Source organism: Paraburkholderia sp. (genome assembly GCF_047605525.1).
Classification (GTDB): domain Bacteria; phylum Pseudomonadota; class Gammaproteobacteria; order Burkholderiales; family Burkholderiaceae; genus Paraburkholderia.
Genome location: NZ_JASGFN010000016.1, coordinates 1 through 57,671, shown reverse-complemented (window position 1 = coordinate 57,671; position 57,671 = coordinate 1). Strand labels below are relative to the sequence as shown.

Sequence of the window (57,671 nt, the reverse complement as noted above, 5' to 3'; positions counted from 1 at the left end):
CGGCGTCGACACGCAGGGTTTCGCGGCGGCGAGCGGCGATCGCGCGCGCTTCGATCTGCCGGCCGATGCATTCCTGCTGCTGTTCGTCGGCGATCTGCGCACGCCGCGCAAGAATCTCGGCACCGTGCTCGCCGCGTTGAAGCATCTGCCCGAACACGTGCAGATCGCGGTGGCCGGGTTTCTGCCGGGCAGCCCGTACCCGGACGAGGCTAAAGCGCTCGGCATCGCGCATCGCGTGCATTTTCTCGGGCTCGTGAAGGAGATGCCGGTGCTGATGCATTCGGTCGACGCGTTCGTGTTTCCGTCGCGGTACGAGGCGATGAGCCTGTCGCTGCTCGAGGCGATGGCGGCCGGTTTGCCGGTCGTGACCGCGCGCACCGCGGGCGGCGCCGAAATCATCACGCCCGATTGCGGCATCGTGCTCGACGACCCGGACGATCCGCAAGCGCTGGCTGGCGCGGTCGCGCGGCTCGCCGGCGACGACACCGCGCGCCGCGCGATGGGCGAGGCCGCGAGCCAGCTCGCGACCGGCTTCGGCTGGGCGCGCATGGCCGCGCAGTACATCGCGCTGTACCGGCAACTGGCCGGGCAGCAGGAAAACCGCCGGCGCAGCCAGGCGGAAGCGTCGGTGGTCGCGCAGAACGACGCGCTGACACTGAACCATCTCGCGGGGCAGAAGCGCGTGGAATGACGGGGGCTATCGCGCGTGCGCAGGCCGCGCGACAGCCGTCGATCCGTACTTCGCCATGGCCACTCCCGCCATTCTCCGAAAACAACGCACAGGGGCACCTCATCATGACGACACGCTCAATCAAATCACTGCAGATCGGGATGCACTGGTTTCCCGAACGCGCGGGCGGCCTCGACCGCATGTACTACTCGCTGGTCGGCGCGCTGCCGGGCGCGGGCGTCGCGGTGCGCGGCGTCGTGGCCGGCTCGCCGAAAGTCGCCGCCGATACCGGCGGCGCGATCAACGGCTTCGGGCCGGCCGCGCAATCGCTGCCGCTGCGTCTGATGGCCGCGCGCCGCGCGCTGCGCGAGGAAATCCGCACGTCGCGGCCGGACGTGATCTCGTCGCACTTCGCGCTCTATACGTTTCCGGGACTGGACGTGACGCGCGGCATTCCGCAGGTGTCGCATTTTCAGGGGCCGTGGGCCGACGAGAGCCACGTCGAAGGCGCCGATTCGCTCGGCCAGCGCGCGAAGCGCTATCTCGAACAATCGGTGTATGCGCGCTCTTCGCGGCTGATCGTGTTGTCCGACGCGTTCGGCAAGATTCTGACGTCGCGCTATGGCATCTCGCCGGAGCGCGTGCGCGTGGTGCCGGGCTGCGTCGACGTCGAGCAGTTCAATCTGCCGATTACCCAGGCCGAAGCGCGCCTGCGGCTGCAACTGCCGCAGGACCGGCCGATCGTGCTCGCGGTGCGGCGTCTGGTGCGGCGCATGGGGCTGGAGGATCTGATCGACGCGGTGAAGCTGGTGAAGCGCGGCGCGCCCGACGTGCTGCTGCTGATCGCGGGCAAGGGGCGGCTCGAGAGCGAATTGCAGGCGCGTATCGACGACGCGGGCTTGCAGCACAACGTCAAGCTGCTCGGCTTCGTGCCCGACCAGCATCTCGCGGCGCTGTATCGCGCGGCCAATATCAGCGTCGTGCCGACGGTCGCGTTGGAGGGCTTCGGGCTCATCACGGTCGAATCGCTCGCGTCGGGCACGCCGGTGCTGGTGACGCCGGTCGGCGGCTTGCCCGAAGCGGTGGCGGGGTTGTCGCCGGATCTGGTGCTGCCGGACACGGGCGCGCAGGCGCTTGCGGCGGGTCTGGCCGGCGCGCTGAACGGCACGCTGAAGCTGCCCGACGCGGATGCGTGCCGCCGGTATGCGCGCGAGCATTTCGACAACGCGGTGATCGCGAAGCGGGTCGCCGCGGTGTACGCGGAGGCGATCGCGGGCGGCGCGCTGCATTGAGGCGGCGCGATGAAAAAGCGAGGCCCCGATCGTTGCGATCGGGGCCTCGTGTGTTTCAGCGCCGGCTCTTTGTCAGAACGTCTCGTGATGCTCGTTACGGCCGATATCCGCCTGCACCATCATCTGACATAGCTGCTCGAGCGTGGTCCGCGGCTGCCAGCCGAGCGTCTCGCGCGCCTTGTCCGCGCAGCCGATCAGCAGATCCACCTCGGCCGGACGATAGAACTTCGGATTCACGCGCACGAGCGTCTTGCCGGTGGCGACATCGATGCCGGTCTCGCGCTCGTCCTTGCCCGACCATTCGAGCTGATAGCCGGCCGCCGCGAATGCCATGCGCACGAAATCGCGAACCGTTTCGGTGCGGCCCGTCGCGAGTACGAAGGTATCCGGCGCGTCGGCCTGCAGCATGCGCCACATCCCTTCGACATACTCGAGCGCGAAGCCCCAGTCGCGCTGCGCGCCCAGATTGCCGAGTTCGAGCACGTCCTGCTTGCCGAGCCGGATCTTCGCGACCGAGTCGGTGATCTTGCGCGTGACGAATTCGCGGCCACGCAGCGGCGATTCGTGATTGAACAGAATCCCGCTGCTCGCGAACAGGTTGTACGACTCGCGATAGTTGATCGTCGACCAGTGCGCGAACAGCTTCGCGACACCATACGGGCTGCGCGGATAGAAGGGCGTGTCCTCGCGTTGCGGAACCGCCTGCACGAGGCCGAACATTTCGGAGGTCGACGCCTGGTAGTAGCGCGTCGTCGGGCTCAGGATACGCAGGCCTTCGAGCAGGTTCAGCGCGCCGATGCCGGTCACTTCGGCGGTGGTCACGGGCTGATCGAACGATACGCCGACGAAGCTTTGCGCGGCGAGGTTGTACACCTCGTCGGCCTGCGCGCCGTCGAGCAGGCGCAGCGTCGAACCGAGATCGGTGAGGTCGTGCTCGACCAGACGCAGGTTCGGATGATCGAGCACGCCGAGCTCACGCATGCGCCAGAAATTGACCGAGCTCGTGCGCCGGTACGTGCCGGTCACGTGATAGCCCTTGTCGAGCAGCAGGCGGGTCAGATAGGCACCGTCCTGTCCGGATACGCCGGTGATGATCGCTTTGCGTGGTTGGCTCATAGCTTAGCTTGCCTTCTGGTTCGTTAATGAAAAAAACGGAAAAACCCGGGCGTCGGCTGGGCGCGCCGCGCTTCACCCGGTGGAACACGCGGGAAAAAATCCGCTCAAGGCGTGCTCCCGAGCAGCCGCCGCACCAGGGGTTCGACGACCTGATAGTCCTGTTCGGCTTTCAGCCGGTACAGCTCCGGCTTCGGATGCGCGCCGTCCGACATCAGCGTCTTCCAGTCCGGCAGACTGCTGACGTACGCGAACTGATCGACGAGCGGTACCTGCTGCTCGGCGGCCACGCGGCGCGTCATCGCGACCATCGCGGCGAGGCGCGCGTTGAGCCGGTTGTCGGGCATCGGGTTCGACGTCTGTAGAACCGGCTGCTTGCCGAGCGCGCGCGCCGTCTGCACGAGCGCCGTTTCGGCCGCATGGAACTGCTCGGGTGTCTGGTTCTGCATCACTTCGTTGATGCCGTAATTGATCAGCACGATCCGCGCGGGCGACGCGGCGAGGCGTTCGCGCCACGGCAGGCCGGCGTCCGGGCCGGCGCGGCGATTGCCGGTGCCGTCGCGCAACTGCGTGGCCATCGTGCCGCCGACGCCGTAGTTGTCGACCCGCACGCGTGCGCCGTAGCGCGCCCGCAGGTCGTCCTGCAGATACGTGACCGCGTTGCGCGCTTGCGGACCGCAATGGCCGGCCTCGCAGGTGATGCCGAGCGTCGTCGAATCGCCGTAGGCGTCGATCAGAATCCGCGGCGGCCCCGACGTTGAGGTTTCAGCGCTGGCCGCGCAAATGGCGGGCACGAGCATCGTCAGCGCCGATAGGGCGCCCGACACGAGCGCAACGACATAATTCCGGCGCTTCATGCGCGGCTTTGCGGCGCGGGCCGCGCGACGTTCGCGCGGCCTCCCGCGCCTGCTCCGGTAGCGGCGCTGCCGGAAGCCGGCGCATGAGCACGCGCCGGCTCCTTGCCGCGCGCACCGAAAATCAACCGCTTCTCGAATGCGAACCAGGTGATGCTCGCGTACACGAGCGTGATCGCCAGCGCGAGCGCCGCGCTCAGATAGCGGTTCAGATGCAGCGGCCACACCATGTACAGCACGCTCAGATGAATCAGATAGATCGTGTAGCTGATCGTGCCGATATAAACGAGCACGCGATTGCACAGCAGCCGCTTGACGATGCCCTTGCTTTGCAGCGCGATCACGACGATCGACGTGCACAGCACCAGCGACACGCTATACAGCCCCGCGTTCGACAGCGGCGTATTCGCCGCGCGAAAGCGCGGGAAGTGCAGATGCAGCCACGCCAGTACCGCGAGCGCGGCGCACAAGCCCAGCACCGCGAGCCCCTTGAACGGTTCGAGCGCATCGCGATCGCGCCGCACGGCAACCGCGAGCAGCGCGCCGGCCGCGAGCAGATCCATGCGGAACGGCGTCAGGTAATAGATCGGCCAGAACGAATCGAACCAAGGCGTCGCGATGGCGCGCAGCACCGGCACCAGCACGATCAGCGCCGCCGCCACGTAGCCGAGCAGGCGCTCCGGCACCAGCAGGATCACGAACGGCCAGAAGATATAAAACTGTTCCTCGACCGCGAGCGACCACAGCACATTGAGACTGTCATGACCGCTCTGATTGAGCGCGTCGCCGATATTGGTCGCGAAGAACGCGTACCAGTACCAGTGCCGAGCCCACGCGAGGCCGAACAGGATCGACGACACGACCATCAGCAGCAGGTACGGCGGCAGGATGCGCCGCGCGCGGCGCGCGTAAAAGTAGCTGAAATACGATTGCTGACGCGTCTTGCGATCGAGCAGGATGCCGCTGATCAGAAAGCCGCTCAGAACAAAAAACAGATCGACGCCCATCCACAGCGGCGCTTTCAGCGCGTGCTGCGCGAATACCGCGAGCACGGCGAGCGCGCGCAGGCCGTCGAGCTGCACGATGCGGGAGTGAGAGGGCGCGAGGGGCAATGCGCTGGCAGTCATGAACCGTCCATGGTGTGAAGCGGGTAGGCCGGGCGAAGTACCGCGCGCGCGTCGCCGTCAAACAGCGGCGAACAGGCGCGCGCGCTTCGCGTCGCAACGGAAGTGCAATCGATTCTAGGAAAAATAAAATCGCGAAAAAACGCAAAGGAATTGGATAAATGAATCAGTTTGAAACAGGGTATTTCTTTAGCGATTGAAGGCGACTTTATATGCTTGCGCGACGGCGGCGCTGTGATGCGTAACAAGTGCGTGACGCACGTAATCGCATCGGTAAATAAGGCATATAGAGGGGACTGCGCGGCGCCCCGAAACGGCGCGAAGAGCAGGCTCGTGTTTTTATCGACTTTTAAACTCGTTTCTTTCGCGAAGATTAAGCCGGCGAATATTTTTGAATTATTTTCGAGTTTCGTCGCCGTGTTTTTTCCGCGTAATGTGGCCGTGTGGACGGCGCTCCAGAACCGCCCGCGCGCTGGCCGTCCGGATCGGCCACACGCTCCTCATGTTCTCCCGCGTGGCGTCAGGCGGTTCGCCGCGCCACCTCACTGATGAATTTCGCACCCGCCCGGACATAGTCCGGGCCGATCGTATCGACCGGCATCGACCGGTCATTGCCTGGAGGATCCGCCTTGCCCCGTTTCACGCTCAGAAGCTGGCTTGCCGTGATGGCGTGCGCCGCCGGACTGGCCGCGATATCGGCGGGTTGGCCGGCTCACGCGGAAACCGCGTTGAACGCGAAAACGTCATGGCTCGGCAACAGCTTCGGTTTCGGCGACGGCACGTGGACGCAGATCAACATCACCGCGATTGCGGTGAGCCCCGACGGCAAGGTGTACACGAACGCGCCGTGGGACGAAAGCGGCGCGGAAGCGAGCGTCTATCAGGACGGCAGGATGCTCGGCTTCGCGGGCGGCACGCATGGCTGGGGCAACGGCGGCGGCAACGCGGTCGCGGTGAATCGCAAGTATGCGTTTATCGCGATCGCGGTCGGCAACGAAAAGGGCCATCTGGTCGAGCCGGGCGTGTGGCCGGAGAAGGGCAGGCAATGGTTCGGCATTTCGCGCCGTTCGATTGCCGATCCGAAACGCGTCGCGCCGTTCCAGCCGGCCGCGAACAACGCGGACCCGCATGCGCAGCTCGCGGCCGGCTTTCTGATGATGAACGACGTGCCGACCGGCACGACCGCCGAAATCGGCGGTCTCGCGGCGAACGACACGACGCTCTACGCGGCCAATACCGCGCGCAATCGCATCGAGGTGTACGACGCCGAATCGATGCAGCAGAAAGCCACGTGGGACGTGCCCGAGCCGGGGCGCATCGCGCTCGCGCCCGACGGCACGCTGTGGGTGCTGAGCGGCACGCGCGGCGCGCGCGCGCCGGCTATCGCGCACTACACGGCGACCGGGCAACGCCTCGACGAAAACTTCACGCTGCCGGCCGATACGGTCGCCGTCGATATCGCGGTCGACTCGCAAGGCCGCGTGCTGATCGCCGATAACGGTCCGCGTCAGCAGGTGCTGTTCTTTACGAAGCGCGACGGCCGCTACACGGAGTCGGGAACGCTCGGCGAGCGCGGCGGTATTTTCAGCGGCGTCGCGGGCCAGCCCGGACCCCGGCGTTTCAACGGGCTCACCGGGGTCGGCGTCGATGCGCGCGGCAACGTGTATGTGTCGACCAACGGTATCGGTCCGCGCTACGCACCGATTGGCGCGGGCCTCGGCGCGACGCTCGAAAGCTATGCGCCGGACGGCGAACGCAACTGGCAGGTCGAGGGGCTGCTGTTCGTCGACGGCGCCTGGGTCGACCCCGATCCGGCCAGACCCGACAGCGTCTATACCGGCAACAAGCGCTTCGAACTCGATCTGTCGAAGCCGCCCGGCCAGGACTGGAAATACGTGGGCTTTCTGTCGAACCGCTTCCGCTATCCGGACGACCCGGTGTTCCATACCGACCAGTATCCGGGCCTGCCGATCGCGCGCCGGCTCAAGGGCCGCACGTTCCTGTATCTGACCGACATGTACGCGGACCATCTGAAGATCTACCGCTTCGATCCGCAGCACGACGGCGAGACCGCGATTCCTTCCGGCTTTATCGCGGGCCGCGAGCGCGCGGTCGCGCAGGTGCCGAACGCGCCGCCGGGCGGCGACTGGATCTGGCGCGACACGAACGGCGACGGCCGCTTCGGGCGCGACGAATTCACGCTCAACACGAGCGGCACGAAGCTCGCGGGCGGCTGGGGCTGGTGGGTCGACACCGCCGGCGACATCTGGCGCGCGCGCGACACGAAGGGCATCTACCGCTTCCGCTTCGGCGGACTCGATGCGAAGGGCAATCCGGTCTACTCGTACGCGAACCTCACGCAGTACCCAGTGCCGCAGCCGTTTACCGAACTGCATCGCGCGATCTACGACCCCGCGAGCGACACGCTGTATGCGACCGGCTATACCGCTGACGCGCCGACCGAGCACGGCTTCTGGAAGGAAGTGGGCCGCGTGCTGGTGCGCTACGACAAATGGTCGAGCGGCAAGCCGGTGCAGCGCTACGCGATCACGTTGCCGTGGCAGACGCAGGGCAAGCCGATCGCGACGATCATCGGCCTCACCGTCGAGGGGCAGTACGTATTCGGCGTCGAGCCGGTCGGCGCGGTGCACGTGTGGGACAAGGACAGCGGCAAGGAACTCGGCGTGATCCGCCCGGGCCCGGAAGTGGGCCGCGCGTCGGGCTGGGTCGATGTGCCGAACGGCATCAGCGCCGCAAAACGCCGCGACGGCGAGTACCTCGTGTTCGTCGAGGAAGACGCGCGCGGCAAGGTGCTGATGTACCGCTGGAAACCCTGATTTTCGTTCACGCCGGCCACGCGGGACCGCCGGCAACCCAACCGCAAACCCCAAGGGATTCGATGGACAAAGGCATTCTCCGGAACGTAGCGATCAATTTTTTCGGGCTCGTGCTGCCGACCTTCGTGTCGCTCGTGACCGTGCCGTCGTATATCCGGCTGCTCGGGGTTGAGCGCTACGGCGTGATCAGTCTCGTGTGGACGCTGATCGGCTACTTCGGGATTCTCGATCTCGGCATGAGCATGGCCGCGCAGAACCATATTTCGAAGGCGCGCGCGTCGGGCGACCAGAACGAAAGCGCGCGCGTGTTCTGGAGCGCGACATGGCTCAATCTGACGACCGGCGTGATCGGCGGCCTGATCATCTATTTCGGCGCGTTTCTGTACACCGCGTATTTCACGAAGGTGTCGCCCGAGTTGCAGCACGAGGTTTATATGGCGCTGCCGTGGCTCGCGGTGGCGATTCCGATCGCCAACGTATCGTGGGTGTTCGCGGGCGCGATCAACGGCGCGGAGCGCTTCGGCGTCTACAACACGAACCAGACGATCGGCACGTTCCTGTTCCAGTTGCTGCCGCTCGGCGCCGCGCTGTGGCTCGGCGCGACGTTGCAGAACGTGCTGGCCGCCGCGGTGGTCGCGCGGATTCTGGCCGCGCTGCTGCTTGGCCGCTCGGCGCTGAAGGTGCTGGAAATACGCAGCATCCTGCCGCCGCAGCTCGGCGTCGCGAAGGGACTGTTCAACTTCGGCGGCTGGATGCTGGTTGCGAGCGTGACGACGATGGTCGCCGATTCGCTCGACCGCGTGATGCTCGGCTCGCGGCTCGGCGCGCGTTTCGTCACGTATTACACGGTGCCGCAGAACCTCGTCACGCGTCTGAACATCGTGCCGACCGCGCTGGTGCGCACGCTGTTTCCGCGCCTCTCGGCGGTCGGCCGCGCGGATGCCGACACGATCACGCGGCAGTCGCTCGAATTTCTCAACGGCGTGTTCACGCCGGTCGCGCTCGTCGCGATGCTGGTGCTCGAACCGTTTCTGCATCTGTGGGTCGGCAACGAGATCGCGACGGCGGCCGCGCCCGTGGGTCGCATCATGATCGTCGCCGTGTGGCTCGTCGGACAGGCGAACGTCACGCGCATCCTGATCCAGTCGCAGGTCAATCCGGCCACCGCCGCGCGCGTCGGCCTCGTCGAATTGCCGCTGTTTGCAGGCGTGTTGTGGCTCGGCATCACGTATTTCGGCCTGACCGGCGCGGCGCTCGCGGTGGCGGCCCGCGCGCTGTTCGATTACGCGGTGCTGCTGCATTTCGCTGCGATCCGCGCGCGCCAGATCGTGCTCGACATGCTGGCCCATCTCGCCTTCCTGCTCGCCAGCCTGTGGCTCGCGAGCTTCCTGCCGGGCCTCGCGCTCGCGATTGCCGCCGGTGTGCTGATGGTCGGCGCGAACGTCGCGTGGTCGATCACGATGACGCCCGCCTTGCGCAATCTTGCGCGTTCACTGCTGCGTTCACTGCTGTTGCGACTGAATCCGAGGAAAAGCGCATGAATGACGACGTCCTTGAAAAAACCATGCTGCGGCCCGCGAAGCGCAGCGCGCTCGACGAACTGACGAGCGTGCCGGGCGCGTTGCCCGCGCCGCGCCGCGCCGCATTGCGTGCGAACCGAAGCGTGCGCATCGCGATCGTGCACGACTGGCTCGTCACCTACGCGGGCGCGGAGAAAGTGCTCGAGCAGATCATCGCGTGCTTTCCGGACGCGGACCTGTTCAGCCTCGTCGACTTTCTCGACGATCGAAGTTTCCTGCGCGGCAAACCGGTGACGACCTCGTTTATCCAGAAGCTGCCGCGCGCGCGCGACAAGTACCGTTCGTATCTGCCGCTGATGCCGCTCGCGATCGAACAGCTCGACGTGTCCGCGTACGACGTCGTGATCTCGAGCAGCCACGCGGTCGCGAAGGGCATTCTGACCGGTCCCGACCAGGTGCACATCAGCTATGTGCATTCGCCGATCCGCTACGCGTGGGACTTGCAACATCAGTATCTGCAGCAGTCGAAGCTGACCAGCGGCCCGAAATCGGCGCTCGCGCGGCTGATCCTGCATTACATCCGGAACTGGGATATCCGCACGGCGAACTCGGTCGACGGTTTCGTCGCGAACTCTGGGTTCATCGCGCGGCGTATCAGGAAGGTTTATCAACGCGACGCGCAGGTGATCTTTCCGCCGGTCGACGTCGAAGCGTTTTCGCTGTGCACGCAAAAGGAAGATTTTTATCTGACCGCGTCGCGCATGGTGCCGTACAAGAAGATCGATCTGATCGTCGAGGCATTCGCGCGCATGCCCGAGCGCAAGCTCGTCGTGATCGGCGACGGCCCGGACATGGAGAAGATTCGCGCGAAGGCGGGGCCGAACGTCGAGATCATGGGTTATCAGCCGTTCGAGGTGCTGAAGGACCATATGAGCCGCGCGAAGGCATTCGTGTTCGCGGCCGAGGAGGACTTCGGCATTTCGGTGGTCGAGGCACAGGCCTGCGGCACGCCGGTGATTGCCTACGGCAAGGGCGGCGCGCTCGAAACCGTGCGCGATCTGTCCGAGTCGAAGCCGACCGGGATGTTCTTCGACGAACAGGATGCGGACTCGATCATCGCCGCGGTCAAGCGCTTCGACGAGCAGGCGCACAAGCTGTTGCCCGCGAATTGCCGCGCCAACGCCGAGCAGTTCTCGGCCGCGCATTTCCGCGAGCGCTTCTTTGCGCACGTGCGCGCGTCGGTGCCCGCGTTGCGCGCGGCGACGCTGCCACCGTACGTGCCGTATCAACCGGCATCGCCAACCGCCGCGAACGCGCCGCGCATTCTCGCGGTCGATCAGAGCGGCGTGCTCGGCGGCGCCGAGCTGTCGCTGCTCGAAATCGTGAAGGCGCTGCGCTCGCGCATCGAGGTCGTGCTGTTCGACGACGGGCCGTTTCGCGACGCGCTCGCGCAGACCGGCGTCGAGGTCAACGTGCTCGACGCGGGCGCGCTGAAACACGTTCGCAAGCAGGGCGGCTCGCTGCCGAAGGGACAGGCGTTGAAGGGGCTGATCTCGCTCGTGCGCGCGAGCGCGCAACGCGCGCGCCACGCCGACGTGATCTACGCGAACACGCAGCGCGCGATGGTGATCGGCGCGCTGGCCGGCAAGCTCGCGAGGCGGCCGGTGGTCTGGCATCTGCGCGATATCGTGAGTCCCGAGCATTTCGGCGGCAAGCAACTGGCGATCATCAAATGGTGCGCGCGGCTCGGCCTCACGCATGTGATCGCCAATTCGGCGGCGTCGGCGCATGCGTTTGCGACGCTCACGCAGTTCGACAGCAAGCGGATCGACGTGGTGTTCAACGGCATATCGGCCGAGCCGTTCGACGCGTTGCGCGCGGTGCCGCAAGCGGTGTTGCGCGAGCGCCTGGAGCTGCCGAAGGATGCCTTCCTCGTCGGCTCGTTCAGCCGGCTCGCGCGCTGGAAGGGGCAGCACGTGCTGCTCGAAGCGATGGTGCTCAACCCGCAGATGCATGCGGTGCTGGTCGGCGCGCCGCTGTTCGGCGAGGACCAGTACGAGACCGAATTGCGCGCGTTCGTCGCCGCGCACGGGCTCGGCGACCGGGTGCATTTTCTCGGCTTCCAGCACGACATCCCGGCCTGCATGTGCGCGGTCGACGCGGTCGTGCATACGTCGATCACGCCGGAGCCGTTCGGCCGCGTGATCGTCGAGGGGATGCTCGCGCGGCGGCCGGTCGTCGCGGCCCGCGCGGGCGGCGTGCTGGAGATCGTCGACGACCACGAGAACGGCGTGCTGTGCACGCCGGGCGATGCGCATGCGCTTGCCGATACGCTGGCCGAATTGCGCTCGAACGACGCGCTGCGCGAGAAACTGGTCAGGAACGGCTATCAGACGGCGCTCGCGCGCTTCGGCACGCAGAGCTATGTGGAGGGCGTCGCGCGGATTCTGAAGGGCGTGGTGAGGCGGTAAAGCGGGGGTGGCGAGGCGCCTGGACTTGCATGTTCAGGCGTCAGCCACGCTCTCGAAGGCCGTACACGCCAGGAGCGGCTGGCGGGCGACATTCTACTGTCGCGCGCACAATGCCCGCGGATTTTTTACGCGAGGGTAGACAGGGGCACGGCCAGCCCCTGTTTTTTGCGTAGCGGAGCGAAAGCCCAGCGGCTTTCGCTCCGTTTTTGTTTTTATCGCGCCGCGCGCGCGGCCTTGGGTTTGAAGCTCGCGGACCACTTCATCGAAGGCAGTTCGACGAGCCGGTAGAACACGTACGCGGCCGGCACGGCCACCAGCATGTAGCCGAACGACGGCCAGATCGACATCTGCAGCGACGAACGGAACAGCCACGACGACAGCAGCACGAAGATCGGCAGATGGATCAGATACAGCGAGAAGCTGAAGTCGCCGAAGAAAGACAAGACGCGCGATACGCCGGTCGACAGCGCGCGAAGCAGCGCGCGCATGCCAGCCGTTTTACGCCGCCGCTCATCGCGCGCATCCAGCGCCTTGTACAGATAGAACGCGAAGCCGAGCGCCCACAACTGGAACGCGCCGTACTGGCCGAAATGAAACGCGACACAGCCGGCCGCGATCAACGCCGCCGCGAGCCCGTGAAGCCATGCCGGGGCGCGCGCATCGGGCGCGCCGCGTGCTCGCGCGTCGGCGATCCACGCGCCGAGCGTCCACGAAAACCAGTACGACGTGAAGAACTGCAGGTCATGGCGCTCGAGCACGTACGCGGACACGACGTTGAGCGCGGCCACGAGCGCGAGCACCGCGTTCATACCGATACGCCGCCGCAGCGCGAACAGCAGCGGATAGACCGCATAGAACTGCACTTCGAGCGACAGCGTCCACAGCGCGCCGTTGGATCCATACGTCTTGCCCGCGATGCCCTGCAGCGAAAACAGATTGACCAGAAACGCATGCAGACCGATTTCGCGAATCTTGTGGCTGACGGGCGGCAATTGCAGGCTCAGCGAATCGAGCGCGAACGTCAGCACGAGCGCCGCGAGCAGCACCGGATAGATGCGCGCGAAGCGCCGCAGCCAGAAATTGCCCGCATCGAGCCGGTAAGCGGGATTGCCCGCGAGCCGCTGCGCGCCGCCGCGATGGATGCAGTAGCCGCTGATCACGAAGAAAATCGGCACGCCGGCCGAGCCCCATGCGATCGGCAACGTCAGGTAGGCGGCAAGCGCGCCCGGACTGAACGAACGGCCGACGCTCTGATGAAACGCCTGCATGCCGACCCATACGACCTGGCGGCAATGAAAATACGCGACCAGCAGCGCGGCGAAGCCTCGCATCGCGTCGATCACGTGCTCCCTGCCGGCGCTTGCGACACGCGCGTCGCCGCGTGCCTGCGCCGGGGCGGTGCCTTGCGCGGAACGGGGCGGCGGGGAGAGGGGCAGGGATGAGCCGGCGGCATCCAGTGCTGGGTCGCTCATGCGGGGTCCTTATTCTGAATCTGAAGCGCGGGAAACTGAAAATGGAATATGCCGATAGGCCGGGCGCGTCACACACCCGCGACGCATCCATGCTAGAGCACGCCGGCGCTAAAAAATCGATAAAAAATTGCCTTTCCGGTTAAATGAAATGCTGATTTTGTGACGAATTGTAATCAGGCATAAGGGAATGCGGCGGCGAATTATTTGCCGCTTTTGTCGTGCTAATTTAAAGCACGGATTTTCTGACGCGAGGTGAAGTCATGAACCTGCATTTACTCGCCGGCATTGCCGTGCTGCTGATCCTGGTCGCCGCCTCCGCTTACCGGGACGCGTTGCGCAACGAGCCGATCCGCCGTTACCGGATGAATCCGGGCAAGCAGCCGCCGACCGACGGACAGGAATGACGCGGTGCGCGCGAGCCCGCCGATGCGGCCGATATATGTAAAATTTTCGGATTTATCCGGAAATTCGGATAAGCGGACGATGTAATAGTTTCCGGCTCTTTTCCGCTATATGGCATATCGATAAATGTCCCTCTTATTAATTTAATTGGAGAAAAATCCGTACGTGAACCTTGCAGATTCTTTTGCTAGTCTTGCGCCGGCATCGATTGGCCGCCAGGTCCGCGAACACACCAACCTTTAACCGATGTGGGAATGCCTACCATGCTGAAAGTCACCAAAGCCGTGTTTCCCGTAGCGGGCCTCGGGACACGGTTCCTGCCGGCTACCAAAGCAAGTCCGAAGGAAATGCTGCCGATCGTCGACAAGCCGCTGATCCAGTACGCGGTCGAGGAAGCGATCGCCGCCGGCATCACCGAGATGATCTTCGTGACGGGCCGCAGCAAGCGCGCGATCGAAGATCACTTCGACAAATCCTATGAGATCGAATCCGAGCTCGAAGCGCGCAACAAGCAGAAGCTGCTCGATCTCGTGCGTAGCATCAAGCCGGCCAACGTCGACTGTTTCTACGTGCGTCAGGCCGAAGCGCTCGGCCTCGGCCATGCGGTGCTGTGCGCCGAAAAGCTGGTGGGCGACAGCCCGTTCGCGGTGATTCTCGCCGACGACCTGCTGCATAGCTCGAAGCCGGTGATGAGCCAGCTCGTCGATACGTTCAACCACTATCACAGCTCGGTGATCGGCGTCGAAACGATCGAGCGCGAAGACAGCCGCTCGTACGGTGTCGTCGACGGCCGCGAGTGGGAGGACAACGTGATCAAGCTGTCGGGCATCGTCGAGAAGCCGGCGCCGGACAAGGCGCCGTCGAACCTCGGCGTGGTGGGCCGCTACGTGCTGATGCCGACCATCTTCAAACATATCCGCGCGCTGGAGCCGGGCGCGGGCGGCGAACTGCAACTGACCGACGCGGTCCAGTCGCTGCTGACCGAGGAGCAGGTGCTCGCGTACCGCTACTTCGGCACGCGTTTCGATTGCGGCAGCAAGCTCGGCTATCTGAAGGCGACGGTCGAATTCGCGCTGCGTCATCCCGAGGTGAAGGACGAATTCGAAGCGTATCTGCAGGCTTATATGCAGAAGGGGACACACGGCGCCGTCACGGAGCCATTGACGGCGGAAGCCGCCTGAAGTCCTGGTCTTGCCGTCGTAAAGCGCGCCGAATGAAAAACGGGCGCCGCATGATGCGGCGCCCGCTGTCGTTTCAGCCGGGCCTCAACCCTGTTGCTTGACCTCGAGCCGGAACTTGTGCAGCAGCGGCTCGGTATACCCGCTCGGCTGCTGACGCCCTTCGAACACGAGCGCCTGCGCGGCCTTGAACGCGATCGTGTCGTAGCCCGGCGCCATCGGCCTGTAAAGCGGATCGCCGGCGTTCTGCGCGTCGACCACCTTCGCCATGCGCCTGAACGTCTCTTCGACCAGCTCGCGCTTGACCACGCCGTGGTACAGCCAGTTCGCGATGTGTTGGCTCGAAATGCGCAGCGTCGCGCGGTCTTCCATCAGGCCGACGTCGTGGATGTCCGGCACCTTCGAGCAGCCGACGCCCTGATCGATCCAGCGCACCACGTAGCCGAGAATGCCCTGCGTGTTGTTGTCGACCTCGGCGCGGATTTCGTCGTCGCTCCACTGCGCCTTTTCGACGACCGGAATCGTCAGCAGGCCGTCGAGCAGTTCGTCGCGCACGCTCGCGTAATCGGTGCGCTCGAGTTCCTGCTGGACCGCCTGCACGTCGACCTGGTGATAGTGCAGCGCATGCAGCGTCGCGGCGGTCGGCGAGGGCACCCACGCGGTGTTCGCGCCGGCCTTCGGATGCGCGATCTTCTGTTCGAGCATCGCGTGCATCAGGTCCGGCATCGCCCACATGCCCTTGCCGATCTGCGAGCGGCCGCGCAGGCCCGCGCTCAAACCGACCAGCACGTTGCTGCGCTCGTACGACGTGATCCACTTGCTCGACTTCATGTCGCCCTTGCGCATCATCGGGCCGGCTTCCATCGCCGAGTGCATCTCGTCGCCGGTGCGATCGAGAAAGCCCGTGTTGATGAACGCGACGCGCGCCGACGCCTCGGCGATACACGCAAGCAGGTTCACGCTGGTGCGGCGCTCCTCGTCCATGATGCCCATCTTGATCGTGTTGCGCGGCAGCTTCAGCAGATCCTCGACGCGCGCGAACAGCTCGCTCGCGAACGCGACTTCGGCCGGCCCGTGCATTTTCGGCTTCACGATATAGATCGAACCGGTACGCGAATTCAGCTTGTTCTGACGGTCGCGCAGCGCGCACAGCGTCGTGATCACCGCGTCGAGAATGCCTTCCGGAATCTCGTGGCCGTCTTTCGTCAGCACGGCCGGGTTCGTCATCAGATGGCCGACGTTGCGGATGAACAGCAGCGAGCGGCCGTGCAGCTTGACCTGCGACTTGCCGTCCGCGCCGGTGTATTCGCGATCCGCGTTGAGCCGGCGCGTGAAGGTCTTGCCGTTCTTCGTGACCTCCTCGGTCAGATCGCCGTTCATCAGGCCGAGCCAGTTGCGATAGAGCTGCACCTTGTCGTCGGCGTCGACGGCCGCGACCGAGTCCTCGCAATCGATGATCGTACTGACCGCCGCCTCGACGACGACATCCTTCACATGCGCCGCATCGGTCTTGCCGATCGGATCGTTCGCATCGATCTGGATTTCGATGTGCAGGCCGTTGTGCTTGAGCAGCACCGCGGACGGCGCGCTGGCGTCGCCCTGGTAGCCGATGAACTGCGCGGGTGTTTGCAATGCGCTCGTGCCGTTCTTCAGCGCGACGACGAGCCGGCCGCCTTCGACGCTATAACGCGTCGCGTCCGCATGCGAGCCGTTCGCGAGTGGCGCGGCCTGGTCGAGAAACTTGCGCGCATACGCGATCACCGCGGCGCCGCGCACCGGATTGAAGCCTTTCTGCTTTTCCGCGCCGTCGGTTTCGGGAATCGCGTCGGTGCCGTACAGCGCGTCGTACAGGCTGCCCCAGCGCGCGTTCGCGGCGTTCAGCGCATAGCGCTGGTTCGACAGCGGCACGACGAGCTGCGGGCCGGCCTGTTCGGCGATTTCGCTGTCCACGTGGTCGGTCGTGGCTTTGACGCTGGCGGGCGCGGGCACGATATAGCCGATGCCTTCGAGAAACGCCCGGTACGCGCGCAGATCGCGTACCGGGCCGGGATGGGCGCGGTGCCAGGTGTCGAGCTCGGTTTGCAGGCGGTCGCGCTCCGCGAGCAGCGCACGGTTTTTGGGCGCCAGCTCGTGTACGAGGGCGTCGAAACCCGACCAGAAGGCGGCGCTGTCGATTCCGGTGCCGGGCAGGGCTTCGGTTTCGACGAACTGGTCGAGGTTGGCGGCGACCTGCAGTCCGCCGCGCGGGTTCATCTGAGTCATCGACTGCTCCATCTGTTATGGGACCGGTGAGGGGGCATCGGTCCGTGTTGTGCCACGGGGTTGCTTTGCTGCCGCCGGCACGCTGCCTCGCGGCGGCGTGCCGGTTCGAAACGGGTGAAAGACGCTGACCGGCCCGCGCGTTTCAGCCCGCGAGCGCCTGGATGCCGGCCTTCGCGATCTGCGCGTCCTGATCCGACTTGACGCCCGACACGCCGACCGCGCCGATCACCTGGCCGTCGACGATCACCGGCACGCCGCCTTCGAGCGTGCCGAGCAGCGGCGCGCTCAGGAACGCGGTGCGGCCGTTGTTGATCATGTCTTCATAGACCTTGGTTTCGCGCCGGCCGAGGGCCGCGGTGCGCGCCTTCTCGGTTGCGATATACGAACTCGACGGGGCGCTGCCGTCCAGCCGCAGCAGCGCGAGCGGATGGCCGCCGTCGTCGGCGATCACGATCGAGACGGCCCACTTGTTCTTCTCGGCTTCCGCGCGGGCGGCGTCGAGGATGCGGGTCGTCTCGGTCACGGTCAACACGGGTTTGCTCTGCATAATGAATTTCCTGTCTCGGTGAGGGTAGGGAGGCTTCTACGGGTTCCATCCAGCGACCGGTGGTGATGCGGCGCCTGTCGCGGGCGCGCTAGCGAAAGATTCTACTTCCACGCGCGGCGGGGCGAAACGGCGGCTTCCCTGGGCCGCGGCGCAACGCGGCCTCGGAGCCGTTCTTCCCGATGTGCTCCCGCCGCGCGGGGCGCGGGTGGAAAGCCGGCAACGCCACCACTGGAAGTCCGCGCGCGGAGCGCCTTACAATCGCGTCTTGACCCAAGAACGCGCTTCCCCACGCGCTGTCCGACCATGCCGACCATCAGCGAGCTGTTTGTCTACCCGATCAAATCCTGCGCGGGCATCGCGCTGCGCGAGGCACGCCTGCTGGCGACGGGCCTCGAATACGACCGCAACTGGATGATCACCGATCCCCAGGGCGCGATGTTCACGCAGCGCGCCTATCCGCGCATGGCGCTGATCCGGGTGGAGATCGGCGAGCAGGACCTGATCGTGCGCGCGCCGGGCATGCGCGAGCTGCGCACCCCGCTCGATGCCGCGCGGCTCGCCGCGGCGCGCAAGGTCGATACCATCGTCTGGCGCGACGCGGCCTACGGCCTCGATACCGGCGACGAAGCCGCCGCGTGGTGCACGGAATTTCTCGGCCTGCCGGCGCGGCTGCTGCGCTTCGATCCGGAGCGCGAGCGCACCGTCGATCCCGGCTATACCGCGAGCACCGGCGGCGCCACGACCTTTTTCGCCGATGGCTTTCCGCTGCTCGTCGTCGGCCAGGCGTCGCTCGACGACCTCAATGCGCGGCTGAACGGCAAGGGCGCGCCGTCGATCAGGATCGACCGTTTCCGTCCGAACATCGTGTTGACCGGCCTCGATGCGTACGAGGAGGACTACGTGGAGACGCTGAGCGCCGATGCCGGGGCGAACGGCGACGCGGCGCAGGGCGATGCGCGCGTCGAGTTGCGGCTCGTCAAGCTGTGCGCGCGCTGCCCGATGCCGACCATCGATCAGGCGCGCGGCGCGCCCGATCCCGAGTGGCCGAACGAGCCGACCGATACGATGCTCGGCTATCGCGTCAATGCGCGCTTCGGCGGCGCCGTAACGTTCGGCAACAATGCGCTCGTCGCGAGCGGCGCGGGGGCGTGGTTGCGGATCGGGCAGGAAGTCGACGCGGAGTTGGGGTTTGGCGATTGAGTGTCGCGGCGGGCTCGCCCAGCCTGGCTGATTTCGGGTCGCGCGTCAGGCCGCATGCGCGACCGCTTCCACGGGCCGGGCATCCGGGGCTGCGTCCCATCCCGGCTCACGTTGCCAGTAACGCGCTTCCACGCTCTCGCCAACCGCGCTGCCCACCAGAATCACCGCCGGACTGCCGAAGCCCGCGCTCACGGCATCGTCGGCGAGCCGATCGAGTCGCGTCAACAGCCGCCGTTCATCGGCGCCCCCCGCCCATTGCACGATCGCCGCCGGCGTATCGGCCGGCAGATGCGCGAGCAGCGCAGCGGCGATCTTGCCGACGCGCCGCATCCCCATATAGATCGCCAGCGTCGTGCGGGTCGCGGCGAGCGCGGCCCAGTCCGGCTCGCCGTGGTCCTCGGTATGCGCGGTGACGAAGCTCACGCCGTGGCAATGCCGGCGATGCGTGAGCGACATGCCGAGCCCCGCGGCGGCCGCGAAGCCCGACGAAACCCCGTTGACGATCCCGACCGCGATGCCCGCGTCGCGCAGCATCGCGAGTTCCTCGCCCGCGCGGCCGAACAGCAGCGCGTCGCCGCCCTTCACGCGCACCACATGCAAGCCCTTGAGCGCATAGCGCCGCATCAGGCGCTCGATGAACGCCTGCGGTGTCGAGCGGCAGCCGCCGCGCTTGCCGACGCGAATCACGCGGGCTTGTGGCGCAAGCGTGGTGATCTCCGGATTCGCAAGCTCGTCGAGCAGCACGACATCGGCTGCGGCCAGCGCCTTGACGGCCTTCAGCGTGAGCAGGTCGAGATCGCCGGGGCCCGCGCTCAGTAACGTGACCTTGCCGGTGTTCGTCTTCATCGTGGTGTCCTTGGGTTGCATGCTTCTGCTTCTGTCTGTTTTTCGCGGATAAAAAAACGGCGTCCGCTCGTGAAAGTCACGAAGGGACGCCGTTGTCCATTGCACTGCCCGTCGAGGTGATTCAAACGGACCGATGCACTGCGTTGTGCTTCGGCCGGGTCATCGAGCGACGTTGCCGCAATGACGTTGCGCATCGTTCATGCAAGGACCACGCCATCGCGCGGCGATGCGTGCGCGAGCCTCGGTGAGCACTGAGCGAGCAGTGAAAACACCCCGGCCAGGCCACGCACGCATGCTCCCGTTTCGCACGCGCACAGTGCTGCGTCGCACCATCGCTGTGCTTCTCCGCATCAAAACGTGTCGCGCGCCCGGCGCGGTCCGAAGCGGACGAAGATTCCGCAAAGCCCCTCGCCACAGTGTTTCCCGGCGTATTCATCACAATTGGCACAGCCTTTGCGTTAAGCGTCGCCATCGGACCAACGCGGGTCCGTCGCGCTTGCAGCACAACCGCACGCGCCACTGCATGACCGAACAGGACAACGGCGTCCCCCGGATTCAGCCATCGGCTGGATTCGCGGGACGCCGTTTTTATTTCCGCAACCGCTTTCGCACCAGGCCAGAGGACAGCGCGCTCATGAAAATCATCGTTATCGGTCACGGGATGGTCGGCCACAAGCTGATCGAATGCCTCGCGCAGGATGCCGCGCACGATCTCGACATCACGGTGCTATGCGAGGAATCGCGGCCGGCCTACGATCGCGTGCATCTGTCCGAGTTCTTCGCGGGCAAGACCGCCGACGATCTGTCGCTCGTCGAGCCGGGTTTCTTCGAACGTCATAACGTGCGGCTCAAGCTGAACGCAAAAGCGGTCGCGGTCGATCGCGACGCGCGCACGGTGACGGTCTCGACCGGCGAGACACTGCCGTACGACCGCCTCGTGTTCGCGACCGGTTCCTTTCCGTTCGTGCCGCCGGTGCCGGGCCGCGAGCGCGCCGGCTGCTTCGTCTACCGGACCCTCGACGATCTCGAAGCAATGCGCGCCTGCGGCGCGCGCGCGAAAACGGGCACGGTCGTCGGCGGCGGGCTGCTCGGTCTCGAATGCGCGAAGGCGCTGCGCGACATGGGGCTGCAAACCCACGTGGTCGAATTCGCGCCGCGTCTGATGGCTGTGCAGGTGGACGACGGCGGCGGGCGCGTCCTGCGCAGCCGGATCGAAGCGCTCGGCGTCACCGTGCATACGCAGAAGAACACCACGGCGATCGTCGACGGCGAAGCGGGCACGCATCGCATGCAGTTCGCGGACGGCAGCCATCTCGACACCGACATGATCGTGTTCTCGGCGGGCATTCGTCCGCGCGACGATCTCGCGCGCGCCTGCGGGCTCGAACTCGGCGCGCGCGGCGGCATCGTAATCGACGACGCGTGCCGCACCAGCGATCCGCACGTCTATGCGATCGGCGAATGCGCGCTGTGGCATGGCCAACTGTTCGGGCTCGTCGCGCCGGGCTACGAGATGGCGCGCGTGGTCGCGAAGCAGTTGCTGGGAGACCCCGCCGGATTCGCGGGCGCCGACATGAGCACCAAGCTGAAGCTGATGGGCGTCGACGTCGCGAGCATCGGCGACGCGCACGGCAACACGCCGGGCAGCCGCGCATATCAGTTCAGCGACGAACGCAAGCAGATCTACAAGAAGCTCGTCGTGTCCGAGTGCGGCAAATATCTGCTCGGCGGCGTGATGGTCGGCGACGCGAGCGAATACGGCACGCTGCTGCAGATGATGCTGAACCGGATCGAGCTGCCCGAAGCGCCAGAGTTCCTGATCCTGCCGCAAGCGGACGGTCACGCGAAACCGGCGCTCGGCGTCGAGGCGTTGCCGGCCGCCGCGCAGGTCTGCTCGTGCAACAACGTATCGAAGGGCGAGTTGTGCGCGGCCGTGTGCGCGGGCGCGACCGATATCGGCGCATTGAAGGGCGCGACCGGCGCGGGCACCTCGTGCGGCGGCTGCGTGCCGCTCGTCACGCAGGTGATGAAGGCCGAGATGAAGAAGCAGGGGCTCGCGGTCAACAACCACGTCTGCGAACACTTTCCGTACTCGCGCCAGGAGCTTTATCACCTCGTGCGCGTCGAGGGCCTGCGCAGTTTCGGCGCGCTGCTCGCGAAGCATGGGCACGGTCTCGGCTGCGATATCTGCAAGCCGGTGGTCGCGAGCATCCTCGCCTCGTGCTGGAACGAATTCGTGCTGAAGAAGGAGCACGCGTCGTTGCAGGACACCAACGACTATTACCTCGCGAACATCCAGCGCGACGGCACCTATTCGGTCGTGCCGCGCATGGCCGGCGGCGAAGTGACACCCGACGGTTTGATCGCCGTCGCGCAGGTCGCGAAGAAATACGGCCTCTATACGAAGATCACCGGCGGTCAGCGCATCGACCTGTTCGGCGCGCGCGTCGAGCAACTGCCGTCGATCTGGGAGGAGCTGATTGCAGCCGGCTTCGAGTCGGGCCACGCGTACGGCAAATCGCTGCGCACGGTGAAGTCGTGCGTCGGTTCGACCTGGTGCCGCTATGGGGTCGGCGATTCGGTCGGCCTCGCGGTCGAACTCGAGAACCGCTACAAGGGGCTGCGCACGCCGCACAAGATCAAGTTCGGTGTGTCGGGCTGCACGCGCGAATGCGCGGAAGCGCAGGGCAAGGACGTCGGCGTGATCGCCACCGAGAAGGGCTGGAACCTGTACGTGTGCGGCAACGGCGGCATGAAGCCGCGGCACGCCGAACTGCTCGCAGCCGACCTCGATCACGCGACGCTCGTGCGCTATATCGACCGCTTCCTGATGTTCTACGTGCGCACCGCCGATCGCCTGCAACGCACCAGCGTATGGCGCGACAACCTCGAAGGCGGGCTCGGCTATCTGGTCGACGTGATCGTCAACGACCGCCTCGGCGTCGCGGCGGAACTCGAAGCCGAGATGCAGCATGTGGTCGACACGTACGAATGCGAATGGAAGAAGGCCGTCACCGATCCCGACACGCGCAAGCGCTTCCGCCATTTCGTCAACAGCAGCGAGTCCGACGGCAATGTCGCGTTCGTCGAGCAACGCGGCCAGATCCGGCCGGCGACGCCCGCCGAACGGCAGGCGCGGCTCGTTGCGATTCCGGTCGTCGCCGAGCCGGTCTGACGTTGCGTTTGAAGTTGCGTTGCCACCGCTTTATTTCGCACCCTCATCAAGGATTCCAGCCATGAAGAACGAACACTTGCCCCGCGCGTGGACCGCGATCTGCCCGCTCGACGACATCGTGCCGAACACCGGCGTGTGCGCGCTGGTGAACGGCGAGCAGGTCGCGGTGTTTCACGTCGAGGGCGGCGCCGTGGACGCGAACGCCGCGCCCGCCGTCTACGCGATCGGGAACTTCGATCCGGGTTCGCACGCGGCGGTGCTGTCGCGCGGGCTGGTCGGCAGTCTCGGCGAGCGCGTCGTGGTCGCATCGCCGATCTACAAGCATCACTTCGATCTGCGCACCGGCGAATGCCTCGAAACGCCGGCGTATTCGGTCAGCGCGTTTGCCGCGCGCGTCGAAAACGGCCAGGTGTGGGTCGCGGTCTGACGCGGCGCTAGTGCTCGATTGTTCCGATTGGTTCCGATTCCCAGCCGCGTGATCCGCCCATGTCTTCCGCGAACATAAAAGCCGACGTAAAAACCGTGTGCCCGTATTGCGGCGTCGGCTGCGGCATGGTGCTGCACGTCAAGGACGGCCAGGTCGTGAAGATCTCCGGCGACAAGGAGCACCCGGCCAACTTCGGCCGGCTCTGCACGAAAGGGCAGTCGGCGCACGTCGCGCTGCGCAGGTCCGGCCGTCTCGAAAGCGCGTTCGTGCGTCATGCGCGCGACGAAGACCCGGTGCCGCTGCCGATGGCGCAGGCGCTCAGCGACACCGCGGCGCGGCTGCGGCGCATCGTCGACGAACACGGCCCGGATGCGCTGTCGTTCTACGTGTCCGGGCAGATGTCGCTCGAAGCGCAATACCTCGTCAACAAGCTCGCGAAGGGCTTTATCGGCACCAACAACATCGAGGCGAATTCACGTCTGTGCATGGCGAGCGCGGCGAGCGGCTACAAGCTGTCGCTCGGCGCCGACGGGCCGCCCGGCTCGTATGAAGACTTCGATCATGCGGATCTGTTCTTCGTCAGCGGCGCGAACATGGCCGACTGTCACCCGATTCTGTTCCTGCGGATGATGGATCGCGTGAAGGCGGGCGCGAAGCTGATCGTCGTCGATCCGCGCCGCAACACGACCGCGGAGAAGGCCGATCTGTTCCTGCGGATCAAGCCCGGCACCGACCTCGCGCTGCTCAACGGCCTGCTGCATCTGCTGCACGAAAACGGCGCAACGGATGCCGCTTTCATCGCCGGATTTACCGAAGGCTGGGACGCGATGCCCGCGTTTCTCGCGGACTACACGCCGGAGAACGTCGCGCGCATCACCGGCCTCGCCGCCGACGATATCCGCCGTGCCGCGCAAATGATCGCGTCGGCGAACGACTGGATGAGTTGCTGGACGATGGGCCTGAACCAGAGCACGCACGGCACGTGGCATACGAATGCGCTCTGCAATCTGCATCTGGCGACGGGCCGCATCTGCCGGCGCGGCAGCGGGCCGTTTTCGCTGACGGGCCAGCCGAACGCGATGGGCGGCCGCGAAATGGGCTACATGGGCGCGGGTTTGCCGGGGCAGCGTTCGGCGCTGGTCGCGCAGGACCGCGCGTTTGTCGAAGACCTGTGGGGCATCGCGCCCGGCACGCTGAAAAGCGACGCCGGCAACGGCACGATCGACCTGTTCGCGCGCATGGCGGCGGGCGACATCAAGGCGTGCTGGATCATCTGCACGAATCCGGTGGCGACCGTCGCGAACCGGCAGAACGCAATCGCCGGTTTGCGCGCCGCCGAACTCGTGATCGCGCAGGACGCGTTCCTCGACACCGAGACGAACCGCTACGCCGACGTGCTGCTGCCCGGCGCGCTGTGGGCGGAAGCCGAAGGCGTGATGGTCAACTCCGAGCGCAACCTGACGCTGATGCGCGAGGCGATCGAGCCGCCGGGCGCGGCGTTGCCCGACTGGCGGATCATCGCGCGCATCGCGTGCGAGATGGGCTTTGCCGACGCGTTCACCTACGCGAGCGCCGCCGACGTGTTCGCCGAGATCACGCGCGCGTCGAATCCGGCGACCGGCTACGACCTGCGCGGCGCGAGTCATCGGCGCCTGAAGGACACGCCGCTGCAATGGCCGCTGGCTTCCGCCGATTGCGCCGGGCGCAATCCGGTTCGCTATCTGAATGACGGCGTGAGCCAGACGCCGAGGCAACTGGACGACGGCAGCCATCCTCGCATTGCGTTTCCGACCGCGAGCGGCAAGGCGAAGTTTTTCGCGCGCGCCTATGCGCCCGCGGCGGAATTGCCCGACGGCGAATTCCCGATCGTATTGAACACGGGCCGCGTGCAGCATCAATGGCACACGATGACCAAGACCGGCAAGGTCGCGATGCTGAACAAGCTGAACCCGGGGCCGTTCGTCGAGATTCATCCGGAAGACGCGGCGGCGCTCGGCATCCGCGCGAAGGCGCCGGTCGAGATCCGTTCGCGCCGTGGCCGCGCGATCCTGCCCGCGGTCGTCACCGATCGCGTTAGCGCGGGCAACTGCTTCGCGCCGATGCACTGGAACGACGTATTCGGCGACGACCTGTGCATCAACGCGGTCACGAACGATGCGGTCGATCCGGTTTCGCAGCAGCCCGAATTCAAATTCTGCGCGGTTGCGCTGAGCCCGGTGACGGTTGAAAACGCCGCGAACGCATCCGACGGCGATGACGCAAACGCCGCCGCTCATTCGGACATCGGCGCGGACACCCACGCAGTTGCTCGCACGCCGAGCGCCAAGGATCAGCCCATGCCTCGTATCGACGCCCTCAACATCCTGCTGCAATTGCCGCCCGAATCCGCGCCGTCGCTGAGCGATGCCGAACGCGCGTATCTGTCCGGCTTCGTCAGCGGGCTGCGTTCAGCCGAAGCACAGGGCATCGAAAGCGTGCCGGTGCTGCCGCACGGCGCGCCGTTCGATCCGGCCACGCGGCTGTACGTGGACGGCCTGCTGGCCGGACTCTATAGCCGCAGCCCGGCAACGGGCATCACCACAACCACAGCGCCGGCCACGGCTTTGCCCAACGCCGTGCAAACCGATGAGCCGCGCGAATCGGGCGTACGCATCGTGCGCGCGCGCCCGAAAGTGACCCTGCTGTGGGCCTCGCAAACCGGCAACACCGAATCGCTGACCGAACGTTACGCGACGCGCCTGATGGAATCCGGCTTCGAAATCCGCACCGCGTGCATGGCGGACTATCCGCTCGCGACGCTCGCGAAAGCGCAATACGTGTTGCTGATGACGAGCACGTTCGGCGACGGCGATCCCCCCGACAACGCGCAGGATTTCTGGGCGCAACTGAATGCGGACGATGCGCCGCGCCTCGACGGCGTGCGCTTCGCGGTGCTCGCGCTCGGCGATCGCAACTACGAGCAGTTCTGCGGCCACGGCCGCCGTCTCGACGAACGGCTCGGCGTGCAGGGCGCGCTGCGTCTGATGGAGCGCGTCGATTGCGATACCGAGTACCAGCCGCTCGCCGATGCATGGCTCGAACGCGTGATCGCGCGCATCAAGGAAGAGGATGCGGCGCTCCATGCGGTACCGCCGGGCGGCATGATCAACGCGGTGGTGGGCGCGGTGCCGAGCAGGGCGCGGCCGGCCGCGTCGCGGCTCGTCGGCAATCTGCGCCTGAACCGCCAGGGCGCCGCAAAAGACACGCGCTGCGTGTCGCTGCGCATCGGCGACGCGAACCTCGAATACGAAGCCGGCGACGCGCTCGGCGTGTGGCCGAGCAACTGTCCCGAACTCGTCGACGAACTGATCACGCTGAGCGGGTTGACCGCGGATGCACCGGTACACGTGGCGGGCATCGGCGACGTGCGGCTCGCCGACGCGCTCGGCAAGCACTACGAGATCGCGCGCCCGAGCGCGGAAGCCCTCGCGTTCGTCGCCGCGCACAGCAGCAACGGCGCGCTGCGCGATCTGCTCACGCCCGCGCGCAAGGCCGATCTGAAGCAATGGCTGTGGGGGCAGCAGCTCGCCGACGTGCTGCACGAATTCCCGGTGAGCGTCACGGCCGCCGAGCTGACCGGCGTGCTGAAGCGCCTGCAGCCGCGCCTGTATTCGATCGCGTCGAGCCCGAAAGCGCATCCGGGCGAAGTGCATCTGACGGTGTCGGCAGTGCGCTACAGCAACGGGCGGCGCCATCGCAAGGGCGTGTCGTCGACGTTTCTCGCGGATCGCGCCGGCGACATCGACGTGCCGGTGTTCGTGCAGAAGTCCGCGCATTTCCGGCCGCCGCATCAGGGCGACACGCCGATGATCATGGTCGGCCCCGGCACCGGCATCGCACCGTTTCGCGGCTTCCTGCACGAGCGGCGCGCGCGCGGCGAGCGCGGCCGCAACTGGCTGTTCTTCGGCGAACAGCACGCGGCAACCGATTTCTACTATCGCGACGAACTCGAGGCGATGCGCGCGAGTGGTTTGCTGACGCGGCTCGACGTCGCGTTCTCGCGCGATCAGGCCGACAAGGTCTACGTGCAGGACCGCATGCGCGAACACGGCGCGCAACTGTGGGCATGGCTCGAGGAAGGCGCGCATTTCTACGTGTGCGGCGACGCGAGCCGGATGGCGCGCGACGTCGACGCGGCGCTCAAGGACGTGATCGCGACGCACGGCGGCATGAGCGAGGACAAGGCGCTCGACTACGTGAGCCGCATGACGCGCGAAAAACGCTATGCCCGCGACGTGTACTGAGCGCGCCGCGCACGAACGTTCCCTATGCAAGCAAACCCTGGTGAGGACCTTTGATGAAAAACGTAATGCACTCTCTTCGAAGCGGTGACTGGCGCGCGCTCGTCGCCTGTTTTCTCTATTTCGACACGGGCTTTACCGTGTGGGTGCTGTATGGCCCGCTCGCGCCGTTCATCAGCAGGAGCATCGCGATGACACCCGCGCAACAGGGGTTGCTCGTCGCGGTGCCGGTGCTGTCGGCGGCGATCCTGCGCGTGACGCTCGGCAATCTGTATCAGTCCGCGCACGGCAAGCGCATCGCGCTGATGGGCGTGCTGCTGTCGGCGGTGCCGACGATCGTGCTGCCGGCGATGCAGTCGGTGCCGTCGTACGAAACGCTGCTCGTGCTCGGCGTGTTCCTCGGGGTCGGCGGCGCGAGCTTCGCGGTCGCGTTGCCGATGGCCGGCAGCAACTATCCGCCGAAAGTGCAGGGGCTGGTGCTGGGGCTGGCCGCGGCCGGCAATATCGGCGCGGTGCTCGACGGCTTCCTGTTCCCGCAACTGGCGACGCGCTACGGCTGGCAGATGGCCGCCGGCGGCGCGTTGCCGCTGCTCGCGATCGCCGCGATCACGCTGTATTGCTGGGCCAACGACGCGGGCATCAAATCGGGCAGTGTGCTGCGCGCATTCGGCAGCTTCGCGGCGACGCTCGTCGGGCTGATCGTGCTCGTGCTGCTCGTCGAGGCGGGCCTGTTCGGCGCGGGCAAGACCGGCGTGCTGCTGTTGCCGGTGATCGGCGCGGTGCTCGCGATCGCGGTGCTGCCCAAACGCTATCGTGCGGTGCTCGGCGAACGCGATACGTGGGTCATCATGCTCGTCTATAGCATCACGTTCGGCGGCTTCGTCGGCATGTCCTCGTATGTGTCGCTGCTGCTCACCAACCAGTATCAGTTGTCGAAGATCGACGCGGGTCTGTTCATGGCGCTGCTCGCCGCGACCGGCGCGATGGTGCGTCCGCTCGGCGGCCTGATTGCCGACCGCGTCTCCGGCGTGCGCGCGCTGACCGTGCTGCTCGCGATCATCGCCGTGGGCGACTTCGTGTTCGCCGCCGCGATGCCGTCGCTCGCCGGCGGCATCGCGCTGCTGCTGTGCCTGTATGTCGCGTTCGGTCTCGGCAATGGCGCGACGTTCCAGCTCGTGCCGCATCGCTGGGCGGGCCGCACGGGCTTGATGTCGGGCATCGTCGGCGCGGCGGGCGGTATCGGCGGCTTCTATCTGCCGGTCGTGATGGGCATCGCGAAGGAGAGCACCGGCAGCTATCAGATGGGCTTCGCGACGTTCGGCACGCTGTCCGCGTGCGCGTTCGTCGCGATCGTCGCACTGCGCCGGCCGTGGATGGCGTGGTCGATGCAGGCTGGCGTGATGCATGCGCATGCGACCGAATGACTCGCGCTTTGCGCGCGGCGTTCCGTTCCTGCAACGCCGCGCGGATACGTTGAAAAAAAAGTGCAGCCGGATGCATTATTCATCCGGGTTACGAGCACCTGGTGATGGACGTGCACGTCGAGCGCGTCGAGCCCGAGCATCATCTGTCGTGGCGCTGGCATCCGGCCGCAATCGACGTCACCGTCAACTACACGCCGGAGCCGACCACGTTGGTCGTGTTCGAGCTGACCGAGGTCGAGTCCGGCACGCTGCTGCGGATCGTCGAATCGGGCTTCGATCAGTTGCCGGTCGGGCACCGCGAGCGGCAGGCCGATATAGCCGTTGCCGGTCGGGTCCCGGTAGTTGGAGTTCGTGTACGCGAAGCCCGCGGTTGCCTGACCGAACGTGTAGTTGATGCCGCCGCCGAAAATGCGCATGCGGCCGGCGATGAAGCTCGCGTCGTTCGCGGTGATCGCGCCGGCCGAACCCGCGCCCGGATTGTTCGCCTGCAGATAGGCCGCCGCGATCAGCAGGCCGCCGTTCGCGTACTGGCCGCCGAAACTGTACGCGCGGTTGTTCGCGAAGTTCGTGTCGTTGCTGAAGCTGTAGACGCCGCCGAATTGCAGGCCCGCGATCTCCGGGCTCGCGTACTTCACGCTATTGCCGAGGCGAAACGAGTTATCGGTGTTGTCGTTGTCGTACGGATGCGCGAACAGGTAACCGGCCCAGTTGCCGTTCGCCGTGGTCTGCGCGAGATAGTCGACCACGGAGTCGTACCGGCGCGTGGCCGTGCGATCGGGTAACGCAGAAGTGCGCGGGGAGAGGGCGGAGCAACGCAACGGGGCCAAAAAATGGCCCCGAAATCGCCGCAAACAGGGGGAAAAGGTTAATCCGCGAGGCGCTTGTCCGCGAGCGCGTTCTGGCAATCGGCCAGCACCTGCCTGACCAGCCGGGCCTGCGGGTCAAGTTCGTCGGTATCGAGGATTTCTTCGACCGCGTCGCGCGCCCAGTCGGTGTCGACGAACTGCGCGTGGCGCCGCGCGATTTCGACCGCGGTGGCCGACAGCTTCGCGATGCACAGCCAGTCGGCCTCGCGCGCGCGGCGGTCGAGCCACTTGTGCGCGGACTGCACGTGAAACGCCGCGTCGGGCCAGTCTTCGTTCAGGTAATAAGCGCCGAGGCTTCCGCATGTGAGCCAGCACAACAGCTCCAGGCGGTCACGGGGACTCAGATGTTGGCGTACATCACTCATGGCGACGCTCGCTGCGGTAAATGGCTTCCCGGTGAGGCCGGCAGGCCGCCGTCCTCCGCTTTCAACAAACATTAGCACGCGATATTCCCGGGCGGCAATTCCTGACCTACCCTGGCGCGCGGCGGCGCACGGAACGGGGTAAAAGGACGCAGGAGCGAAGGGGCGGGAGCGGGATGGCAATGAGAGCGCGGGGCGGTTCGAGCGAACCGCCCCGCCGGCGGCGTCCGGCGGCGTCAGCCCGCCGCGCGCGTCGCGACGATGAAAAGCCGCGGAAACGGCAGCAGCACGGTGCCATCGGCGAGCGCCGGATAGGCTTTCGCGATCTCGTCGCGGTAACGCTGCACAAACGCCGGGCGTTCGGCGTCGTCGAGCGCGGCGAGAAACGGCCGCAGCGCGCTACCCTTGAACCACTCGACCACCGCGTCGGCGCCGCCCGCAAGCGGATGGTGATAGACCGTGCGCCACACGTCGACGCGCGCGCACAGCGGTTTCAACAGCGCGTAGTACCAGCCCGGGCCGTGGCGCATCGTGCGCTCGACACCGGTCAGCTTCGGCGCCCACGGTCCATCGGCGGCGACTTCCCGCAACAGCCGGTGCGCCGGCTCGTCGAGATTGTCGGGCATCTGCACGGCGAGGCTGCCGCCGGCGGCAAGTTTTTCCACCAGCGCGGGAAACAGCCGCTCGTGGTCCGGCACCCATTGCAGCACCGCGTTCGCGAGGATCACGTCGTAGGGACCGGGTGAATCCCACGTCGAAATATCGCGGACGTCGAAGCTCAATTGCGGCAGACGGAGGCGGGCCGCCGCGATCATGTCGGCGGAACTGTCGATGCCGCTGATCGCGGCGCCCGGCAGACGCGCGGCGAGCATCTCGGTCGAATTGCCGGGTCCGCAGCCGATATCGACCGCGCGCCGCGCGCCGTCGGCCGGCACCGCCGCGAGCAGATCCCGCACCGGACGCGTGCGCTCGTTTTCGAACAGCATGTACTGCTTCGCCTGCCAGTCCGCGTGGGTCGGGGTCGGCCCGGCAGCGGTTTTCTCCGTCATTTTTTGCTCCTTCGTGGGGTTCGGTGCGCCCATTCTCGGCGGCCCGAAGGCCAGAGTAAAATGAATTTATGATTCCGATTGCTTCATTTTTCTAATGAAAATCGACACCCTCGGCGTGCAGGCTTTCGTCGCGATCGCAGATCGCGGCAGCTTCCAGGGCGCGGCGGATGCGCTGCACGTCACGCAAACCGCGATCACCCAGCGGCTGCGCAAGCTCGAAAATTATCTCGGCGTCACGCTGGTCGAGCGGACCACGCGCTCGATGGCACTGACCGAAATCGGCCGTAGTTTTCTGCCACAGGCGCGCCGTCTGCTCGGCGAACTGGCCGACGCGCTCGTCGACATTCGCGAAACCGGCATGGCGCGGCGCGGCGACGTGTCGATCGCGTGCGTGCCGACCGTCGGGATCCAGTATCTGCCGCGCATTCTTCAGGCGTATTCGGCGCGCTATCCGCACAACCGCATCAAGATTCTCGATCATGCGTCGGCGGCGGTGGAGGAGGCCGTGCTGCGCCGGGAGGTCGAGTTCGGCATCAATATCGCGCGCGAGCATCATCCGGATCTCGCGAGTTTGCCGCTCACCGAAGACCGTTACGTGCTGATCTGCCACGAGAGCCATCCGCTCGCGAGGCGGCGGCGCATCGCGTGGCGGCAATTGCAGGGCGTCGCGCTGATCTTCGCCGGCGAGGTCAGCGGCAACCGCGCGCTGCTCGACGTCGCGCTGGAGTCGAGCGATCTCACGCCGCGCTCGTTCTACGAGGTCCAGCGCAGTTCGACCGCGGTCGGGCTCGTCGCGCAACGGGTCGGCGCGGCCGTGGTGCCGGCGCTCGCGCTGCAGAAGGGCGCGTATCCCACGGTGCGCACCGTCGAGCTGACGCAGCCGGCCGTGTCGCGCACGCTGGTGCTCGTCGCGCGCAAGACCGCGCGGCTGTCGCCGGCCGCGCAGGCGCTCTACGACATGATCCGCGAGCAGGCGACGCTCAAAGCCTGATGACGGCGCGGCGCACGCAAGGCAAACTGGCGGTGCCGCGCGAGTGTGATTCGCGTTGAATTCCCGCCACGCGCCCAATCCATCCAGCCACCGAGCGACCCATCCATGCTGCAGATACTCGGCAAGTCCACCTCGATCAACGTCCGCAAGGTGCTGTGGACCTGCGCGGAACTCGGCCTTTCGTTCGAACAGGAAGACTGGGGTGCCGGCTTCCGTTCGACCGACGTCGCGGAATTCCGCGCGCTCAATCCCAATGCGACGGTCCCCGTGATTCGCGACGGCGAGTTCGTGCTGTGGGAATCGAATTCGATCATCCGTTACCTCGCGAACCGCTATCGCGGCGACTGGCTGTATCCGGCGGATGCGGTCGAGCGCGCGCGTTGCGATCAGTGGATCGACTGGCAGGCGAGCGAGTTGAACCGCGCGTGGAGCTATGCGTTCATGGGGCTGGTGCGGCGCTCGCCCGCGCATCAGGATGCGCGCCAGATCGCGCTGTCGTGCGCGAACTGGTCGAAGCATATGGCGATCGTCGAACGGCAGCTCGAACGGACCGGCGCGTTTATCGCCGGGCAGGCGTTTTCGCTCGCGGATATTCCAGTCGCGCTGTCGGCGAACCGCTGGCTCGACACGCCGCAGCCGCATGACGATTTTCCGGCGCTCGCCGCCTATATGGCGCGGCTCGCGGAGCGCGCCGGGTATCGCGAGTATTGCCGTAACGGCACGCCCTGATATCCGACTCGACGCTCCTGTTTTCGCCATGCCGAAATCCACCGCTACCCAGCATCTGAAGCCCCGTCGGTCGCCGATCCAGCGGCGCTCCGCGCAAACCGTGGAAGCCGTGCTCGAAGCGGCGGCCCGCATTCTGGAGACGCACGGGCTCGAAGGCTATACGACCAATGCGGTCGCGCTGCGCGCCGGTGTCAGCATCGGCTCGCTGTATCAGTACTTTCCGAATCGCGATGCGTTGACGGTCGCGCTGATCGAGCGCGAAACCGCGCAACTGGCCGCCGATATCCACGCGGCGGCGGCGCTGGAAATTTCGCGCGACTGCGTGCGGGCGCTGGTGCGCGCGGCGGTCGCGCATCAGATGCGCCGGCCGGTGCTCGCGCGGCTCATCGATTTCGAGGAGCGGCGCCTGCCGGTCGGCGAACGGGATCAGCGGATCACGGATACGGTGCACGCCGCGCTCGTCGACGCGTTGGGCAACAAGGCACAGGCGCCTGCGCTCGATGACGTGAATCTCGCCGCGCATGATCTGCTGGCGATCGTGCGCGGCATGGTCGATTACGCGGGCGAGCGCGACGAGCGCGATGCCGCGGCGCTGGAAGCACGCGTGATGCGCGCGGTAGATGGCTATGTGGCGGAGTCGCGGTCCGATGCGGTTTGATGCGGTCTGACGATCCTGGGCGCGGAGCGCACTCGTCGGGCGGCGCCGGAATGCCCGGGTTGATGTGGGCCGTACTGGATTCGAACCAGTGACCAATGGATTAAAAGTCCACTGCTCTACCAGCTGAGCTAACGGCCCGGCTCGCGCTAACCGATGTCGATCGTGCGACTCGCGGAGCGCGCCGGCTCCGATTTCGGCACGGTCAACGTGAGCACACCGTTGTCGAACTTGGCCAGGGTGTGCTCGGGATCGGCGTTTTCCGGCATCGGGATCGTGCGGACGAAGCTTCCATGTGCGCGCTCCAGCCGGTAGCAGCCGTTTTCCTCGCTGCGCACATCCTGCTTTTTCTCGCCGCGCAGCACGATCGCGCCGTCCTCGACGCTCACACTCAGGTCTTCGCGTTTCATTCCAGGCAGCTCGGCGCTCACGCGGAGCACCGGCCCTTCATCGACCACGTCGATGCGCGGCTGGAAGCGCGATGAGCTGAAGTCGCCGAACCATCGTTCGAGCGCGCCACGGCCCGCGAACGGGTCGTGAAAGAACTCCTCCATTGCGCGCCACGGTTCGCGCGAGAACAGTCGCGGAATGTCGGGCCAGGAGGCGCGCCATTGCTCATTCGACGGCGGGCTTTCCGGACCGTCCGCATCGGACTTGCGGGCCGCTCCGCGCAGGAACTTGAAGGGATTCCACTTTTTCGGATCGGTGTTCATCGTATTCTCCTATACGGTCCGGCAGGAGAACCGGATTCCAGTCATTGCGCCGATGCCGCGGGACTTCGGCCATCCATCGCGCCCGATCCCGGCCATCTACCCGCGCCGGCATGCCTGTATGACGTCCTGCATTCGGGCCTGCGCAATCGGAGAGGGGCGGCCGGATGACCGCCACCGGTTTTCTCCTGTCGTTGCCGCCCGTTTGCCGGTTTCAGCTCGTGCGTACTTCGATCCGACGCGGCCGCGCTTCGTCGCGGCGCGGAATCGTCAGCTTCAGCACGCCGTCCTTCAGGTTTGCATCGATTTTCGATGCGTCGAAGTCAGCCCCCAGAGAAAACGCCCGCGCGAAGTGAGGCTGGCGGATTTCCGCGTGCTGCAGGCGCAGCCCCGCCGGCGTGGGCACCACCGCCTCGGCTTCGATGTACAGGTTGCCGTCGTGCACCTTCACATCGAGCCGGTCCTTCGTCACGCCGGGCAGATCCGCCCACAGGGTGATGCCCTGGCTATCCTCGAAGATGTCCACGGGCGGCGTCAGCGTGATCCGACGTTGTGACGGGTCGTCTTCGCGACGGCCAACCGCCGTCTGATTTTTGCTGGCAAGTTCTGTCGTGTCGTTCATGATGTTCTCCTCGGTTTCGCGATGGGTTTCATTGAACGGAGATGGCTCGCGGCTTCGACGTTTCCCGCTTGCCGATGCTTACGGTCAGGCAGCCATTGGTGTAGTGCGCGGTGACCTTGTCGGGGTCCGCTTGCTGCGGCAGTTCGATCACGCGCCGGAAAGTGCCGGCGAACCGCTCCTGTGCATAGGTGCGCGTGTCGTCGCCGGCTTCCGGCTGCGCGGTGCCGCGCTCGCCGCTGATGGTCAGCAGCCCTTTGTCTATCGATACGTCGAGGTTGGCGAGGTCGATACCCGGCGCGAACGCGACGATCTCGATCGAATCGTCGGTCGAGCCGATGTTGACCTGCGGGAAGGCGCCGAAGCGCCCGGAACGGATGCTGGACGGGAAGCCACCGAAGAGGCTCGCCATCTGCCGTTGCAGACGGTCGAACTCGCTGAAAAGGTCGGTTCCGTAGTAGAGATCGCTCATGGTCATTTCCTCCTTCAAACCAGCAGGAAGACGAACCGGCCTACGCGCTCCAGTCCGTCTGCCGTGCCGCGGGCAAACAAATCGAAACACGCAGCGCACCGGATTGCCGGCGCGACTGCCTGAGCGGAATCTAAGATAGGATCCCGGACGGAAATTTCAAGGGGGGTAGCGCGACTTTCTGCTCTTGAATTCGGCCGGCCGCATCCTATCTGCGCGATGCCCCTGACGGACCCTGCGAGGACATGATGGAATTCGAACACGATTGGCTGACCCTGGGCCGGCACCGGATCCGGTTGCGCTCGATCAAGGGTTTTCCGACCGGCACGATGCGCACGGCGGTTGAGGTCATCCGGCTGGCGATCGACAGCAACATGAGCGCGCGTGCGCGGCTGGTCGAAGTGGTATTGCGGCAGGAATCCGCTTACGAAATTGCTGTCGGCACGACCTTCGCCGATGACCGGTTATGCGTGCCGCAACTGGAAGCGGTGATCGCGACGGTGCTCGGCCTGCAGCCCACGCAGATCAATATCGCCGTGACCGTGCTCACGCAGGAAGAGGTCGATCTGCACTTCGGCGTCTACGAGAGGATGCTGGCCGAAAAGCTCGGCGTGGTGCCGCCGATTCAGTGACGCCAGTGACGCCAGTGACGCATTGGGGCAGGCACAGGCAGGGGCAGGGTACGGACCCTGCCGCGAATCGCAACCCTCGAGCCGCAACCCTCAAACCTGCACGAGACCCGGAATCCGCACGTCCGGATCGACGTCCGCTTCGTAATCGACGCCCTTCATTTCGAAGCCGAACAGACGCAGGAAATCGGTCTTGTAGCCGGCGAAATCGGTGAGTTCGTAGAGGTTGTCGTTGGTCACCTGATTCCACAGTTCCTGCACGCGGCCCTGCACCTGCGGGTCGAGCTCCCTGTAGTCGGCGCGCAGACGCCCTGCGTCGTCCAGATGCGGCTGGGCGCCGTACAGGCTCTCCTTGTAGAGGCCGTAGACCTGCTCGATGCAGCCCTCGTGCGTGCCTTTTTCCTTCATTACCTTGAAGAGCAGCGACAGATAGAGCGGCATCATCGGAATCGCCGAGCTGGCCTGCGTGACGACCGCCTTCAGCACCGCGACGCGCGCATCGCCGCCTTTCGCCGCGAGCTTTTCGCGGATCGCGAGCACCTTCTGGTCGAGATCCTTCTTGGCCGCGCCGATCGAACCGTTCCAGTAGATGTCGTGCGTGATCTTCTCGCCGAGATAGGTGAACGCGGTGGTCTTCGCGCCGTCCGCGAGCACGCCTGCTTCGGCGAGCGCGTCGATCCACATCTGCCAGTCTTCGCCGCCCATCACCGCGACCGTCTGCGCGATTTCTTCCGGGCTCGCCGGTTCGAGCACGGTTTCCTTGATCACTTCCTTGTCGGTGTCGATGCCGCGCAGGTTGACGGCCTGGCCGATCGGTTTCAGCACCGAGCTGAACACCTCGCCGGTTTTCGGATGCTGGCGCTTCGGCGCCGCGAGGCTATAGACGACGAGGTCGACCTGGCCGAGATCGCGTTTGATGACTTCGATCGCGCGCGCCTTGACTTCGTCCGAGAATGCATCGCCGTTGATGCTGGTCGCGTACAGGCCCTCGGCGGTCGCGAATTTCTCGAACGCGGCGGTGTTGTACCAGCCGGCCGTGCCGGCCTTGGTTTCGCTGCCGGCGCGCTCGAAGAACACGCCGAGCGTGGCCGCACCCGAGCCGAACGCGGCGCTGATGCGGGCGGCCAGACCATAGCCGGTCGACGCGCCGATCACGAGCACCTTCTTCGGGCCGTTGGCGATGGGGCCGCGTGCCTTCACATACTCGATCTGTTCCTTGACGTTGGCTTCGCAGCCGATCGGATGGGTCGATACACAGATGAAGCCACGCACACGCGGTTTGATGATCATGAAGCACCTCTTGTCGGAATTGCCGACATTATAGTGGCCCCGCCGCCGGGGCCGGGCATCGGCGATAGCGGGAGCGGCGGCACGGCGGACCACCCGCCGCGACTCCGCAAAAACCGGCGCGCCTCCCGCATCTTGGTACGATTGCGCCTTTCCCAGCCGACGACAAGCAAGCGTGAAGCGCCTCATCTCCTTCTTCCTGGCGGCCCTCGATAAAGGGCTGACCCTCGCGAACCCGCTGATCGCGAAGGCCTGGTGGCATCTGCGCCACCCGACCCGCCGTACCTTCGCGTGGGGACTCGCCGCGCTGCCGGCGCTGTTCGTGCTGTACGTGCTGCTGCTGATCCCGTTCACGCCGAGCATCGGCGACATCCGCAAGGCGAAAATCGAGCAGCCCGCGCGGATCCTGTCCGCGGACGGCAAGCTGCTCGCCGAGTTCAAGCCGTCGAACCGCGAATGGGTGAAGCTCGATGAAATTTCGCCGAACGTCGTGAACGCGCTGATCGCGACCGAGGATCATCGTTTCTACCAGCACTTCGGCCTCGACTGGCGGCGCACCGCGTCGGCCGCGCTGCATACGTTTTCCGGCGACCGCCAGGGCGGCTCGACGATCACGCAGCAGCTCGCGCGCAATCTGTATCCCGACGAAATCGGCCGCGCGCCGACGCTCACGCGCAAGCTGAAGGAAGCAATCACGGCGCTGAAGATCGAAGCGTTCTACACGAAGGACGAGATCCTCGAAACCTACCTGAACACGGTGCCGTTCCTGTACAACGCGTACGGCATCGAGATGGCCGCGCGCACCTATTTCGACAAGTCGGCGTCGGACCTGAACGTGCTCGAAGCGGCGACGCTGACCGGCATGCTGAAGGGCAATAGCTACTACAACCCGGTGCTGAATCCGGAGCGCGCGCTGCAACGGCGCAATACGGTGCTTGCGCAGATGGTCAAATACGGCAAGCTCACGCCCGCCAACTACGACACGCTGAGCCGCAAGCCGCTGCGTCTGGACTTCGAGCGCCAGGTCGAGCCGCCCGGGCCCGCGCCGCACTTCACGCAGCAGTTGCGCAAGTGGCTCGTCGCGTGGGCCGACCGCAACGACTACAACATCTATTCCGACGGCCTCGTCGTGCGCACGACGCTCGATTCGCGTCTGCAGACGATGGCGACCCAGGCGGTCACGCTGCAAGGCAACCAGTTGCAGGGCATCGCGAACTCGGCATGGGGCACGCGCGCGGGCTGCTCGGCGGACAAGGACCTGTTGCGCACGTTCCTGCGCGAAACGCCCGACTTCCGCGCCGCGAAAGACACGGGCCTGTCCGACGACGATGCGATGAAGCACCTGCTCGCCGACCGCAAGCTCGTGCAGAACGTGTGCGACACGAAAACGCGCGTGCAGGCCGACTTCCTCGCGATGGATCCGCGCACCGGCGAGATCAAGGCATGGGTCGGCAGCCGCGACTTCAGCGAGGACCCGTTCGATCACGTGCAGCAGGCGCGCCGTCAGCCGGGCTCGACGTTCAAGCCGTTCGTCTACGCGGCGGCGTTCGAGGCGGGCGCGAAGCCGGACGACAAGCTGCCCGACAACCCCGTCGAAATCCAGCTTGCCGGCGGCGAAATCTGGAGGCCGGGTGACGAAGACGAACCGAGCGGCCGCGAGATCAGCCTGCGCGACGCGCTCGCGTACTCGCGCAACCGCATCACCGCGCAGGTGATGCAGACGGTCGGCCCGAACAAGGTCGCGCGGCTCGCGCGCGCGATGGGGGTGCGCGACAGCCAGCTCGATCCGGTGCCATCGCTCGCGCTCGGCACGAGTCCGGTGACGCTGAAGGAGATGGTCTCGGCGTACGGCACGATCGCGAATCTCGGCACTTACGTCGAGCCGCTGATGGTCACGCGTATCGAGGATCGCAACGGCAACGTGCTCGCGCAATTCGCGCCGGCCTCGCCGACACGCGAGCTGCCCGCCGACGCCGCGCGCACGCTCGTCGACGTGATGCGCGATGTCGTCAGCCGCGGCACCGGCGCGAGCATCCGTACGCGCTTCGGCGTGCGCGGCGACGTCGCGGGCAAGACCGGTACGACGCAGGACAACGCGGACGGCTGGTTCATCCTGATTCATCCGCAACTGGTGGCGGGCGCGTGGGTCGGCTTCAACGACAGCCGCGTGACGCTGAAGAGCAATTACTGGGGACAGGGGGCGCATAGCGCGCTGCCGATCGTCGGCGACTTCTTCCAGCGCGCGCAGCGCTCGCGCCTCGTCGATACGCGCGTGAAGTTCGACACCGAGCAACAGCCCGGCTGGTTCGCCGAGCGCACGGCGCGATTGAGCGACTGGATCGGGCATCTGTTTGCGCGCCCGCCGGAGAAATCGCAGAAGCAGGTCGTGCCGCATGCTCCGGCGCGGCGCGCGCCGGTGGTAGCGGCCAAGCCTGCCGCGCCCGCGGCTTCCTCGATGCCTGCCGTGGCGGAAGCGGCCGGTGCGTCCGCGGCGCTCGCCGAACCGCGTGCGTTGCCGCCGCTGTTGCCGGCGCCGGGGGCGGCGTCCGCGCCCGCGGCGGCCAATACGGTCGATGGCGAAGCGCACGGCGGCGGCGCGGCGGCGCTCGCGCCGACCCCGACGCCGGACGATATCGTGCCGCCGGATGCGGGCGGGCAGGGTGGGGATGGCTCCGATAACGGCAGCGGGGCGAATTGATTGAGCCCGGTTTGAACGCGCTGGATGCTAGGGCCTCGCCACCCCGGCCTCACCCGCCGGACGCGCATGCGGATTCCCATGCGTCGTCTCGAGCGACGTATCGTGATGCAGCAGCAACACCGCCGCCACGCCGACCAGCCCCGCGCCCGCGAGGCACAGCAGCCCGGCGCCGAAGCCGCCGGTGCTGTCCTTGATCCAGCCCATCGCGAACGGCCCGAAAAAGCCCGCCAAATTGCCGAGCGAATTGATCGCGGCGATGCCGCCCGCGGCCGCCGCGCCCGACAGGAACGCGGCCGGCAGCGTCCAGATCACCGGCAGGCAGCCGAAGATGCCGAACCCGGCGATCGACAGCGCGATCATCTTCTGCACCGGATTGTCGAGCCCGGCCGCGGCGGCGATGCCGCCGGCCGCCACCAGCAGCGCGATCGCCACATGCCAGCGGCGCTCCAGCTTGCGGTCCGAATGCCGTCCCCACAGAATCATCCCGACCAGGCCGACCACATACGGCAGCGAGGTCACGAAGCCCGTTTGCAGATTGGTCAGGCCGAAGGCCTTGATGATCTGCGGCAGGAAAAAGCTCAACCCGTAGTTGGTTGCGTTCGCGCCGAAATAGATCAGCGCGATCGCGAGCACGCGCGGATTGATCAGTGCCTCCTTCACGCTGAAGCTGCGCACGGCCTCGCGATGCTCGCGCTCCTGTTGCTGGCGCGCGATCAGCCAGTTGCGTTCGTCGTCAGCGAGCCATGTCGCGTCGGCGGGCCTGTCGGTCAGATAGAACAGCACCGCGACCGACAGCAGCAGCGCGGGCAGCGCCTCGATCAGATACAGCCACTGCCAGCCGCCGAGTCCGCCGCGTCCGTCGAGTGACAGCAGCGCGCCCGAGATCGGGCCGCCGATCACCGTCGACAGCGGAATCGCGGCCATGAAGTAGCCGACCACGCGGCCCCGGTACGCGGCCGGAAACCACAATGTGAGCAGATAGATGATGCCGGGGAAGAAGCCGGCCTCGGCCACGCCGAGCAGGATGCGCAGCCCGTAGAACACGTGCGCGGGCGACATGCCGGTGAAGCGCGCGATGTCGGGAATGAACGCCATCGCGCCCGCGAGGATGCCCCACGAGAACATGATCCGCGCGATCCAGCGGCGTGCGCCGAAGCGATCGAGCAGCAGGTTCGACGGCACTTCGAAGAAGAAATACGCGATGAAGAACACCCCGGCGCCGAAGCCGAACGCGCTCGCGGACAGATCGAGCGCCTTGTTCATCTGCAACGCCGCGAAGCCGACGTTCACGCGATCCAGATAGGCGATGAAGTAGCAAAGAATCAGGAACGGCACGAGCCGGGCCGTGACGCGTTGAATGGTGCGTGCCTCGAGATCCATCGATTGTCTCCTCCGGTTCTGCGGGTGCCGCATACCGATGTGTTTGCGGGGTTCGTGCGGGTAGCTGAACCTGTGCGCCGAAAAGGCATCGTTACAGACTAGACGCTCGAATGCGATTCCGGAAGTTCTTTGTGAAGCGCTTTACGAATGGCTTTACGAACGGCTTTATGAACGACATGGTTCGGCCATTTCGGCCATCACGTTCATGACAGGCGGTTGCGTTATAGCCGCCATTGTTAAGGTGCGCGCAACAGTGTTTTCGGATCGAGCTGCCTGATCCCCGCCGATCTATTGCGGATAATTCACCGCTTGTAATCGGTTAAAAATGCAGGTGTTGCACTATGGTCAATCAGGACTCGGACAGTATTCCCGGCGTGCCCGGAACGATGCGGAAGAGGGCATGGGTATCGGTACGCATGCGCGGGTTCGCCGCGGCGGTGCTCGCGTGCGCAAGCCTCGTCGGATGCGCCTCGCGTACCGACGTGACGGCGAGCAGCAAGCCCGGCAGCTATACGGTCGCGGCGAGCGCGACCGGCGGCCGGATGGCGTGGGCCCGCGCGCACCAGCTCGCGATGAACGAGGCGCGCGACTATTGCGAACGGCGCGGCATGCAAAGCAGCGTGACGACGGAAACCGTCAGCGGCGTGCGCGTGATGAGCGAGCATGAATCGTCGGTCAGTTTCGAGTGTCATCCGAAGTTCTGATGCTCATCATTGTGTGCTGGAGATTGGCCGCGTCGTCAATCTTTGGGATTGGGCGGGCTGGAATGGGGAGCACGCCTGACGAACCCCGCGCCTGAAAAACCAGGTGCCGCGCGACCCTGTGCAGCCGTTTTTGCGCGGGAGCGGCGGGCAGGGCGCGCGGCCCCCTTCGCCGCGCGCGCCGCTTCGAGCCGCCGCGACATCGCGTCGATACGCTGATGCAACAGGTCCGCCGCGGCCACGCGTTCGGCCAGCAGCGCGTCCTTTTCGGCCAGTTGCGCGCCGGTCAGCGCATGCCGTGCATTCGCCGCGGCCAGTTCGGCCTTCGCCGCCGCCATTTCGTCCCTCAGCGTCTCGCGTTGCGTCCGGTAGTCGGCTTCCAGCGTAGCCGCCCGCTCCTGGCTCGCCTGTAGCTCCTTGCGCAGACGCTGCGCGGTCACCCGTTCGCCTTCGATTTCGAGCAGCGCGCGTTTTTCCGCGGCGGCGAGCCGCTGTTCGTTCTGTTCGTGGGTGCGGCGCAGCTTGGCCAGTTCGTCGGCGAAATCGCGCCGGGCGTCGGCCAACGCGGCGATTCCCGCCGCAATTTCTTCCTTCGATGCCGCCAGTTGCGCGCCCAGCATCTCGTTGGCGGTTTGCAACTCGACGATGCGGGCATCGAGCGCGCCGATCCGCGCCCGTAGCGCGCTGGCGTCGTTCGCTGCCTGTTCGGCTCGCTCCACGGCCTCCTGACGCTGCGTTTCCCGTTCCTGAGCCTGTTCACGGGCTGCGGCGACCTGTGCGTCGGCGTCCTGTCTGAATACGTCGAACGCGGCGCTCGCGGCGTCGCTCGACAGACGCCAGAGCCGGGCCGCGAACTCTCCGGCGGCCGTCGCGATCTCGGGCGGCAAATCCGGGCGGCCGACGTCGACGCGGGTTTTCTCGCGCACTTCGATCCAGAAATCGCGCAGCGCCTTAGCCGGCGCGCTCATGCTGCCTTTGCGCACGAGTTGATAGAGCCGGTTGGCGGTCGGCGTCTCGCCGTAGCGGAAAAACAGCAGCCCGCAGACTTCGCGGTACAGCGTCTGGGTGTCGGACGCGCGTTCGCGGGCGGCTTCGATGTCGGATTCGAGTGTCATGGCGCTGTGGAGGCCGTGGAAAGGTTGATATGTTGATAATACAACGTAATACGATAAAAACAATACGTTCTATGATTTATAACACGACATTAGTACTATAATGTCGTGTTTAATATTCGCACCCAGAATCGGCACCTGACCCACACGCTTGGGTTCTTCGGCCTCGCCGCCTGAGTGCGTCAACGGGGCTCGCGATGGAAGTTACGTGCTCTCAGACCGAGCACCGGCACAACAAACCAGCAGCCGCACTAAGGTGAAATACCTATAAAGCAGCCTTCCCCACGCATATTTAACAAAGTTAGAATAAACCGTCTAATGCTGCGATGCGGGAAAGGCCCCGCGTTTCAGCGCCCCAGCAGTGCCTTTGCGCGGATGCGTCGCGGATTGATTATTTCCGCGGTGCCGTTGCCACAGGCCGTTTCATTTGTATAGCTCAAGGAGTTGACGGTGTATTTCCCGATGACTGAACACATCGACCGGATGCGCAGTAGTAGCGTTTGGGCGGGATTTTCTTTGGCGCAGCAGGCGTTCAGGGGCTTTGAAGAACTCGTTGAGTTGAACCTCGAGCTGGTAAAGCAGGCGCTGCCCGGTCGCGATGCCGCGCAGACGACGTTGTCAAACAGAACACCGCTCGAACTGTGGATTGAACAGGTGAATAACGTGAGGCCGTTCGCGGAAAAGCTGCTTGCGCATAATCGCCAGGCATCCGAAATCGTGACGCGCACCCATGCCGCGATTCTGGAAATCCTCGACGCCGAATTCCAGCGGCAACAACTCGAACTGCGCAATATCGTCGAAGGTTTCGCGAAGAATACCCCTGCCTTTTCCGAAGCCGCGGCTACTGCGGCGAAGTCGGCGGTTTCGATGAGCAGCGTCGGCCTGGAGACGATCCGCAAAACCGCCGCCCAAACCATCGCGATGGCCCGGAACGGTTAGCCCGCCGCGCGCCCCGTCGATCACGATCAACCTGGCCAGGCACTGTCTGGCCATTCCGCCATGTCCAGAAAGGCCGTCGGAATCGCGTGATTCCAGATCGGCGGATCGCGCATTCGGGCGCGACTCTCGCGCAGGTCGAGTCGCCCGAGGAAAACCCATAGACAGAGAATGTGATGGCACTCGACGCTTCTTACAAAAGCGATCTGTTGCACATCGAAGCAATGGTCGCCATGCTCGAGCGAATAGCAAAAAGCGGCGGCTGGATCGCTTCGACATCGTTAATCAATGATCCGGATTATTGGCGCTCGCGCATCGAAATATTGCTTGGCCGTCAGGATATGTCCGAAGCAGATCGAAAACATGCGCTGGCTGTCATGGACCGGCTGCGTGGAATAGTCAGTATTGCAGCCGGAAAACAGGAGATCGAAAAACAATAGCGGCGTCGGCACGTCACGCGGCTCAACGATACACCCCGCGGCAACCCTGCTTGCTGACACATGTTTGTCATGATAGGTTGCTGCAATCCCCGCTGCCCCATCTGGCATCTATTTTTCGCGACTCTGCGCGCGACGCAAAAAAACGGGGTGGTAGCTCTGGACTCATCGTACGCATACGCCTATCCCTGAGAGGAATCAATGATCCAGCGGACCACCCTCTTCGCCTGTCTGCGCGCGGTTTCTGTCGCGGCTTCCCTGTTCATCACCGCCGCCGGCGCCTATGCCGCGGATCTCGTGATCGCGGGCCGGGACGACATCTACGGCCGCGGGCTCGCGCAGGCAGTGGAGGGCTACAGGAAGCAGCACCCGGGCGTCGATATCGAATTGCTGAAGCTGCCGAACGACGATCTCTATCAGAAGCTGAAGCTGTCGTTGCGGGAAAACACCCGCGCCTATGACCTCGTGATGATGGACGACACCTGGTCCCCCGAATTCATCGCCAACGGCTGGCTTCAGCCGCTGCCGGCCACGCTGGCGGATGCCGACATGGTGACTTCCACGGTCGCCCTCGGACGCGCGTCGACGGGCACCCTGTACGCGATGCCGATCGTCGGCAACGTCGAAATGTTCGCCTACCGCAAGGATCTGCTCGCAAGTCGCGGTCTGCAGCCGCCGCGCAAGTGGGACGACGTGCTGAAGATCGCCCAGACCGTCGGTACAGCCGACAGGAACGTCTCGGGTGTCGTATTTCGCGGCGTGAAGGGCAACCCTGTCGTCACCGGTTTTCTGCCGATCCTGTGGGCGTACGGCGGAGAAGTCGTCGACGCGAACGGCAAGGTCACGATCGATTCGCCGCAGGCGTTCGACGCGCTAAAGATGCTGCTCGCCCTGAAGAAGTGGGCACCGAAGGACGTCGACGTGTATGGCGCGGGTGAAGTGCGCGACGCGTTGCAGGGCGGCATGGCCGCGCAGGCCATCGAAGTGTGGCCTGCGTGGGTGCCCGCGCTCGACGATCCGGCGAAGTCGCGCGTGGTCGGCCAGGTCGCGCTGCAACCTCCGCCCGGCGAGATCAGCGGGCCGGCGCCGATGCTCGGCATCTGGCAAATGGGCATCGCGAAAGATGCAGCGCATGCGAAAGTGGCTGCGGATTTCCTTGCCTACCTGACTTCGCCGGCGACGCAAACACAGCTTGCGGTGCTCGGCATTCCGCCGACGCGCAAGAGCGTCTTCGCCAATCCGGCGCTCGTCAAACAGTATCGCTGGTATCCGGACCAGCTCAAGGCGCTCGAAGCGGGCCGGGCGCGGCCCCGCGTGAAGGACTGGCAGCAGATCGAGGCGATTCTCGGCGACGCGCTGCAACTCGCGCTGACCGGGCAGGCCGCGCCCGACGCGGCCCTGCGCGAGGCGGCGCGGAAGATCGCCCAGGCCAACGCCTCATCTCAGTAACAGCGCGGGCCAGCGTGGGAACGGATCGATGAGCCGGTTGCGACGTTACCTGCCGCTGATCGTCCTGATGAGTCCGGCCGTGCTGATGCTCGGGGCGCTGGCGCTGTACCCGGTGGCGCGCGTGCTGATCGATTCGTTTTTCTCGGTGGATTACGCGTCGGGGCATCGCTCGTTCATCGGGCTGGCCAACTATCGGTCGGTCCTTGCGGACGGCGAGTTCGGCACGAGTTTCGTCAATACGATCCAGTTCATGATCGTGGCGTCGATCGCCGAAGTCCTGTTCGGACTCGCGCTCGCGCTGCTGTTCGCCCGCGCGTTTGCCGGCCGGCGCATCGCGTTGCCGCTCGCCGTGCTGCCGATGATGCTCTCCACGCTCGTGTGCTCCGCCATCTGGCGCAACTGGCTCAATTACCGCGGCTTCCTGAATGCGCTGCTCGCGGCGGTGGATCTGCCGCCGGTGCCCTGGCTGTCCGATCCGCACCTCGCGCTCTGGTCGCTGATGCTGGTCGACGTCTGGCAATGGACCCCGATGGCCTTCCTCGTGATTCTCGCGGGGCTCCAGTCGATTCCGCCTGAAATCGCGGAGGCGGCGCGCACCGACGGTGCGAACGAATGGCAGTGCCTGCGCTACATCACGCTGCCGCTCGTCGCGCCGCACGTCGCTCTCGCGATGCTGCTGCGCTCGATCGACACCTTCAAGCTGTTCGACAAGGTATATGCGTTGACGGGCGGTGGTCCGGGCAATGCCACGCAGACGCTGTCGACGTACATCTACGACACGGGCTTTCGCTTCTTCAACGTTGGACCTGCCAGCGCGGCTTCGGTGCTGATGCTGCTCACCTGCGCGGTGCTGGTCTCGGGATACATATGGAAATCGGCCGTCAGACGCGACCGGTGATGCCGCTGGCGCGCTTGCACGGTGTCGCGCGACGCTCGTCCGCTGCCGCGGCGCGCGGGCTGTTGCGGCTGGCCGCGCTGACCGTGCTGTTGCTGCCGTGCGTATGGATGGCCGGCGCGGCCTTCACGCCGACCCTGGAACGCCTCGCCCATCCGCTGGCGTTGTGGCCTGCCGCGCCCACGGTCGAGCATTTCGCGGCGGTGTGGGAAAGCGGCATGGCCCAGTCGATGCTGAACTCGATGTGGGTCGCGCTGGGCGCCACGCTGCTCGCGCTCGCGCTGGCCTTTCCTGCCGCCTACGCGCTCGCGCGACTTGCGTTTCCGGCGCGGTGCGATCTGGTGTTTCTGATACTCGTGCTGGCGCTCAAGCTGATGCCGCCGATTACGGTGGCCGTACCGCTCTTTTCGCTGGCCAAGTGGCTGCATCTGCTCGACTCGCTGTTCGGGCTGATACTCGCGTACCAATTGTACGCGTTGCCGATGGCGATCTGGATGTTGCTGCCGTTCGTGCGCGACGTGCCGGTCGAATTCGAGGAGGCCGCGGCGCTCGATGGCGCGAACCTCGCGCAGCGCATCGTTTTTATCGTCGTACCGCTTTGCGCGCCGGGCCTCGTTGCCACCGCCATCTTCGTGTTCATCACCGCATGGAACGAGTTTCTGCTGGCGTTGCTGTTCGTCTCGTCGCCGGGTCATTTCACGCTGCCGCTGACGATGGCGGGCTATGTGACCGAGAACGGCATCGACTGGGGAGAACTGATGAGCGCGGGGCTGATTTCGTCGGTGCCGACGCTTCTGCTCGCGGGCTATGTGCAGCGCTATCTGGTGCAGGGCTTTTCCGGCGGGTTGAAGTAACGGCTTCCACTTTTATGTGCCCTTCCCTCACCGACTCCACCGTTTCGCCGGCCGACTGGATGGCGGCAATCGACGGCCGCCGATTGCTTGGCGCACTGACCTTGCCGGGCAGCCACGACACCTGTGCCAGCACCGTCGATGACCGGCTCGCGCGCACGCAGCATGCGGCGCTGGAAGATCAGTTGCTTCATGGCGTGCGGGTACTCGACATTCGCTGCCGCCATGAGCGCGACCGCTTTGCGATTCATCACGGCGGCATCCCGCTCGGTCTCACTTTCGACGATGTGGTGCGCACTTGCGGTCGGTTTCTCGCTCGTCATCCGGGCGAATCCGTGGTCATGTCGGTGAAGGACGAATGGCCCGCGCGTGACTGCACCCGTACGTTTGCCGCGACCTTCGAATGGTATGTGGCGCGCCACGCGGAGATGCGCTGGCACGTTGCCCCTGAACCGCCGCGGCTACAGGTGGTACGCGGGGGCATCGTGCTACTGCGTCGCTTCGCGAGCGAAAAACCGCTCGGCCTGGATCTGACGGCCTGGCCCGACAACGCGACGTTCGATATCGACGACGTGCCGGCGCGCTTCACCATTCAAGACGAGTTTCGCGTGCCGGTGCCCGCGTCGATCGCTTTCAAATGGCGCGCGATCGATTCGCTGCTGGAACTTGCTCCCAGCCTGTGCGGCGAACGCTGGGTGATCAACTTTTGCAGCGGCACCGGGATGGCGGCACCGCCGGTCGTCGTGGCGTTCGGCGATACACGGCATCGCGGTATTCACGAGCGGCTTGCCGGGCGGCTCGCGGCTCGTTCGCAACCGTGCGGCACCATGATGCTCGACTTTTGCGAGTGGCACGACTGGCACCTCGTTCATGCGTTGATCGATTGCAACTGGCGCCACGGATTGCCGCCGGGCTGAGCGCCGAATATGCGGCCGGGCGCTCAGCGCCGCAGTTCAGCGACAATCCTTTCCGCCAGATAATCACACGGCGGACGTTTGGACGCGGCGCTGCGCGCAAGGACGACTTCCAGATTGCCGATATCGGGCAAGCCGTGCGCCAGCCCCAATAACGCGAAGTGCGACGGCACCGCGCAAGCGGCGAGCGGCGTGACGGCGAGCCCCGCCTCGGCCATCGCCAGCAGCCCGAGCAGGCTCGGACTTTCGTAGGAGGTCCGGTAGCTTATGCGGGCCTGCTCGAGACTGCGGATGGCCTTCTCGCGCGCCACGCTTCCCGGCAGGAACACGGCGATCGGTAGCGGCCGTTCCCGCCAGATCTCGGTCGCACCGGGCGCGGCCGCCCAGACCATCGGCTCGTGACGCAGAAACTCGCCGTGCAGGCCCTTCACGCGGGTCGCGCAGACGAGGTCCACGGTGCCCTCCTTCAGCATCGGTTGCAGCGCCACGCTGGGCAAACCGATGACCTGAATCTCCACCTTCGGATAGGTAGCCGAAAACTTCTTGAGGATCGGCGGAAACAGCGACGATGCGTAATCGTCGGGGACGCCGATCACGACGCGCCCGGTCACGTCCGGCCGAACCACGGCCGCCCACGCTTCGTCGCGCAGCGCGAGCATCCGGCGCGCGTAGGTCAGCAGCACTTCCCCTTCCTGGGTCGCCACGACACTGCGCGGATGACGCACGAACAGCGGCTTGCCGAGCACCGTCTCCAGCGTGCGGATCTGCATGCTCACCGCCGATTGCGACCGGTGCACGAGTTTCGCCGCGCCGCTGATGGTGCCGGCATCGGCAATCGCGACCATCATCGACAGCACGTCGAGGTCAAGCGCCCTGATTTCGGTCGGCATGCGGGATATCCATCAGAAAATCTGAAGGATAGCATCAATATTATGCGATTTTCGCTACGGTTTCGATGCCGCATAGTGTCGGAAAGGAGGCGACGATGAACGCGCGAACCCACCACACGACCCTGGCCCTGGCAGGCGCCTGCCCGATACCGTCTTTCGTCACGACCGCATCGAGCCTGTCCGTACCCTACGTCGAGTCCGGCCAGGGCGAGCCGATGGTCTTCATCCATGGTTCGTTGTGCGACTACCGGTACTGGGCGCCGCAGATGTCGTCCCTGTCCGAGCACTTTCACTGCGTCGCGCCCAGTCTCGGCCACTATTGGCCTGAAGCCGACGCGTACGGACGCGCGGAATTCAGTTGGGAATCCCATGTCGCCGAGGTGGCCGGGTTTATCGAGGCGCTCGACCTCGCGCCGGTGCATCTGGTCGGCCATTCGCGCGGCGGTTGTGTCGCGTTTCACGTCGCGCGGGAATTCCCGCGGCTCGTCAGAACGCTGACCCTCGCGGACCCCGGCGGCCCGCTGCAGGGACCGTCGCGCCACGTGCCGGCGACGCTGCCCGCCGCGACCAACGCACTGCGCACGCGCGTCGCGGAACTGATCGAGCTGGGCGAATTCGACGCGGGCCTCGCGATGTTCGTCGACTCGGTCAGCATGCCGGGGTTCTGGAACAGAAGCACCGAGAGCTTTCGACGCATGGCGCTCGACAATGCGCTCACGCTGCCCAAGCAGTTTCGCGATCCTCTGCCGCCCTATACGCAGGAAGCGGCGCGCGACATCAAGTGCCGCACGCTGCTGATCGACGGACAGAAAAGCCCGCGCATGTTTCGCAACAACGTCGACAAACTCGAGGAATGGATTGAATTTGCGGAGCGTGAGACGATTTCCGGCGCATCGCACGGGATGAATGTCGCGAGCCCCGCCGCGTTCAATCGCGCGTTGAAGCGGTTTGCGAGCTGAAACGGCACGTCGCGATCGGGCGCGGCATGCGTTGCCGCGATGCAGGGATCGCAGGCGATACAAGTTGCCGGTGTCGTCCATCAGCCGCTCGCCGGTTCGCCGAACCCGACGGCCTCATCGGACCTGAACGCCTCACTGGCATCGAGCGCCGAGTTATAACGTGGCGCAAGCCCGAGATGCTCGAGCAACCGCCCGAACTCGCCGAGCCGGCGCTTCACATAAGCGGGCACCTCGACGTCCGCGTAATCGTAAAAGCCCTTGCCGGTGCGGATGCCATCCTGTCCTGCTTCCATATGCCGCGTGATGATGCCGGCCGGCTCGAAACGCGGATCGATCTCCTTCGCGAGGTAATGCGACGCGTAATAGAGAATGTCGCAACCGCCCCAGTCGATGAATTCGAGCAGCCCGAGCACCGAGAAGCGCAGGCCGAAGCCCGTACGCACGGCCGTGTCGATATCGTGCGCGCTCGCCACGCCCTCTTCCACCATACGCGCCGCTTCGTTCATCACGAGCGCCTGAATGCGCGGCACGATATAGCCCGCCGACGGCGCGCACTCGACCGGCGCCTTGCCGGCACGCCGCAGCAGATCCTTGAGCCGCGCGACGACCGCGCGATCCGAGATGTCGCCGCGGCTGATCTCGACGAGCGGCATCAGATGCGCGGGATTGAGCCAGTGCGCGTTGACGAACCGCCGCGGATGCGTGACCGCCCGTTGCAGATCGGTGACGAGGAACGTCGACGTCGTCGAGGCAATCGTCGCTTCAGCACCGACGTGCGCGCAGAGCCACGCGAACGCCTCCTCCTTGGCGGCCATCACTTCGGGCACCGCTTCGAATACGACTTCGCAGCCGGCCAGCGCAGCCTCGGCGCCCGCGCGATCGAGCACGTCCACGCGCGCGAGCGCGGCGGCGACCTGGCGCGCGTCGATACGCCCGAAATCGGCCTGGGTCTGCAACTGCTGCTCAATCCCGGCGAGCGCGGCCGCCGCAAACGCGGCGCGCGCGGCGGCGTCGCGTTCCTTGAAGTCGATGAGCGTCACGCGCAAGCCGGCGAACGCGAAAGCGAGCGCGATCCCCTGCCCCATGCGTCCCGCGCCGAGCACATGGACATGCTTCACGTCGGCCGCGCCGTGCATCATGCGAGCCCCCGCGTCAGCCGCTCGCGCATGGCCTCGCGCGACAGCGAGGCCAGCCCGAGGTTTTCGAGCGTGCGGCCCTCGCGATACAGATCACGCTCCGCCACCGCGCTCGCGATGCTCAGCAGTCCCTGAGCAACCGGCGTCGGCACGCCGGCCCAACGCCCGACCGAAACGATGAACGACAGTCCGAGCCGCGTGTCCTCGAGCATGTAGCGATGCGCCTTCAGGTCGATCTTTTCGCGCCAGTCGCCGCTGTCCGTCAGCTTGCCGTGCGCGCCGCGGCCGTACATCCATTCGTCGCCCTCGCTCGCGTAGTGATCGGCGAGCGGAAAATGCGGCGCGCCGTATCCGAGCGCTTCGCGCACGGCGATCCGCTCCGCGTCGAGCGCGCTCGTCACGCGACGAATCGACGCCTGCGTGCCTTCGTTGTGGATGTCCCAGGACTCGAAATGCTCGAGCGGTCCCGCGTTCATCATGATGAGCGGCGGATGGATCACTGGCCCCGCATTCATCAGCGCGCCGCTTAGCGCATCCTCGATCGGCTCGACGCCGGGATAGCCTTCCTCGAGCACGGGAAACGCCCACTCGCCCGCTTCGGCGGGCAGCACGCCGGTGGGCAGGCGCGTTGCGTAGGCGCTGATGACCACGTCGTTCTCGCCGTGGCGCCGCACGAGATACGGCAGCGTGCCCGTTTCCGCGAACGCGACGCGCGCGCGGTTGCCCGCGTCGGCCATCGCCTTCGCGAACACATAGCTGCCGAACGTGCCGGGCGGCAGATAGACCACCTGACCATCCGCGAGAAGCGGCGCGAGCAGGCCCGCGAGCGATTCGTGCGTCGTCGACGGCAGCGGAATCACGATCAGCCGTGCGTCGCGCACCGCGCTGCCGGGATCGTCGACGAGACGAATCGCACCGCGCGCGTCGCCCAGCGGCACGCGACGCGTGCCGCGCCAGTCCTTCACGTTCAGCCCGCCCAGTTCGCGCAGACGCGCGCATGCCGCAGTATCGCGTCGCCACCATGTGACGTCGTGGCCTTTTTCGAGCATGTCGATCGCCGCCGCAAAGCACCCGTGCCCGCCACCCAGTACGCTGACCTTCATTGTTCGTCTCCTTGTGCAATAGCAGCGAGATTAAGGGGGCGCTCCGATCGCCGCACTTCAACACGCGCAACCGCTGTTCAACGCCGGCAACACAATCGCGATACTCACATGCGCGGTGCGCCGTGTATGAGGGTGAATCCTTTCTTGCGCGCACTTATTGACCATCGGATCATAGGCGCGAGGCTTGCCGCCGTTTCTTCGAGGCCATTGAACGATGGAAATCGCGATTCCGCGCAAACACCGCAACCGGCTCGGCGCATCCCGCGCGCGCGAGGACGTCCAACGCGAAGTGGCGAAGCTGCTGTGCGAACATCGCATGGACGTAGCGGGCCACGGGCCGCTGAACGCCGCCGAACTCTATGGCGTCGCCATGCATCGCGCGAGCCTGCTCGAATTGAGCTACGGCCGCGAGACCCATATCGACGCGGGCGAGCTCGACCATCACTATCTGTTTCGCACGACCCTCGCCGGCCGTTGCGAGCTGCAATCGGGCCATGAGCGCGTGTCGCTGTCGGCGGGCAGCCTGAGTGTGTCGTCGCCGTCGCGCGAAAGCCGCATCCGCACCGATACGGCCTGCCGCAGCCTGCTGCTGCGCGTCGATCGAGCCGCGCTCGAAATCAGGCTTGCCGAGATGCTGCAAAGCTCGCTGCGCCGCCCGCTCGTGTTCGATCTCGAAGTCGGCCGCGCGCATGGCGGAGCCGCGGTGTTCCATTCGACGCTGCGCTATCTGTGCAGCCTGTGCGAGCAGATCGACGCGAGCGAGCGCGACAGCCTGCTCGGTCCCGAGCTTACGCAATGGCTTGCCACGCTGCTGCTGATGCAATTGCCGCATTCATACAGCGAGACGCTCGCGCGCGGCGCGAAGCCGCCGTTGCCGGCGCACGTCAAACGCGCGCGCGACTATATCGACGCGCATCTCGGCGACACGCTGTCCATCGCGACGCTCGCGCAAGCGGCCGGCGTGTCGCCGCGTACGTTGCAAAACGGTTTCAGTCAGTTTCTCGACGTGTCGCCCGCCGAATACATCCGCGAGCGGCGCATCGAAGCCGTGCACCGTGCGCTGAAAGACAACCCGGAGCGCGGCGTCACCGACGTGCTGCTCGAGCACGGCGTGCACAGCTTCGGCCACTTCGCGAAAGCGTACGCGCGCCGCTACGGCTGTCCGCCGTCGGCGACCGCGAAGCGCGGCACGCAACGAACGTTCTTATGACCCACACCAGCGACCTCCTTGCCCCGCCAGGCGATGAATCCGCCGGCGCGCTGCGCGTCCAGGACCTCGACCTGAACCTGCTGAAAACCTTCCACGCGGTCTATGCGGAGAAGCATGTGGGCCGCGCCGCGTTGCGTCTCGGCATTACGCAGCCGTCGGTAAGCCATGCGCTGGGCCGCCTGCGCCTGCTGTTTCACGACGCGCTTTTCGTGCGCACTGGCGGCGGCGTCGAACCTACGCCGCGCGCGCAGCGTCTGGCGGCCTCGATCGACCGCTCGCTGTCGATCCTGCAGGCGGTGATCGACGAAGGCGCGCAGTTCTCGCCGGCCACCTCGCGCCGCACGTTCCGCCTGTATATGAGCGATTTCGCGGAAAGCGCCTTTCTGCCGACGCTCTTGCGCCAGCTCGACGAGCGCGCGCCCGGCGTCGTGATCGAAACGCTGCGGATCGAGGACAACCAGTTCAACGTCGCGATCGAAGCGGGACGTATCGACTTTGCGATGGGGAATTTCCCCCATGCGTTCAGCCACTTCCATCACTGCGAGCTGCTGCGGGAGCGCTATGTGCTGATGATGCCGCGTCGCGTGGCCGAGCGTTACGCGCTCGACGATCACTTCGTGCTCGACGGCACCGTGCCGCCCGCATTGCAGTTCATCGCGGTGAGCTCGCATCCGCAGGCGATGGCGCTGCTCGAGCAGCACGGACTCGCGTCGCGTGTACGCGTCGCGGTGCCCAATTTCATGGTGGTGCCCGCGATACTCTATCGCTGCGACTACGCGCTGATCCTGCCGCGCACGGTTGCACGCGCGTTCGCGCCGCTCGGCGAGATGGCCGCGTTCGAGATCGCCGATGCGTCCACGTGGCCGGTCAATGCGTACTGGCATCGACGCTTCGACGCGGACCCCGGCCACCGCTGGCTGCGCGCGCTGCTGATGGAACTGTTCCGCATCGGCGCGCGCGAGCCCCACGATAGTTGGCTCGCGATCCCGCCCGATCTGAGGCCGCCCGCACCCGGTACGTGAGCGCGGGCACTGGCCGCGCGCGCTCAGAAGGACGTCATGACGCCGGCCACGAGCGAGCTTGCGGTGGCGCCGGGCTTGCCGACCGGCACCCCGCCGCCGCCCGCGCCGTTGATCGCGAACGCCGCGTGCTCGCCGTTGTGCACCATCGCCGCACCCGTATAGAGAACCGTGCGTTTCGACAGCGGGTAGTCGAGACGCAGCCCGTATGAGTCGGCGTTGCCTTCGCTATCCGCGATCTTGTGATAGTGGCCGTAGCTCACGAGCAGCGACGCCTTGCCGATCGGCACCGTCGCGTTCAGCTCGAAGAAGTCGTTGTGCGGGTTCGACCACGCGCTCGCCACCGCCGTCGGTACATCGGGGCCGCCACGGTGGCGCAGGTAGATGAATGCCGGCTTCACGAAACCGAAGTCGTACGAGATCGCGCCGAGCGCGTAGTTGCCGGTTCCGGTGGGACTCGTCGGCGACAGCGTCGCGGCCGTCGCGGTGCTGAACTTCTGCTGCATGTAGTCGACGTCGATCGACAGCGGTCCGTTCGCATAGTTGAGCCCGGCGCCGTAGGTATCGCCGAGTGTCGACGGCACGCCGGTCGCGCCGTTGGCGCCGCGCGAGGCGGTCGCGCGCAGCAGGAAGCCGCCGAGGCGCGGCGACGTATAGCGCAGCGTGTTGCTCGTGCGCAGGAACGCGGGCAGCACGAAGTTGTTCGACGCATTGCCCCACGCGAGCCCCGCGCCATAGCCGGGCAGACTGTAGGTCACGAACGACGTGTGCAGCACCGTATAGGTCTCGCCGGCCTGCAGGCCGCCGAACGGCCCGGTCAGCCCGACCCACGCCTCGCGGCCGAACAGCGCGCCGTTGCCGCTGATCGCGCCATTGGCCGAGTTGAAGCCGTTTTCGAGCTTGAAGATCGTCGCGTAGCCGCCGCCCAGATCCTCGACGCCCTTCAAGCCCCATTGCGTCGCGAACAGATTGCCGGTGCCCATCCGCACCACATGGTTGGGCCCGAAGTTCGCGTACTCGATCGACGTATCGATACGGCCGTACAGCGTGATGCCCGATTGCGCGAAGGCCGGCATAGCCGCCATGCCCACGAGTGAAATACACCACTTCCAGTTGGTCGTCCTCATCCTTGTCGTCCCGGCAAAAAGAGTGGATTCGTCGCTTCGCGCGCAGGCCCGCGAAGCGCGTGATGTCGTTGAAGAACCGGGGCGAGTCTAGAAAGGCCAATATCGAACGTCGATCAAGCCGGCCGTATATCACTTATAGATCCGATTCATGAGCGCGGCGCCGGAAGACAAACACCCGGCAAACGAAGCCGTAAGCGCCCATGCGCGCGCGATTCGCGGCGATGCCCCTGGTAAATCCTTTAGGCCGCTCGGTAGTTGCCACCAGACGTCTGGGACATTTGAGCCTTTGTCGTCGAAATTTGTTTGCGTACGCTGCCTCGACTCATCTCGCTCGCGCGTCTTCGGCAGGGAACGACGGGATTCGCGCTCACAACACGATCGACACATCGGAGAACCAGAATGAACCCCAGCGTAAAAAACGCCAGACGCTACACGTACGAGTGGTACGTCGTGCTGATCTGCATGCTTGCCTATGTCTTTTCGTTCGTCGACCGCCAGGTGCTCGCGCTGATGATCGAGCCGATCAAGCGCGACCTGCACCTGACCGACACGCAGTTCAGCCTGCTGCAGGGCTTCGCGTTCTCGCTGTTCTACGCGGTGATGGGCATCCCGCTCGCGTACCTCGCCGACCGCTTTGCGCGGCCCCGTATCATCGCGGCGGGTATCGCGCTGTGGAGCGTCGCCACGGCCACCTGCGGCATCAGCCAGAACTTCCTGCACATGTTTCTCTCGCGCATGAGCGTCGGCGTGGGCGAAGCCTCGCTGTCGCCCGGCACCTACTCGATGCTCGCCGACTACTTCCCCAGGGAGAAGCTCGGCCGCGCGGCAGGCATCTATTCGCTCGGCTCGTTCATTGGCGGCGGCATCGCGTTCCTGATCGGCGGCTATGTGATCGCGCTGCTCAAGCAGGCGTCGATGGTGACATTGCCGATCGTCGGCGCGGTGCACGGCTGGCAGGTCACGTTCTTCATCGTCGGCCTGCCCGGCCTTCTCGTCGCGCTGGTGTTCAGCCTCACGGTGCGCGATCCGCAACGCAAGGGGCTCGTGCAGGATGCCAGCGGCAACGCGCGGCGCGTGTCGCTGGCCGATTCCGCGCGCTTCATCCGCTCGCACGGCAAGACGTTTTTCTGCCACTACATCGGCTTTTCGTTCTATGCGATGACGCTGTTCTGCCTGATGAGCTGGACGCCCGCGTTCTATATCCGGCGCTTCGGCATGTCGCCGGTGGAAGCGGGCTACACGCTCGGCACGATCCTGCTGGTCGCCAACACGACCGGCGTGTTCTGCGGCGGCTGGCTCAACGACCGGCTGCTGCGCCGCGGCCGCGGCGACGGCCCGATGCTCGCGGGCTGCATCGGCGCGGCGGCGATGGCGCTGCCCGCCGCCGCCTTCAC

47 protein-coding genes, 1 tRNA gene and 2 pseudogenes (1 of these 50 running past the window's edge) are annotated in these 57,671 nt (G+C 65.8%); 29 read left to right on the top strand and 21 right to left on the bottom strand.

The annotated features are described in order from the left end of the window. Window positions 1-691 carry the 3' portion of a glycosyltransferase family 4 protein gene (locus tag QM685_RS22610; RefSeq protein ID WP_415119528.1) on the top strand. The gene continues 539 nt to the left of window position 1, outside the view, so only the last 691 of its 1,230 coding nucleotides appear in the window; its start codon lies beyond the left edge, outside the window; the stop codon is at window positions 689-691. A gap of 104 nt (window positions 692-795) precedes the next feature. Then, complete coding sequence (locus QM685_RS22605; protein ID WP_415119526.1) at window positions 796-1,962, top strand: glycosyltransferase family 4 protein; 1,167 nt, start codon at window positions 796-798, stop codon at window positions 1,960-1,962. Between the two features lie 72 nt (window positions 1,963-2,034). Here the strand turns inward: QM685_RS22605 and gmd are convergent, their stop codons facing one another. The 3 genes from gmd to QM685_RS22590 all read right to left on the bottom strand — a co-directional run bounded on the left by gmd (window position 2,035) and on the right by QM685_RS22590 (window position 5,056). Continuing rightward, on the bottom strand, window positions 2,035-3,078 hold the full coding sequence (gmd, locus tag QM685_RS22600; RefSeq protein ID WP_415119524.1) for a GDP-mannose 4,6-dehydratase: 1,044 nt from the start codon (window positions 3,076-3,078) through the stop codon (window positions 2,035-2,037). A 104-nt stretch (window positions 3,079-3,182) separates the two neighbouring features. Further along, the gene (locus tag QM685_RS22595; RefSeq protein WP_415119522.1) at window positions 3,183-3,932 is read right to left on the bottom strand and encodes an SGNH/GDSL hydrolase family protein; all 750 of its coding nucleotides are present in this window, start codon (window positions 3,930-3,932) and stop codon (window positions 3,183-3,185) included. Then, window positions 3,929-5,056 carry an acyltransferase family protein gene (locus QM685_RS22590; protein WP_415119520.1) on the bottom strand — a complete coding sequence of 376 codons (1,128 nt, stop codon included), beginning with the start codon at window positions 5,054-5,056 and terminating at the stop codon, window positions 3,929-3,931. Before QM685_RS22590 ends, QM685_RS22595 begins: the two co-directional genes overlap by 4 nt. A gap of 626 nt (window positions 5,057-5,682) precedes the next feature. On the opposite strand from QM685_RS22590, the gene QM685_RS22585 reads away from it, so the two are divergent. The 3 genes from QM685_RS22585 (at window position 5,683) to QM685_RS22575 (ending at window position 11,881) form a co-directional block, all read left to right on the top strand. Then, a complete protein-coding gene (locus QM685_RS22585) occupies window positions 5,683-7,890 on the top strand; it encodes a hypothetical protein (protein ID WP_415119518.1) in 2,208 nt (735 codons plus the stop codon). 62 nt (window positions 7,891-7,952) lie between these two features. Next, the gene (locus QM685_RS22580; protein WP_415119516.1) at window positions 7,953-9,431 is read left to right on the top strand and encodes a flippase; all 1,479 of its coding nucleotides are present in this window, start codon (window positions 7,953-7,955) and stop codon (window positions 9,429-9,431) included. Then, on the top strand, window positions 9,428-11,881 hold the full coding sequence (locus QM685_RS22575) for a glycosyltransferase family 4 protein (RefSeq protein ID WP_415119514.1): 2,454 nt from the start codon (window positions 9,428-9,430) through the stop codon (window positions 11,879-11,881). Before QM685_RS22580 ends, QM685_RS22575 begins: the two co-directional genes overlap by 4 nt. A gap of 212 nt (window positions 11,882-12,093) precedes the next feature. Here the strand turns inward: QM685_RS22575 and QM685_RS22570 are convergent, their stop codons facing one another. Continuing rightward, a complete protein-coding gene (locus tag QM685_RS22570) occupies window positions 12,094-13,353 on the bottom strand; it encodes an acyltransferase family protein (RefSeq protein ID WP_415119512.1) in 1,260 nt (419 codons plus the stop codon). 260 nt (window positions 13,354-13,613) lie between these two features. Between QM685_RS22570 and QM685_RS22565 the strand changes: the two genes are divergently transcribed. Then, window positions 13,614-13,757 carry a hypothetical protein gene (locus QM685_RS22565; protein ID WP_415119510.1) on the top strand — a complete coding sequence of 48 codons (144 nt, stop codon included), beginning with the start codon at window positions 13,614-13,616 and terminating at the stop codon, window positions 13,755-13,757. A gap of 261 nt (window positions 13,758-14,018) precedes the next feature. Continuing rightward, window positions 14,019-14,936 (top strand): UTP--glucose-1-phosphate uridylyltransferase GalU, encoded by a 918-nt coding sequence (gene galU / locus QM685_RS22560; RefSeq protein ID WP_415119508.1) that lies wholly within the window; start codon window positions 14,019-14,021, stop codon window positions 14,934-14,936. 84 nt (window positions 14,937-15,020) lie between these two features. On the opposite strand, the gene QM685_RS22555 is transcribed toward galU, so the two are convergent. After that, the gene (locus QM685_RS22555; RefSeq protein WP_415119506.1) at window positions 15,021-17,195 is read right to left on the bottom strand and encodes a malate synthase G; all 2,175 of its coding nucleotides are present in this window, start codon (window positions 17,193-17,195) and stop codon (window positions 15,021-15,023) included. Between the two features lie 142 nt (window positions 17,196-17,337). Then, window positions 17,338-17,742: a GlcG/HbpS family heme-binding protein gene (locus tag QM685_RS22550; RefSeq protein WP_415119504.1), complete on the bottom strand. Its 405-nt coding sequence runs from the start codon at window positions 17,740-17,742 to the stop codon at window positions 17,338-17,340. A gap of 303 nt (window positions 17,743-18,045) precedes the next feature. Between QM685_RS22550 and QM685_RS22545 the strand changes: the two genes are divergently transcribed. Further along, window positions 18,046-18,942 (top strand): MOSC domain-containing protein, encoded by an 897-nt coding sequence (locus tag QM685_RS22545; RefSeq protein ID WP_415119502.1) that lies wholly within the window; start codon window positions 18,046-18,048, stop codon window positions 18,940-18,942. Window positions 18,943-18,987: 45 nt separating this feature from the next. On the opposite strand, the gene cobA is transcribed toward QM685_RS22545, so the two are convergent. Then, window positions 18,988-19,788, bottom strand: a complete 801-nt coding sequence (gene cobA, locus QM685_RS22540; RefSeq protein ID WP_415119500.1) for a uroporphyrinogen-III C-methyltransferase — start codon at window positions 19,786-19,788, stop codon at window positions 18,988-18,990. 634 nt (window positions 19,789-20,422) lie between these two features. Here cobA and nirB point away from each other — a divergent pair. From nirB to QM685_RS22515, 5 genes and pseudogenes are all read left to right on the top strand, one after another. After that, window positions 20,423-22,963 (top strand): nitrite reductase large subunit NirB, encoded by a 2,541-nt coding sequence (gene nirB, locus QM685_RS22535; RefSeq protein WP_415119498.1) that lies wholly within the window; start codon window positions 20,423-20,425, stop codon window positions 22,961-22,963. A 61-nt stretch (window positions 22,964-23,024) separates the two neighbouring features. Then, on the top strand, window positions 23,025-23,390 hold the full coding sequence (nirD, locus tag QM685_RS22530; RefSeq protein WP_415119496.1) for a nitrite reductase small subunit NirD: 366 nt from the start codon (window positions 23,025-23,027) through the stop codon (window positions 23,388-23,390). A 125-nt stretch (window positions 23,391-23,515) separates the two neighbouring features. Beyond that, a complete protein-coding gene (locus QM685_RS22525; protein ID WP_415119759.1) occupies window positions 23,516-27,673 on the top strand; it encodes a molybdopterin-dependent oxidoreductase in 4,158 nt (1,385 codons plus the stop codon). A 53-nt stretch (window positions 27,674-27,726) separates the two neighbouring features. Then, window positions 27,727-29,094, top strand: coding sequence for an MFS transporter (locus QM685_RS22520; RefSeq protein WP_415119494.1), 1,368 nt, complete (start codon window positions 27,727-27,729; stop codon window positions 29,092-29,094). Window positions 29,095-29,162: 68 nt separating this feature from the next. Beyond that, a pseudogene (locus QM685_RS22515) lies at window positions 29,163-29,408 on the top strand (SRPBCC domain-containing protein); the annotation flags it as partial. Here the strand turns inward: QM685_RS22515 and QM685_RS22510 are convergent. The 3 genes and pseudogenes from QM685_RS22510 to tam all read right to left on the bottom strand — a co-directional run. Further along, a pseudogene (locus QM685_RS22510) lies at window positions 29,385-29,864 on the bottom strand (porin); the annotation flags it as partial. The pseudogenes QM685_RS22515 and QM685_RS22510 overlap by 24 nt on opposite strands. A 95-nt stretch (window positions 29,865-29,959) precedes the next feature. Beyond that, window positions 29,960-30,325 (bottom strand): hypothetical protein, encoded by a 366-nt coding sequence (locus QM685_RS22505; protein WP_415119492.1) that lies wholly within the window; start codon window positions 30,323-30,325, stop codon window positions 29,960-29,962. 233 nt (window positions 30,326-30,558) lie between these two features. Next, window positions 30,559-31,371: a trans-aconitate 2-methyltransferase gene (gene tam, locus QM685_RS22500; RefSeq protein WP_415119490.1), complete on the bottom strand. Its 813-nt coding sequence runs from the start codon at window positions 31,369-31,371 to the stop codon at window positions 30,559-30,561. A gap of 94 nt (window positions 31,372-31,465) precedes the next feature. Between tam and QM685_RS22495 the strand changes: the two genes are divergently transcribed. The 3 genes from QM685_RS22495 to QM685_RS22485 all read left to right on the top strand — a co-directional run bounded on the left by QM685_RS22495 (window position 31,466) and on the right by QM685_RS22485 (window position 33,749). Next, window positions 31,466-32,362 (top strand): LysR substrate-binding domain-containing protein, encoded by an 897-nt coding sequence (locus QM685_RS22495; protein WP_415119488.1) that lies wholly within the window; start codon window positions 31,466-31,468, stop codon window positions 32,360-32,362. 105 nt (window positions 32,363-32,467) lie between these two features. Further along, on the top strand, window positions 32,468-33,091 hold the full coding sequence (locus QM685_RS22490) for a glutathione S-transferase family protein (protein WP_415119486.1): 624 nt from the start codon (window positions 32,468-32,470) through the stop codon (window positions 33,089-33,091). Between the two features lie 28 nt (window positions 33,092-33,119). Next, entirely contained in the window at window positions 33,120-33,749 is a 630-nt protein-coding gene (locus QM685_RS22485; protein ID WP_415119484.1) for a TetR/AcrR family transcriptional regulator, read from the top strand. 65 nt (window positions 33,750-33,814) lie between these two features. On the opposite strand, the gene QM685_RS22480 is transcribed toward QM685_RS22485, so the two are convergent. From QM685_RS22480 to QM685_RS22465, 4 genes are all read right to left on the bottom strand, one after another. After that, window positions 33,815-33,887, bottom strand: a tRNA-Lys gene (locus tag QM685_RS22480). Between the two features lie 8 nt (window positions 33,888-33,895). Continuing rightward, window positions 33,896-34,459, bottom strand: coding sequence for an Hsp20/alpha crystallin family protein (locus QM685_RS22475; RefSeq protein WP_415119482.1), 564 nt, complete (start codon window positions 34,457-34,459; stop codon window positions 33,896-33,898). Between the two features lie 211 nt (window positions 34,460-34,670). Beyond that, window positions 34,671-35,078 carry an Hsp20/alpha crystallin family protein gene (locus QM685_RS22470; protein ID WP_415119480.1) on the bottom strand — a complete coding sequence of 136 codons (408 nt, stop codon included), beginning with the start codon at window positions 35,076-35,078 and terminating at the stop codon, window positions 34,671-34,673. A gap of 28 nt (window positions 35,079-35,106) precedes the next feature. Then, on the bottom strand, window positions 35,107-35,547 hold the full coding sequence (locus QM685_RS22465; RefSeq protein WP_415119478.1) for an Hsp20/alpha crystallin family protein: 441 nt from the start codon (window positions 35,545-35,547) through the stop codon (window positions 35,107-35,109). A gap of 245 nt (window positions 35,548-35,792) precedes the next feature. Between QM685_RS22465 and QM685_RS22460 the strand changes: the two genes are divergently transcribed. Then, the gene (locus QM685_RS22460; RefSeq protein WP_415119757.1) at window positions 35,793-36,176 is read left to right on the top strand and encodes a hypothetical protein; all 384 of its coding nucleotides are present in this window, start codon (window positions 35,793-35,795) and stop codon (window positions 36,174-36,176) included. A gap of 90 nt (window positions 36,177-36,266) precedes the next feature. Here the strand turns inward: QM685_RS22460 and fabV are convergent, their stop codons facing one another. Continuing rightward, window positions 36,267-37,463, bottom strand: a complete 1,197-nt coding sequence (gene fabV, locus QM685_RS22455) for an enoyl-ACP reductase FabV (protein WP_415119476.1) — start codon at window positions 37,461-37,463, stop codon at window positions 36,267-36,269. A gap of 172 nt (window positions 37,464-37,635) precedes the next feature. Here fabV and QM685_RS22450 point away from each other — a divergent pair, with 172 nt between their 5' ends. Further along, complete coding sequence (locus tag QM685_RS22450; protein ID WP_415119474.1) at window positions 37,636-40,158, top strand: penicillin-binding protein 1A; 2,523 nt, start codon at window positions 37,636-37,638, stop codon at window positions 40,156-40,158. Window positions 40,159-40,185: 27 nt separating this feature from the next. On the opposite strand, the gene QM685_RS22445 is transcribed toward QM685_RS22450, so the two are convergent. Next, the gene (locus QM685_RS22445) at window positions 40,186-41,538 is read right to left on the bottom strand and encodes an MFS transporter (protein ID WP_415119472.1); all 1,353 of its coding nucleotides are present in this window, start codon (window positions 41,536-41,538) and stop codon (window positions 40,186-40,188) included. A 341-nt stretch (window positions 41,539-41,879) separates the two neighbouring features. Here QM685_RS22445 and QM685_RS22440 point away from each other — a divergent pair, with 341 nt between their 5' ends. Further along, complete coding sequence (locus tag QM685_RS22440) at window positions 41,880-42,242, top strand: hypothetical protein (RefSeq protein ID WP_415119470.1); 363 nt, start codon at window positions 41,880-41,882, stop codon at window positions 42,240-42,242. Between the two features lie 35 nt (window positions 42,243-42,277). Here QM685_RS22440 and QM685_RS22435 read toward each other — a convergent pair whose 3' ends face one another. After that, window positions 42,278-43,417 carry a DNA-binding protein gene (locus tag QM685_RS22435; protein ID WP_415119468.1) on the bottom strand — a complete coding sequence of 380 codons (1,140 nt, stop codon included), beginning with the start codon at window positions 43,415-43,417 and terminating at the stop codon, window positions 42,278-42,280. A gap of 396 nt (window positions 43,418-43,813) precedes the next feature. On the opposite strand from QM685_RS22435, the gene phaP reads away from it, so the two are divergent. From phaP to QM685_RS22405, 6 genes are all read left to right on the top strand, one after another. After that, on the top strand, window positions 43,814-44,290 hold the full coding sequence (phaP, locus tag QM685_RS22430) for a TIGR01841 family phasin (RefSeq protein ID WP_415119466.1): 477 nt from the start codon (window positions 43,814-43,816) through the stop codon (window positions 44,288-44,290). Window positions 44,291-44,463: 173 nt separating this feature from the next. Beyond that, complete coding sequence (locus QM685_RS22425) at window positions 44,464-44,727, top strand: hypothetical protein (RefSeq protein ID WP_415119464.1); 264 nt, start codon at window positions 44,464-44,466, stop codon at window positions 44,725-44,727. 198 nt (window positions 44,728-44,925) lie between these two features. Beyond that, entirely contained in the window at window positions 44,926-46,173 is a 1,248-nt protein-coding gene (locus QM685_RS22420; protein WP_415119462.1) for an ABC transporter substrate-binding protein, read from the top strand. Window positions 46,174-46,201: 28 nt separating this feature from the next. Continuing rightward, the gene (locus tag QM685_RS22415) at window positions 46,202-47,071 is read left to right on the top strand and encodes a carbohydrate ABC transporter permease (protein WP_415119460.1); all 870 of its coding nucleotides are present in this window, start codon (window positions 46,202-46,204) and stop codon (window positions 47,069-47,071) included. Next, a complete protein-coding gene (locus tag QM685_RS22410; RefSeq protein WP_415119458.1) occupies window positions 47,041-47,922 on the top strand; it encodes a carbohydrate ABC transporter permease in 882 nt (293 codons plus the stop codon). The genes QM685_RS22415 and QM685_RS22410 overlap by 31 nt, the downstream gene beginning before the upstream one ends. A gap of 14 nt (window positions 47,923-47,936) precedes the next feature. Beyond that, window positions 47,937-48,836 (top strand): phosphatidylinositol-specific phospholipase C, encoded by a 900-nt coding sequence (locus QM685_RS22405; RefSeq protein ID WP_415119456.1) that lies wholly within the window; start codon window positions 47,937-47,939, stop codon window positions 48,834-48,836. 23 nt (window positions 48,837-48,859) lie between these two features. Here the strand turns inward: QM685_RS22405 and QM685_RS22400 are convergent, their stop codons facing one another. Beyond that, on the bottom strand, window positions 48,860-49,723 hold the full coding sequence (locus QM685_RS22400; RefSeq protein WP_415119454.1) for a LysR substrate-binding domain-containing protein: 864 nt from the start codon (window positions 49,721-49,723) through the stop codon (window positions 48,860-48,862). 95 nt (window positions 49,724-49,818) lie between these two features. Between QM685_RS22400 and QM685_RS22395 the strand changes: the two genes are divergently transcribed. Then, entirely contained in the window at window positions 49,819-50,682 is an 864-nt protein-coding gene (locus QM685_RS22395) for an alpha/beta fold hydrolase (RefSeq protein ID WP_415119452.1), read from the top strand. An 80-nt stretch (window positions 50,683-50,762) separates the two neighbouring features. On the opposite strand, the gene QM685_RS22390 is transcribed toward QM685_RS22395, so the two are convergent. Continuing rightward, window positions 50,763-51,818 carry a 3-hydroxybutyryl-CoA dehydrogenase gene (locus tag QM685_RS22390; RefSeq protein WP_415119755.1) on the bottom strand — a complete coding sequence of 352 codons (1,056 nt, stop codon included), beginning with the start codon at window positions 51,816-51,818 and terminating at the stop codon, window positions 50,763-50,765. After that, entirely contained in the window at window positions 51,818-52,921 is a 1,104-nt protein-coding gene (locus QM685_RS22385) for an NAD/NADP octopine/nopaline dehydrogenase family protein (protein WP_415119450.1), read from the bottom strand. The genes QM685_RS22390 and QM685_RS22385 overlap by 1 nt, the downstream gene beginning before the upstream one ends. A 214-nt stretch (window positions 52,922-53,135) precedes the next feature. On the opposite strand from QM685_RS22385, the gene QM685_RS22380 reads away from it, so the two are divergent. Beyond that, window positions 53,136-54,131: an AraC family transcriptional regulator gene (locus tag QM685_RS22380; RefSeq protein WP_415119448.1), complete on the top strand. Its 996-nt coding sequence runs from the start codon at window positions 53,136-53,138 to the stop codon at window positions 54,129-54,131. Then, window positions 54,128-55,153, top strand: coding sequence for a LysR family transcriptional regulator (locus tag QM685_RS22375; protein ID WP_415119446.1), 1,026 nt, complete (start codon window positions 54,128-54,130; stop codon window positions 55,151-55,153). The genes QM685_RS22380 and QM685_RS22375 overlap by 4 nt, the downstream gene beginning before the upstream one ends. A gap of 23 nt (window positions 55,154-55,176) precedes the next feature. On the opposite strand, the gene QM685_RS22370 is transcribed toward QM685_RS22375, so the two are convergent. Next, window positions 55,177-56,277, bottom strand: coding sequence for a porin (locus QM685_RS22370; protein ID WP_415119444.1), 1,101 nt, complete (start codon window positions 56,275-56,277; stop codon window positions 55,177-55,179). 399 nt (window positions 56,278-56,676) lie between these two features. Here QM685_RS22370 and QM685_RS22365 point away from each other — a divergent pair. Beyond that, window positions 56,677-57,671: MFS transporter (locus QM685_RS22365; RefSeq protein WP_415119442.1), on the top strand; the 995-nt coding region annotated here is incomplete at its 3' end.

Excerpts from the sequence above, each read along its gene's own strand:
- QM685_RS22565 (WP_415119510.1), top strand. The coding sequence starts at position 13,614 with ATGAACCTGCATTTACTCGCCGGCATTGCCGTGCTGCTGATCCTGGTC.
- QM685_RS22555 (WP_415119506.1), bottom strand. The coding sequence starts at position 17,195 with ATGACTCAGATGAACCCGCGCGGCGGACTGCAGGTCGCCGCCAACCTC.
- QM685_RS22390 (WP_415119755.1), bottom strand. The coding sequence starts at position 51,818 with ATGCACGGCGCGGCCGACGTGAAGCATGTCCATGTGCTCGGCGCGGGA.
- QM685_RS22605 (WP_415119526.1), top strand. The coding sequence starts at position 796 with ATGACGACACGCTCAATCAAATCACTGCAGATCGGGATGCACTGGTTT.
- QM685_RS22595 (WP_415119522.1), bottom strand. The coding sequence starts at position 3,932 with ATGAAGCGCCGGAATTATGTCGTTGCGCTCGTGTCGGGCGCCCTATCG.
- QM685_RS22385 (WP_415119450.1), bottom strand. The coding sequence starts at position 52,921 with ATGAAGGTCAGCGTACTGGGTGGCGGGCACGGGTGCTTTGCGGCGGCG.
- QM685_RS22575 (WP_415119514.1), top strand. The coding sequence starts at position 9,428 with ATGAATGACGACGTCCTTGAAAAAACCATGCTGCGGCCCGCGAAGCGC.
- QM685_RS22570 (WP_415119512.1), bottom strand. The coding sequence starts at position 13,353 with ATGAGCGACCCAGCACTGGATGCCGCCGGCTCATCCCTGCCCCTCTCC.
- QM685_RS22380 (WP_415119448.1), top strand. The coding sequence starts at position 53,136 with ATGGAAATCGCGATTCCGCGCAAACACCGCAACCGGCTCGGCGCATCC.
- cobA (WP_415119500.1), bottom strand. The coding sequence starts at position 19,788 with ATGAAGACGAACACCGGCAAGGTCACGTTACTGAGCGCGGGCCCCGGC.
- QM685_RS22440 (WP_415119470.1), top strand. The coding sequence starts at position 41,880 with ATGGTCAATCAGGACTCGGACAGTATTCCCGGCGTGCCCGGAACGATG.
- QM685_RS22375 (WP_415119446.1), top strand. The coding sequence starts at position 54,128 with ATGACCCACACCAGCGACCTCCTTGCCCCGCCAGGCGATGAATCCGCC.
- fabV (WP_415119476.1), bottom strand. The coding sequence starts at position 37,463 with ATGATCATCAAACCGCGTGTGCGTGGCTTCATCTGTGTATCGACCCAT.
- QM685_RS22495 (WP_415119488.1), top strand. The coding sequence starts at position 31,466 with ATGAAAATCGACACCCTCGGCGTGCAGGCTTTCGTCGCGATCGCAGAT.
- QM685_RS22400 (WP_415119454.1), bottom strand. The coding sequence starts at position 49,723 with ATGCCGACCGAAATCAGGGCGCTTGACCTCGACGTGCTGTCGATGATG.
- QM685_RS22465 (WP_415119478.1), bottom strand. The coding sequence starts at position 35,547 with ATGAGCGATCTCTACTACGGAACCGACCTTTTCAGCGAGTTCGACCGT.
- QM685_RS22505 (WP_415119492.1), bottom strand. The coding sequence starts at position 30,325 with ATGAGTGATGTACGCCAACATCTGAGTCCCCGTGACCGCCTGGAGCTG.
- QM685_RS22580 (WP_415119516.1), top strand. The coding sequence starts at position 7,953 with ATGGACAAAGGCATTCTCCGGAACGTAGCGATCAATTTTTTCGGGCTC.
- gmd (WP_415119524.1), bottom strand. The coding sequence starts at position 3,078 with ATGAGCCAACCACGCAAAGCGATCATCACCGGCGTATCCGGACAGGAC.
- QM685_RS22550 (WP_415119504.1), bottom strand. The coding sequence starts at position 17,742 with ATGCAGAGCAAACCCGTGTTGACCGTGACCGAGACGACCCGCATCCTC.
- QM685_RS22520 (WP_415119494.1), top strand. The coding sequence starts at position 27,727 with ATGAAAAACGTAATGCACTCTCTTCGAAGCGGTGACTGGCGCGCGCTC.
- phaP (WP_415119466.1), top strand. The coding sequence starts at position 43,814 with ATGACTGAACACATCGACCGGATGCGCAGTAGTAGCGTTTGGGCGGGA.
- nirB (WP_415119498.1), top strand. The coding sequence starts at position 20,423 with ATGAAAATCATCGTTATCGGTCACGGGATGGTCGGCCACAAGCTGATC.
- QM685_RS22545 (WP_415119502.1), top strand. The coding sequence starts at position 18,046 with ATGCCGACCATCAGCGAGCTGTTTGTCTACCCGATCAAATCCTGCGCG.
- galU (WP_415119508.1), top strand. The coding sequence starts at position 14,019 with ATGCTGAAAGTCACCAAAGCCGTGTTTCCCGTAGCGGGCCTCGGGACA.
- QM685_RS22490 (WP_415119486.1), top strand. The coding sequence starts at position 32,468 with ATGCTGCAGATACTCGGCAAGTCCACCTCGATCAACGTCCGCAAGGTG.
- QM685_RS22470 (WP_415119480.1), bottom strand. The coding sequence starts at position 35,078 with ATGAACGACACGACAGAACTTGCCAGCAAAAATCAGACGGCGGTTGGC.
- QM685_RS22485 (WP_415119484.1), top strand. The coding sequence starts at position 33,120 with ATGCCGAAATCCACCGCTACCCAGCATCTGAAGCCCCGTCGGTCGCCG.
- QM685_RS22475 (WP_415119482.1), bottom strand. The coding sequence starts at position 34,459 with ATGAACACCGATCCGAAAAAGTGGAATCCCTTCAAGTTCCTGCGCGGA.
- QM685_RS22415 (WP_415119460.1), top strand. The coding sequence starts at position 46,202 with ATGAGCCGGTTGCGACGTTACCTGCCGCTGATCGTCCTGATGAGTCCG.
- QM685_RS22525 (WP_415119759.1), top strand. The coding sequence starts at position 23,516 with ATGGTGCTGCACGTCAAGGACGGCCAGGTCGTGAAGATCTCCGGCGAC.
- QM685_RS22395 (WP_415119452.1), top strand. The coding sequence starts at position 49,819 with ATGAACGCGCGAACCCACCACACGACCCTGGCCCTGGCAGGCGCCTGC.
- QM685_RS22425 (WP_415119464.1), top strand. The coding sequence starts at position 44,464 with ATGGCACTCGACGCTTCTTACAAAAGCGATCTGTTGCACATCGAAGCA.
- QM685_RS22590 (WP_415119520.1), bottom strand. The coding sequence starts at position 5,056 with ATGACTGCCAGCGCATTGCCCCTCGCGCCCTCTCACTCCCGCATCGTG.
- QM685_RS22420 (WP_415119462.1), top strand. The coding sequence starts at position 44,926 with ATGATCCAGCGGACCACCCTCTTCGCCTGTCTGCGCGCGGTTTCTGTC.
- tam (WP_415119490.1), bottom strand. The coding sequence starts at position 31,371 with ATGACGGAGAAAACCGCTGCCGGGCCGACCCCGACCCACGCGGACTGG.
- nirD (WP_415119496.1), top strand. The coding sequence starts at position 23,025 with ATGAAGAACGAACACTTGCCCCGCGCGTGGACCGCGATCTGCCCGCTC.
- QM685_RS22460 (WP_415119757.1), top strand. The coding sequence starts at position 35,793 with ATGGAATTCGAACACGATTGGCTGACCCTGGGCCGGCACCGGATCCGG.
- QM685_RS22410 (WP_415119458.1), top strand. The coding sequence starts at position 47,041 with ATGGAAATCGGCCGTCAGACGCGACCGGTGATGCCGCTGGCGCGCTTG.
- QM685_RS22445 (WP_415119472.1), bottom strand. The coding sequence starts at position 41,538 with ATGGATCTCGAGGCACGCACCATTCAACGCGTCACGGCCCGGCTCGTG.
- QM685_RS22370 (WP_415119444.1), bottom strand. The coding sequence starts at position 56,277 with ATGAGGACGACCAACTGGAAGTGGTGTATTTCACTCGTGGGCATGGCG.
- QM685_RS22405 (WP_415119456.1), top strand. The coding sequence starts at position 47,937 with ATGTGCCCTTCCCTCACCGACTCCACCGTTTCGCCGGCCGACTGGATG.